At 51.7% G+C, this 44,159-nt stretch carries 62 protein-coding genes; 42 read left to right on the top strand and 20 right to left on the bottom strand.

From position 1 onward, the window contains the following. A partial coding sequence (locus ACIQ2X_RS17025; RefSeq protein WP_396180219.1) for a sialate O-acetylesterase occupies window positions 1-1,891 on the top strand: 1,891 nt, incomplete at its 5' end. A gap of 8 nt (window positions 1,892-1,899) precedes the next feature. Next, the gene (locus tag ACIQ2X_RS17020; protein WP_396180218.1) at window positions 1,900-2,274 is read left to right on the top strand and encodes a hypothetical protein; all 375 of its coding nucleotides are present in this window, start codon (window positions 1,900-1,902) and stop codon (window positions 2,272-2,274) included. Window positions 2,275-2,482: 208 nt separating this feature from the next. On the opposite strand, the gene ACIQ2X_RS17015 is transcribed toward ACIQ2X_RS17020, so the two are convergent. The 10 genes from ACIQ2X_RS17015 to ACIQ2X_RS16970 all read right to left on the bottom strand — a co-directional run bounded on the left by ACIQ2X_RS17015 (window position 2,483) and on the right by ACIQ2X_RS16970 (window position 8,167). Then, entirely contained in the window at window positions 2,483-2,995 is a 513-nt protein-coding gene (locus tag ACIQ2X_RS17015; RefSeq protein ID WP_396180217.1) for a hypothetical protein, read from the bottom strand. Further along, window positions 2,992-3,120 carry a hypothetical protein gene (locus ACIQ2X_RS17010; RefSeq protein ID WP_396180216.1) on the bottom strand — a complete coding sequence of 43 codons (129 nt, stop codon included), beginning with the start codon at window positions 3,118-3,120 and terminating at the stop codon, window positions 2,992-2,994. Before ACIQ2X_RS17010 ends, ACIQ2X_RS17015 begins: the two co-directional genes overlap by 4 nt. Before the next feature lie 114 nt (window positions 3,121-3,234). Beyond that, window positions 3,235-3,483, bottom strand: coding sequence for a hypothetical protein (locus tag ACIQ2X_RS17005; protein ID WP_396180215.1), 249 nt, complete (start codon window positions 3,481-3,483; stop codon window positions 3,235-3,237). A 79-nt stretch (window positions 3,484-3,562) separates the two neighbouring features. Beyond that, the gene (locus tag ACIQ2X_RS17000; protein WP_396180214.1) at window positions 3,563-4,120 is read right to left on the bottom strand and encodes an MT-A70 family methyltransferase; all 558 of its coding nucleotides are present in this window, start codon (window positions 4,118-4,120) and stop codon (window positions 3,563-3,565) included. Window positions 4,121-4,130: 10 nt separating this feature from the next. Then, window positions 4,131-4,457, bottom strand: coding sequence for a hypothetical protein (locus ACIQ2X_RS16995; RefSeq protein WP_396180212.1), 327 nt, complete (start codon window positions 4,455-4,457; stop codon window positions 4,131-4,133). 60 nt (window positions 4,458-4,517) lie between these two features. Next, entirely contained in the window at window positions 4,518-5,699 is a 1,182-nt protein-coding gene (locus ACIQ2X_RS16990; protein ID WP_396180211.1) for a DUF1351 domain-containing protein, read from the bottom strand. A gap of 1 nt (window position 5,700) precedes the next feature. Further along, window positions 5,701-6,618, bottom strand: a complete 918-nt coding sequence (bet, locus tag ACIQ2X_RS16985; RefSeq protein ID WP_396180210.1) for a phage recombination protein Bet — start codon at window positions 6,616-6,618, stop codon at window positions 5,701-5,703. A gap of 78 nt (window positions 6,619-6,696) precedes the next feature. Beyond that, entirely contained in the window at window positions 6,697-7,644 is a 948-nt protein-coding gene (locus tag ACIQ2X_RS16980; protein WP_396180209.1) for a PD-(D/E)XK nuclease-like domain-containing protein, read from the bottom strand. Beyond that, the gene (locus ACIQ2X_RS16975; RefSeq protein ID WP_396180208.1) at window positions 7,584-7,856 is read right to left on the bottom strand and encodes a hypothetical protein; all 273 of its coding nucleotides are present in this window, start codon (window positions 7,854-7,856) and stop codon (window positions 7,584-7,586) included. The genes ACIQ2X_RS16980 and ACIQ2X_RS16975 overlap by 61 nt, the downstream gene beginning before the upstream one ends. After that, on the bottom strand, window positions 7,853-8,167 hold the full coding sequence (locus ACIQ2X_RS16970; protein WP_396180207.1) for a hypothetical protein: 315 nt from the start codon (window positions 8,165-8,167) through the stop codon (window positions 7,853-7,855). The genes ACIQ2X_RS16975 and ACIQ2X_RS16970 overlap by 4 nt, the downstream gene beginning before the upstream one ends. 152 nt (window positions 8,168-8,319) lie before the next feature. Between ACIQ2X_RS16970 and ACIQ2X_RS16965 the strand changes: the two genes are divergently transcribed. Beyond that, complete coding sequence (locus ACIQ2X_RS16965) at window positions 8,320-8,580, top strand: Cro/CI family transcriptional regulator (RefSeq protein WP_396180206.1); 261 nt, start codon at window positions 8,320-8,322, stop codon at window positions 8,578-8,580. Window positions 8,581-8,605: 25 nt separating this feature from the next. Here ACIQ2X_RS16965 and ACIQ2X_RS16960 read toward each other — a convergent pair whose 3' ends face one another. The 4 genes from ACIQ2X_RS16960 to ACIQ2X_RS16945 all read right to left on the bottom strand — a co-directional run bounded on the left by ACIQ2X_RS16960 (window position 8,606) and on the right by ACIQ2X_RS16945 (window position 10,683). After that, window positions 8,606-8,824 (bottom strand): hypothetical protein, encoded by a 219-nt coding sequence (locus ACIQ2X_RS16960; protein ID WP_396180205.1) that lies wholly within the window; start codon window positions 8,822-8,824, stop codon window positions 8,606-8,608. Next, the gene (locus ACIQ2X_RS16955; protein ID WP_396180204.1) at window positions 8,821-9,606 is read right to left on the bottom strand and encodes a DUF6378 domain-containing protein; all 786 of its coding nucleotides are present in this window, start codon (window positions 9,604-9,606) and stop codon (window positions 8,821-8,823) included. The genes ACIQ2X_RS16960 and ACIQ2X_RS16955 overlap by 4 nt, the downstream gene beginning before the upstream one ends. 186 nt (window positions 9,607-9,792) lie before the next feature. Further along, window positions 9,793-10,086, bottom strand: a complete 294-nt coding sequence (locus tag ACIQ2X_RS16950; protein WP_396180203.1) for a hypothetical protein — start codon at window positions 10,084-10,086, stop codon at window positions 9,793-9,795. A gap of 153 nt (window positions 10,087-10,239) precedes the next feature. Then, window positions 10,240-10,683 carry a hypothetical protein gene (locus ACIQ2X_RS16945; protein ID WP_396180201.1) on the bottom strand — a complete coding sequence of 148 codons (444 nt, stop codon included), beginning with the start codon at window positions 10,681-10,683 and terminating at the stop codon, window positions 10,240-10,242. A gap of 324 nt (window positions 10,684-11,007) precedes the next feature. On the opposite strand from ACIQ2X_RS16945, the gene ACIQ2X_RS16940 reads away from it, so the two are divergent. From ACIQ2X_RS16940 to ACIQ2X_RS16865, 16 genes are all read left to right on the top strand, one after another. Beyond that, window positions 11,008-11,874, top strand: coding sequence for a YdaU family protein (locus tag ACIQ2X_RS16940; RefSeq protein ID WP_396180200.1), 867 nt, complete (start codon window positions 11,008-11,010; stop codon window positions 11,872-11,874). After that, the gene (locus ACIQ2X_RS16935; RefSeq protein ID WP_396180199.1) at window positions 11,864-12,415 is read left to right on the top strand and encodes a replication protein P; all 552 of its coding nucleotides are present in this window, start codon (window positions 11,864-11,866) and stop codon (window positions 12,413-12,415) included. Before ACIQ2X_RS16940 ends, ACIQ2X_RS16935 begins: the two co-directional genes overlap by 11 nt. Further along, the gene (locus tag ACIQ2X_RS16930; protein ID WP_396180198.1) at window positions 12,415-12,894 is read left to right on the top strand and encodes an HAD domain-containing protein; all 480 of its coding nucleotides are present in this window, start codon (window positions 12,415-12,417) and stop codon (window positions 12,892-12,894) included. The genes ACIQ2X_RS16935 and ACIQ2X_RS16930 overlap by 1 nt, the downstream gene beginning before the upstream one ends. After that, window positions 12,887-13,456 carry a DUF1367 family protein gene (locus tag ACIQ2X_RS16925; RefSeq protein ID WP_396180197.1) on the top strand — a complete coding sequence of 190 codons (570 nt, stop codon included), beginning with the start codon at window positions 12,887-12,889 and terminating at the stop codon, window positions 13,454-13,456. Before ACIQ2X_RS16930 ends, ACIQ2X_RS16925 begins: the two co-directional genes overlap by 8 nt. Window positions 13,457-13,600: 144 nt before the next feature. Continuing rightward, entirely contained in the window at window positions 13,601-14,008 is a 408-nt protein-coding gene (locus ACIQ2X_RS16920) for a hypothetical protein (protein WP_396180196.1), read from the top strand. A 41-nt stretch (window positions 14,009-14,049) separates the two neighbouring features. Continuing rightward, on the top strand, window positions 14,050-14,235 hold the full coding sequence (locus ACIQ2X_RS16915; RefSeq protein ID WP_396180195.1) for a hypothetical protein: 186 nt from the start codon (window positions 14,050-14,052) through the stop codon (window positions 14,233-14,235). Continuing rightward, window positions 14,232-14,711: a hypothetical protein gene (locus ACIQ2X_RS16910; protein WP_396180194.1), complete on the top strand. Its 480-nt coding sequence runs from the start codon at window positions 14,232-14,234 to the stop codon at window positions 14,709-14,711. The genes ACIQ2X_RS16915 and ACIQ2X_RS16910 overlap by 4 nt, the downstream gene beginning before the upstream one ends. Then, entirely contained in the window at window positions 14,708-15,028 is a 321-nt protein-coding gene (locus tag ACIQ2X_RS16905) for a hypothetical protein (RefSeq protein ID WP_396180193.1), read from the top strand. The genes ACIQ2X_RS16910 and ACIQ2X_RS16905 overlap by 4 nt, the downstream gene beginning before the upstream one ends. Then, window positions 15,025-15,282, top strand: coding sequence for a PapB/FocB family fimbrial expression transcriptional regulator (locus tag ACIQ2X_RS16900; protein ID WP_396180192.1), 258 nt, complete (start codon window positions 15,025-15,027; stop codon window positions 15,280-15,282). The genes ACIQ2X_RS16905 and ACIQ2X_RS16900 overlap by 4 nt, the downstream gene beginning before the upstream one ends. A gap of 25 nt (window positions 15,283-15,307) precedes the next feature. Next, a complete protein-coding gene (locus ACIQ2X_RS16895) occupies window positions 15,308-15,502 on the top strand; it encodes a hypothetical protein (RefSeq protein WP_396180191.1) in 195 nt (64 codons plus the stop codon). Window positions 15,503-15,665: 163 nt separating this feature from the next. After that, window positions 15,666-16,091 (top strand): hypothetical protein, encoded by a 426-nt coding sequence (locus tag ACIQ2X_RS16890; protein ID WP_396180190.1) that lies wholly within the window; start codon window positions 15,666-15,668, stop codon window positions 16,089-16,091. A 17-nt stretch (window positions 16,092-16,108) separates the two neighbouring features. Next, window positions 16,109-16,591, top strand: coding sequence for a hypothetical protein (locus ACIQ2X_RS16885; protein WP_396180189.1), 483 nt, complete (start codon window positions 16,109-16,111; stop codon window positions 16,589-16,591). A 95-nt stretch (window positions 16,592-16,686) separates the two neighbouring features. Next, window positions 16,687-17,100, top strand: coding sequence for a hypothetical protein (locus ACIQ2X_RS16880; RefSeq protein ID WP_396180188.1), 414 nt, complete (start codon window positions 16,687-16,689; stop codon window positions 17,098-17,100). Then, window positions 17,094-18,335, top strand: a complete 1,242-nt coding sequence (locus ACIQ2X_RS16875) for a PBSX family phage terminase large subunit (RefSeq protein WP_396180187.1) — start codon at window positions 17,094-17,096, stop codon at window positions 18,333-18,335. Before ACIQ2X_RS16880 ends, ACIQ2X_RS16875 begins: the two co-directional genes overlap by 7 nt. Before the next feature lie 57 nt (window positions 18,336-18,392). Further along, window positions 18,393-19,817: an anti-CBASS protein Acb1 family protein gene (locus ACIQ2X_RS16870; protein WP_396180185.1), complete on the top strand. Its 1,425-nt coding sequence runs from the start codon at window positions 18,393-18,395 to the stop codon at window positions 19,815-19,817. Continuing rightward, window positions 19,765-20,775, top strand: coding sequence for a phage minor head protein (locus tag ACIQ2X_RS16865; RefSeq protein WP_396180184.1), 1,011 nt, complete (start codon window positions 19,765-19,767; stop codon window positions 20,773-20,775). Before ACIQ2X_RS16870 ends, ACIQ2X_RS16865 begins: the two co-directional genes overlap by 53 nt. Window positions 20,776-20,971: 196 nt before the next feature. Here ACIQ2X_RS16865 and ACIQ2X_RS16860 read toward each other — a convergent pair whose 3' ends face one another. Beyond that, window positions 20,972-21,826 (bottom strand): hypothetical protein, encoded by an 855-nt coding sequence (locus ACIQ2X_RS16860; protein WP_396180183.1) that lies wholly within the window; start codon window positions 21,824-21,826, stop codon window positions 20,972-20,974. A gap of 221 nt (window positions 21,827-22,047) precedes the next feature. Between ACIQ2X_RS16860 and ACIQ2X_RS16855 the strand changes: the two genes are divergently transcribed. The 4 genes from ACIQ2X_RS16855 to ACIQ2X_RS16840 are packed head-to-tail and all read left to right on the top strand — an operon-like array spanning window position 22,048 to window position 25,111. Next, the gene (locus ACIQ2X_RS16855; protein ID WP_396180182.1) at window positions 22,048-23,427 is read left to right on the top strand and encodes a hypothetical protein; all 1,380 of its coding nucleotides are present in this window, start codon (window positions 22,048-22,050) and stop codon (window positions 23,425-23,427) included. Then, on the top strand, window positions 23,427-23,858 hold the full coding sequence (locus ACIQ2X_RS16850) for a hypothetical protein (protein ID WP_396180181.1): 432 nt from the start codon (window positions 23,427-23,429) through the stop codon (window positions 23,856-23,858). Before ACIQ2X_RS16855 ends, ACIQ2X_RS16850 begins: the two co-directional genes overlap by 1 nt. A gap of 10 nt (window positions 23,859-23,868) precedes the next feature. Continuing rightward, window positions 23,869-24,888, top strand: a complete 1,020-nt coding sequence (locus ACIQ2X_RS16845; protein ID WP_396180179.1) for a major capsid protein — start codon at window positions 23,869-23,871, stop codon at window positions 24,886-24,888. Window positions 24,889-24,898: 10 nt separating this feature from the next. Continuing rightward, the gene (locus tag ACIQ2X_RS16840) at window positions 24,899-25,111 is read left to right on the top strand and encodes a hypothetical protein (protein WP_396180178.1); all 213 of its coding nucleotides are present in this window, start codon (window positions 24,899-24,901) and stop codon (window positions 25,109-25,111) included. 65 nt (window positions 25,112-25,176) lie between these two features. On the opposite strand, the gene ACIQ2X_RS16835 is transcribed toward ACIQ2X_RS16840, so the two are convergent. Then, window positions 25,177-25,341, bottom strand: a complete 165-nt coding sequence (locus tag ACIQ2X_RS16835) for a hypothetical protein (protein ID WP_396180177.1) — start codon at window positions 25,339-25,341, stop codon at window positions 25,177-25,179. 1 nt (window position 25,342) lies between these two features. After that, window positions 25,343-26,077 carry a hypothetical protein gene (locus ACIQ2X_RS16830; protein WP_396180176.1) on the bottom strand — a complete coding sequence of 245 codons (735 nt, stop codon included), beginning with the start codon at window positions 26,075-26,077 and terminating at the stop codon, window positions 25,343-25,345. A gap of 1,083 nt (window positions 26,078-27,160) precedes the next feature. Between ACIQ2X_RS16830 and ACIQ2X_RS16825 the strand changes: the two genes are divergently transcribed. From ACIQ2X_RS16825 to ACIQ2X_RS16805, 5 genes are all read left to right on the top strand, one after another. Continuing rightward, complete coding sequence (locus ACIQ2X_RS16825; protein WP_396180174.1) at window positions 27,161-27,424, top strand: hypothetical protein; 264 nt, start codon at window positions 27,161-27,163, stop codon at window positions 27,422-27,424. Further along, a complete protein-coding gene (locus ACIQ2X_RS16820) occupies window positions 27,418-27,849 on the top strand; it encodes a hypothetical protein (protein ID WP_396180173.1) in 432 nt (143 codons plus the stop codon). Before ACIQ2X_RS16825 ends, ACIQ2X_RS16820 begins: the two co-directional genes overlap by 7 nt. Before the next feature lie 95 nt (window positions 27,850-27,944). Then, a complete protein-coding gene (locus ACIQ2X_RS16815; protein ID WP_396180172.1) occupies window positions 27,945-28,214 on the top strand; it encodes a hypothetical protein in 270 nt (89 codons plus the stop codon). Continuing rightward, window positions 28,211-28,591 carry a hypothetical protein gene (locus ACIQ2X_RS16810; RefSeq protein ID WP_396180171.1) on the top strand — a complete coding sequence of 127 codons (381 nt, stop codon included), beginning with the start codon at window positions 28,211-28,213 and terminating at the stop codon, window positions 28,589-28,591. Before ACIQ2X_RS16815 ends, ACIQ2X_RS16810 begins: the two co-directional genes overlap by 4 nt. Further along, a complete protein-coding gene (locus ACIQ2X_RS16805) occupies window positions 28,588-28,926 on the top strand; it encodes a hypothetical protein (RefSeq protein ID WP_396180170.1) in 339 nt (112 codons plus the stop codon). Before ACIQ2X_RS16810 ends, ACIQ2X_RS16805 begins: the two co-directional genes overlap by 4 nt. Here the strand turns inward: ACIQ2X_RS16805 and ACIQ2X_RS16800 are convergent. From ACIQ2X_RS16800 to ACIQ2X_RS16790, 3 genes are all read right to left on the bottom strand, one after another. After that, window positions 28,914-29,177, bottom strand: coding sequence for a hypothetical protein (locus ACIQ2X_RS16800; RefSeq protein ID WP_396180169.1), 264 nt, complete (start codon window positions 29,175-29,177; stop codon window positions 28,914-28,916). The two genes, ACIQ2X_RS16805 and ACIQ2X_RS16800, sit on opposite strands and share 13 nt — an antisense overlap. Before the next feature lie 29 nt (window positions 29,178-29,206). Continuing rightward, window positions 29,207-29,392 carry a hypothetical protein gene (locus ACIQ2X_RS16795; protein ID WP_396180168.1) on the bottom strand — a complete coding sequence of 62 codons (186 nt, stop codon included), beginning with the start codon at window positions 29,390-29,392 and terminating at the stop codon, window positions 29,207-29,209. A gap of 381 nt (window positions 29,393-29,773) precedes the next feature. Then, window positions 29,774-30,166: a hypothetical protein gene (locus ACIQ2X_RS16790; RefSeq protein ID WP_396180167.1), complete on the bottom strand. Its 393-nt coding sequence runs from the start codon at window positions 30,164-30,166 to the stop codon at window positions 29,774-29,776. A 288-nt stretch (window positions 30,167-30,454) separates the two neighbouring features. Between ACIQ2X_RS16790 and ACIQ2X_RS16785 the strand changes: the two genes are divergently transcribed. From ACIQ2X_RS16785 to ACIQ2X_RS16720, 14 genes are all read left to right on the top strand, one after another. Further along, complete coding sequence (locus ACIQ2X_RS16785; RefSeq protein ID WP_396180166.1) at window positions 30,455-30,910, top strand: hypothetical protein; 456 nt, start codon at window positions 30,455-30,457, stop codon at window positions 30,908-30,910. A 2-nt stretch (window positions 30,911-30,912) separates the two neighbouring features. Then, window positions 30,913-31,302, top strand: a complete 390-nt coding sequence (locus ACIQ2X_RS16780) for a hypothetical protein (protein ID WP_396180165.1) — start codon at window positions 30,913-30,915, stop codon at window positions 31,300-31,302. A 10-nt stretch (window positions 31,303-31,312) separates the two neighbouring features. Beyond that, the gene (locus tag ACIQ2X_RS16775) at window positions 31,313-31,810 is read left to right on the top strand and encodes a hypothetical protein (protein ID WP_396180164.1); all 498 of its coding nucleotides are present in this window, start codon (window positions 31,313-31,315) and stop codon (window positions 31,808-31,810) included. Between the two features lie 3 nt (window positions 31,811-31,813). Next, entirely contained in the window at window positions 31,814-32,425 is a 612-nt protein-coding gene (locus ACIQ2X_RS16770; protein ID WP_396180162.1) for a DUF6246 family protein, read from the top strand. 3 nt (window positions 32,426-32,428) lie between these two features. After that, entirely contained in the window at window positions 32,429-34,276 is a 1,848-nt protein-coding gene (locus tag ACIQ2X_RS16765; protein WP_396180161.1) for a hypothetical protein, read from the top strand. After that, window positions 34,276-34,839 carry a hypothetical protein gene (locus ACIQ2X_RS16760; RefSeq protein ID WP_396180160.1) on the top strand — a complete coding sequence of 188 codons (564 nt, stop codon included), beginning with the start codon at window positions 34,276-34,278 and terminating at the stop codon, window positions 34,837-34,839. The genes ACIQ2X_RS16765 and ACIQ2X_RS16760 overlap by 1 nt, the downstream gene beginning before the upstream one ends. Beyond that, the gene (locus ACIQ2X_RS16755) at window positions 34,836-35,381 is read left to right on the top strand and encodes a hypothetical protein (protein WP_396180158.1); all 546 of its coding nucleotides are present in this window, start codon (window positions 34,836-34,838) and stop codon (window positions 35,379-35,381) included. Before ACIQ2X_RS16760 ends, ACIQ2X_RS16755 begins: the two co-directional genes overlap by 4 nt. Then, the gene (locus ACIQ2X_RS16750) at window positions 35,381-39,607 is read left to right on the top strand and encodes a phage tail protein (RefSeq protein WP_396180157.1); all 4,227 of its coding nucleotides are present in this window, start codon (window positions 35,381-35,383) and stop codon (window positions 39,605-39,607) included. Before ACIQ2X_RS16755 ends, ACIQ2X_RS16750 begins: the two co-directional genes overlap by 1 nt. Before the next feature lie 3 nt (window positions 39,608-39,610). Continuing rightward, window positions 39,611-41,614, top strand: coding sequence for a hypothetical protein (locus tag ACIQ2X_RS16745; protein WP_396180156.1), 2,004 nt, complete (start codon window positions 39,611-39,613; stop codon window positions 41,612-41,614). Next, window positions 41,611-42,435: a hypothetical protein gene (locus ACIQ2X_RS16740; RefSeq protein WP_396180155.1), complete on the top strand. Its 825-nt coding sequence runs from the start codon at window positions 41,611-41,613 to the stop codon at window positions 42,433-42,435. Before ACIQ2X_RS16745 ends, ACIQ2X_RS16740 begins: the two co-directional genes overlap by 4 nt. Continuing rightward, window positions 42,425-42,649, top strand: coding sequence for a hypothetical protein (locus tag ACIQ2X_RS16735; RefSeq protein ID WP_396180154.1), 225 nt, complete (start codon window positions 42,425-42,427; stop codon window positions 42,647-42,649). The genes ACIQ2X_RS16740 and ACIQ2X_RS16735 overlap by 11 nt, the downstream gene beginning before the upstream one ends. After that, on the top strand, window positions 42,642-43,106 hold the full coding sequence (locus tag ACIQ2X_RS16730; protein WP_396180153.1) for a lysozyme: 465 nt from the start codon (window positions 42,642-42,644) through the stop codon (window positions 43,104-43,106). Before ACIQ2X_RS16735 ends, ACIQ2X_RS16730 begins: the two co-directional genes overlap by 8 nt. After that, a complete protein-coding gene (locus ACIQ2X_RS16725; RefSeq protein ID WP_396180152.1) occupies window positions 43,103-43,582 on the top strand; it encodes a DUF2514 family protein in 480 nt (159 codons plus the stop codon). Before ACIQ2X_RS16730 ends, ACIQ2X_RS16725 begins: the two co-directional genes overlap by 4 nt. Next, window positions 43,582-44,159: hypothetical protein (locus ACIQ2X_RS16720; protein ID WP_396180150.1), on the top strand; the 578-nt coding region annotated here is incomplete at its 3' end. The genes ACIQ2X_RS16725 and ACIQ2X_RS16720, both read left to right, overlap by 1 nt.

The following is a 44,159-nucleotide window of genomic DNA, read 5'->3' as shown; positions in this document are numbered from 1 at the left end:
AGCGTATATGTCGGCCATTCAAGCGGCTTTTGCAGGTGTGACAGCACGCAACGTGGTGATCGCTGGGTGTAACATTGAAGCCGGCACCACTGCGTCATATTGCGGGATGCGCAAAGATGTTGCGGGCACGGTGATCGAAAATGTGGTCGCATACGGCAACAGTGTGGTGGACTTCTTTGGCTCAACCACGGCAGCGACCGTCAGCTTTATGGCGTCTGGCGACACCAGCGCATCAGGTACCGGCGCGTTAACCGGCGTAACTGCTGCAGCGTTCACGGATTACGCAAACGACATTTTTACGGCGGCGACTGGCGGCGTGTTAGATGGCACAGGTCCGTCCGGTAACGATCGCGGTATTGTGACAACTTCAAACCCGACCATCCTGCTAATTAATCCAGCAGCTAACGTATTTTTGGCGCGCGACAAGACCACCAACACCGGCAACATCGCCATTAACGGCACATGCTCCGACTTGACTGTAGGCGCTACTATTGAGGCGCGATTCAACGGCGGGGCGTGGCAAGTAATCGACGCAGCCCCAACAACCACATTTTCCGGCACGTTAACCGGTGCTGCAGTTGGCGTCGGCGCCGTAGAGGTGCGTGTATCTAACTTTGTGGCCGCCACGGATAGCCACGCGGGCATCGCCGTGGGCGCTAAGTTTTTATTCTGGGGCCAGTCAAATTTTTCAGGCCGCGCAAACAACGCGCAAACCTACACGGGGCCGGCTGGCTGGTGGAGAAAGCGGGCCGTTGAAAGCAATACGCAAGTTGTCGCAACCGCTGACCCGTTTGATACTTACACCGTTAACGGTTCAATATTCCCGCTGCTCGCAACGCAGCTGACTACAGCACTGGAATGCCCGGTGCTGTTCATTGGTGTTGCAGCGGGCGGAACGTCACTAGCGCAGTGGCAGCCTGGCCAATCGCTAAATAACCGTATGCTGACGTTTTACGCAGCAGAGTCACCGACCGGCCACGTTGAAGCAGTAGCAACTTGGATCGGCGAAGGCGACTCAGTGCTAGAGACCGCTGAAGCTGATTTTAAATCACGCTACAACACGGTGATCGACCAGCTAAAAACATTGACCGGCGCGGATAGTATGCTGGTGGCAATCAGCGGCGAGAACACGACGCCATATGCCAACGTGCGACAGTGGATTAAAGACATTGCCGCCACAAGCGCCAACGTGTCCAATGTGGTTCCGGAGATTTGGCCGCTATACCAGAAGATCCACTATGAGACCGACACAGAAACCGCACTAGCAGCGGGTGCCGTCGGCGACGGCATGATCGCCAGTTTCTATTCATCTGGCGTGCAATCAACTGTCAGCTATGACATCGGAGAGATAGCATTCGCAATTTCTGCAAGTTCATCTGTGCCGGTTGTTGGTGCGACCGTAGGTTATGACATCGGGGCCATTGAATTCAGCATCAACGCTTCGTCATCAGTGCCAGTTGTGCAGTCTGAGATCAGCTACGACATCGGCGCTATAGATTTCAATATCCAAGCATCCGCAGCGCCTGCAGGTAATTTTGCGACAATCGCTTATGACATTGGTGCAATTGACTTCAATGTGTCGGCAGAGTCATCAGTTCCGGTAGTTTCAGCGACGGCAAGCTATGATATCGGCGAGGTATCGTTCAGCATCACTGCCGCAGCGTCATCGCCTGGATCTGCAGCTACCGTCAGTTTTGATATCGGCGAAATTGTTTTTGCTGTATCTGCATCAGCTGCCGGGCCAGCACCGCAGGACGTCAGTGCTACAATCGGTTATGATATAGGTGCAATTTCTTTCGCAGTATCTGCGCGAGTTGTTAGTTCAAACCCAATGACCGGCGTTGGTGCTGGCATTCAATTTAAAGAGCCGTCACGCGGCGTACAATTTTGAGGTGAGATATGTCTGGTAACGTCGCATTACGCAATAAGCAGCTGACCGATTACGGTACTATTATGACAACTGCTGTTTTAACTATTTACTCCGGCACTCCGCCGGCAAACGCCGATGCAGCGCTGTCTGGCAACACAGCACTGGCTGCGCATACATTGGCCGGATTTGGCAGCCCATCGTCCGGGTCAATGACAGCCAATGCCATTGCAAACGACACCATTGATGCAACCGGAACCGCAACATTTGCGCGCCTTGTCGCCGGTTCATACACTGAGCAGTTGGCTGTCGGCACATCAGGCACGCCGGTAATCGTCACAACCACAAGCTATGTTTCTGGCGGAACTTCTCAGATCACATCCGTGACTCTGACGCGGGGTGCATAATGTCAGTGACCATACCAAGGCCGTTGCCGGCTGGCTCATTTGACCGGTATTGGATCCGGCTGGATTTATCCTGGATGGCAGGCGCCACAATTTCAAGCGCCGTTGTCACTGCTGAAAATGCGGCCGTGCTGACTATCGGTGACACTGACATATCCGGCAACGAAATTGGCTTTATGGTTACTGGTGTTGCTGCTGGCCGGTCAAAAATTCATATCGAAGTAGAAATGTCAGACGACCGGTCAGACTGCAAATCTGTCACTGTCATTATATCAACCTGCTGATTGTTACAGCCGGCACTAGCTGTTTTGGTGCCGGCTTTCTTATCAATCAACTGCTGTTTCCGCCATATGTTCATCACGACCCATTCAGACAGACCAAAAAGAGCAGCAACATAAATCTGTTTGTTTTTCTGCCGCAGCAGGGCGACAACTTCATGATGCTTTTCGTGCAGCCTGATCCTGCGAACATTGCCGGCGTTGCGCATTTTTCTGACTGATTCTGGACTGATACCAAAGTGCGGCGCGATCTGTTCGTCACTTAATCCTTGAGCGACCAACTCAATAAGCTTTGGCATCCGCTGAGCATAAGCATTTTTGTTGGCAATGCCAGTTGCTTTTCGTACCCGGTAAATATAGGCCCGGTCGCATTTAAGTTGCTGCTCAATTTCGCAATCTCTGGCGCCGGCATGTATCAGCGCTTCAATCTGCTGGCGGACTGTCATAACAGCACAACCAGCGCGATTGATACTGCAATTACTGCTATGCCTGCCAAAATCTTTAAAGATTGCTTTGTGGCATCAATCAGATCCTGAATATCCTGCATTTCGTCATCATAGTTATCGTTCATAGCATCACCATCAAAATTAATAGGCCAAAACAAAGCGCAGCGACGGTGTAACGCTTAATCCGTGCTGCGCGCTCATACCTGAGCTGGATTAGCTCATGCGCCCAATAGCGCGGCTTAATTGGGTTCACTTTCCACCATTAAATGCGCAAGGTATGCAGCAACTCCGAAATCAGGCAAATGCAGATTGTCCAGATCAAACTCTTCAGGATCTCCATTCCAATCGTGGTAGCCTTTGCAGAATTCCGCCTTTTCCTGCTCGGTCCAATTTTCTGGGTAATGCCAATCGTTGCAAACATTGCTGGCCAAAACGATTGAATATTTATCAAGCATCACGGATGCTAAAACCTTTTGTTTTTCGTTCATTTCCGTCTCACCTTATTTGCTACAAATCCAAGCACATAAGCCGCTGCTATCATCCATAAAATTGCGCTTGGATCCATGATCATTCCTTTGTGTTAATTGTGATTGAGTTTTCAACCTGATTCCCGAAAACATCCCATCCTGCAGCAGATTGTCGCGCAAACATTTCCAGTTTATTACCGTCGCCACACAGCTTTTCAATGTCGGCGCGAAACTCTGCCGGCTTTTCACTGTGTCGACCGATAAGAGCAAGCCTTACTTGACGTACAGCAGCGCTGGCGCGTTTCGGCTTGCCTCTGGTGGCAATAATAGCGCACTCGGCGCCTGCGCGGGTCCAGAAGCCCATACCAAAGAACTGCAAAAACATTTCGGTCAGCTTTACCCAGATAAAGCCATTCATGTTTTTGATAGTAAATCCCCAGGCTTTGCAAAGGTCGATTGCTTCTTGTGGCTGGCTGCCTACATACCACATAACCAACACGCAATCGTCAGCGCAGATAGCCGGCACATCGAGCTTTTTTAATTGCTCAATGCTCATGGTGTCATACTGGGCCGCTGCGCCGGACTTCATGCTGCCACCGGTCTTTTTGTTGCTGAATGACCAAGGCGGATCTGCGTAAATTACTGAGTATTTTTTCATTCTGTTACGCTCAGATTAATGTTGATTTAATGGAATAGTCTTTGCCAGCCTCATAGGGCATCCAGCTCTTGCCAATCGATACCCGGCCGCCCCTGCCTTTTCTTTCTACCGGCGCTTTAATCATGATCTGACATCGCGTGGCTCCGCCATCTGTTGCCATTTTTATAAAATCAAGACAAATATCTGGCGTGCTGTATTCTGGGCTTAAGATAACCGGCTTCATCTGCTGCATATACCGCTCAGTGTTTTGCTGCAAAAGATCCTGGTATTCCTGATCAGTCAATGCGCGCAGCTGCTTTCCTTTTCCGGTTGTCTTTGGTGTTTTTTTAACGGCCATCGCTCTTGCTTTGGTCTGGTTAATTCCGAAAACTGCGAACATACACACTCCAAAGGCGCATTACTGCGCCCGCCAGAAAACTGAACCATCTGTAACGATGGCGACCAATAAAACGCCTGAGCTGTCTTTTTGCCAGATCCCAAGCTCTGTGCCTGACTGTTGCCACAGATCCAGCGCTTGCTGCGCTGCGTCGGTAATGTCATTTGATCGGCCAGTCAATTTGCCGGTAGAGCGATCGCCGAAACCGAAAACAATCGACGGTGCGGCGGCCGGCTGTGCCGGGGCTGGGCGCTGCTGGAAGTTGTTACCCGGGGCGGACAATGGCGCCGGCTTGATTTGTGTCGGCGCAGTAGTCATTTCACCCGGGTACACAATTTCAGACTGTTCAACCCGGGTTGATTGTTGTTGCTGCCGGAACTGTTCGGCCTGCTCATCCAGCGCACGCTGTTTTGCTTGCTCAGCTTCACGCTGGCGCTGCTCATCGATGCGTGCCTGCTCTGCGTCTCGCTGTTCACGCAAACGCTGCTCAGTGGCGCGCTGGCGCTCCAATTCTGATGCGATCATTGCGTCCAGTCGCTGCTGGTATGTTGCATCATCAGCAAACAGGAATGTTTCAACGTGCGCACGGGTCAGCGCGGCAATCATGCCGGCTTTAAGGCAAACATTTTCCAGCATCAGCAGGCGTTTTTCAGTCTGGTCCTGCAGCCGCTTGTCAGCATTAACCCGGTTCTGCACTTCCTGTTTTGCTTTGCCGGTTAACGCGCCTTTGCCGGTGACGTTGGTTAAAATAATCAGGTCCAAATACTGGGTGCGGCGGAACTCCGGCTGCACGCCGGTTGATTCCCACAGTTCAGCCCGGCACGCGACCAGAAGCTGTTCACACAGTTTGCGCGTTTCATCTTCAAACGTTTTGACCTGAGCAGTCAGCTTTTCGCGCCCTGACAAGCACATCTGCACGATTTCTGCGATCTGCTCTTTGATCAAGTTGATTGGCTGCGCTGCTTCGTCTGTGATTGCTTTACCGCGGGCTTTAATTTCGCTGGCCATTTTGTTCAGCTGCGTTGCCAGCTTTTTGCAGTCGGACAGGGTGTCAGCTGTGACAACGACGTCATAGCGCTGCAGTTCGTTTGATACGTATGATTTAACCGCATCGAAGTTGCCGGAGATAACCACCGGCGTTGCAATCACTGCGGATAATTCCACCGACTCAACTGCCGGCAAGTTTTGGATCTGTTCTGTCATGTTAAATTGCTCCCGCTTGTTTGATTTCGTTCAGGCGATCGAAGTATGCCGCCGATAAGGTTTGGTGTTCTTTGGTGCCTTCAGCGTACCGGCAGTATTGCTGCCACCACTGGCCAAGGTCTGATTCTGTTTGGCAATCAAGCGACATGCTGACCGCTTTGGCTAAATCGTCCGGCGCATCTTCGAATTCAGGTACCGCTACTGGCGCTGACTGCTGAATAGACTTCAGCGATTTGGCGGCTGGCGCCGGGTTAATATCTTTGATCTCGCTGTCAAATGATTTGCCTTCCATTTCTTCAGCTGTCGGCTCTTGGCCAATCTCTGGCCATGCTTTGCGAAGTGCTTGCGCCTCAGCGCATTTTGCCAGCTGTGCAAATGGGCGCTTTTTCCACATGGAGTTTGGCGCGTCGTTATCTTTACCTTCGCTGGCATAGTTTTCGATCCAGTATTCTTTGGCATGAAATTGGACAATGCGATCACCAATGATTTTGTGGACTGTATAGCGGCACCATTCCGGAAAAGTCACCGTTACTTTGCCGTTTTTGCCTTTAAACTCCTGAGTGATTGATGGGCCAAATTCAGGCTCATCGGCGCCAGCATATGTTTTGCTGCGGTCGGCTTGGATGCGGTAAAGGCCAACGCCGGGCATCGGCACATCGCGCCAGCCGTATTGACCGGTCTGCGCATCTTTGACGTTCATTGGCACCAGATGCACAGGCTTTAACATCACATCAAGGCCGCGCGCCCGACAGTAATCGACAGCCATAACCACCGAGTCAGGCTTTGCGCCGGGATAAATGGTTGAGCACAGCGCATTCCACGTTGACTCATCAATGCCACGCGCAGCTAATCCTGGGTTCGTTTCATTCCAAGCCTGCAGCGCGGTTGCTGCATAGCTTTGCAGTGTGTTGTTAGACATAATTCCTCCGGTTGAAAACAAAAATACATTCTCACACATTAAAGCATAAGTAAATATATTTTGCTCAGTAATTTAAGATTATTTAGCCCAGCGTGGCCGGGTAAGCTCTGGGATTTTCAGCCAGTCGCTGTCACGTTTTGCCGCATGGTATTTGTGCAGCGCATCGCGATACAGCTGGTGCCCGGCTGATTTCCAGTCATAAGGCAGCTGGCGGCATGTTGCCGGGTATCGTCCGCAGCTCATTGTGGTGCTGCAGAATGCAAAGTAAAAATCCGGAATAGCGTCAAATTGTTGACTGTACCCATCAGAATACATTGCGTCCTGAATGTGATAACCCATGCGCTCGACTTGGTTTTCCATCTGGTCAAACTGACCGATTGACTTGGCATCAAGGATGATATGGTGATCATTAATCTGGATAAACTTGTCTGGGCGGATCTTCAGTATTTCGCCGGTTTCATGGTCACGCCAAAAAATTGACGCTTCTGCAGTGCCGTCAGCTTCCAATAGCCACCGGATAGCTGGGTGCGCGTAACAGCTTTCTCGCATCATTTGCAACTGCTTGTTGTCTTCATGGCTCAGGACTATTTTATTTTCGTGCGCGACTTCAGCCAAAAATGCAGCTTCATCAGCCTTGCCCTGGTTACTGCGCCGGTTAAATTCTGGCGCGATGATATACCGCCGGTCGTACTGGTCATGCTCCAGTAAAATGCAGTGAAACGCAGTGCCAATATCGAACGTGCGCAATGCCTCCGGATCCTGCGGGCATTGCTTCGACCAGATATAATCGGCCTCGCATTCGAGCACATGCTTCAGGCCGCTGCAGCTGATGCCGTTTGCGCCGTGGTACTGCTCGTTGCTCATATCGTAGTAAATGCCGGGCTTAATGTCTTTGGTTGCAACTGGCAGCGCTGGCTTTACTGGTGCCGGCGCTGGTGCGTCGAAATCGTCAAAAGATGGGGTGATCATTGCTGCACTCCAAAAAACCGGCACATCTGCGTCATTGCCTGTGCCACTGTTGAGCATACCGGGCGGCCCCGGCGTTTAAATTCTGTCATTTCCTGCACCGTGATCCTGTGCTCTTTGCGGATCCGGAACAACCGCATTCCGGTATCAATGCGCTGCTTCTGCAGTCCTTTGCGGCCAATGCCGGTGTTATGCGGGTGGTGCAGGTCATCGAATTGCTGGGCCAGCTGTTCATACTGCAGCAAGACGGCTGCGCGTTCTGGTGTTGTCATGGTTTATCTCCGGCTGTCAGTGCTTTGATTTCCGCCTCAATGCGTTTCACTTTGTCCTGCGCATCGTCAATTTTGGCGTTTAATACCTTCTTGATGCCAAGAGCTATCATCTCACGTCCGCGAATTATGCTTTGCGTATAACCGCGGTCCATTTCAGTTACGCTAACTGTGACATTTCCACAGCGGATAGATATTTCAGACTGGTGGGTACCAGCGTTATTAACAATGCTGCGTGCTTTGATGCAGTCTGATAGGGTCGACCTTGCCGCGTCGAGACTTTGCGAGAGTTTTACAAGTTGGTTGGTGTCCATTATTTTCCCCGTTAAATAAATATAATTCAATCTTATCATCTAAAGCGAATTGGTCAACATCTGCCGCTTTTAAATATGAGATTTATTTTCAGTTTGACCGCTTCATCCTGTGAGGCTTATACTTTAAAGCGGAAATTTAAAGAGGGTGGCATATGCGGACTGAAAAGGTTCTGGATTTATTCGGCGGCAATAGCGCCGCAACAAAGGCGCTTGGCCTGGGCAGCACCGGCACGATCTCAAACTGGGGTCCAGTCGTGCCGCGCGGTATGGCATTCGAGCTGCAGCACATCACCGGCGGCCTGCTGTCGGTTGACCTGTCCTGCTATAAGTCGGAAACACGAGATAATCCGGACAGGCTGGCAGAGATTGAACGGATCTGCCGGGTGAAGCGGAAAGAGAAAAAGCCGGACTAATCACCCGGCTTTTGTTTATCAGTATTCAGCAAGTCAATATCATAACTTCAGCATAAGCAACAATGCGCTGCCGCTCAGATGGAGTCGCAGCAATCAAGTCAAGCAACGCCAGCTTAGTTGTTTCGTCCGCATCGTCCAGCATTCGCGCTGCAGTCTGGATGATAGCCGCTTGCTGGTTCTCGCCGTATTTCATGGCGATGCGGCGCGCTAAGCACACCGCGATCGATTCGTAGGCGCCTGTCACGATAATTCCTTAGTCAGCTGCTCGGCCCACAATGCAGAATAACTCACCTTATCCAGCACAGAGTCGGCATGCAGCCGCGTCGGATCGCTGTACTGCCGGATCAACTTCACCATCTCCAGGATTAAGCAGACATCGCTTCCGCGAAGGTCTTTTCCGGTAACGCAATTAAACGCCTCTGCCGCTGCATCAAAACTGCGTTCGCCGGTGCTGCTGGCGTCGTATTGCTTGCCGCGCTCGTCTTGAACCTTGGTGCACGCAGCAAGGTAATCGGATGCTGTTTTTGGTGAATCGTCAACCAGGCTGAATACGCCGGCGCCAAATGTGAGCTCAGGCGCTTTAGCGTGATAATGCAGCCCATCATTGCCATTGGTGCCGACGACATCAATGCGCGACTCTTCTGGCCAGCTAATTTCAGTTGTTTCCGGCCGCCGCTCCAGTGTGTTGCGCCAGTCGCCGATTACTTTGCCTGTGTTTGCATATCCGCAACTTCCGCCGCTGTTAAATCCAGTAAAACCATTCAGCGGCTTGTTTTGAAACCAATGCCAAACCCCGCTTTCATTTTGCGCCAGCCACTGCGCCCAGTCTGGCAAATCTTTCCAGTCCGGCTTATTCTGCCGCTCAGCCTTGCGCGCCTCGAATTCTTCTCGGGTGCAAAACGGCGCCGGAGTGATACCGCCAGCAATGCCGGCGACAAATCTGCCGGAACTTAATTGGTACAAATGGTTTTCCTCTGGCTCATTTGATGGCCAGTTAGCCAGATCGATTATTGCATTATCAATCAAATCATTTTTCGTCACGTTAATTCTCCAATCAACCGCGCATCATGCGCAGAATATGCAAATCGACCAGCTCAACTGCCAAGGTCGCGTTAATGGCAGCCTGAAAGCTGCTGCCGTCGTAAAGTATTGGACCGCACGCCCAGAAGCCTGAGCGCCAAAGTAGCGTGCCGTCTGTGGCTCTGTGGTGGGTCATTTTTGCTCCTGAAGAACCAGAATCAGACAGCAGGCGATAGCCCGTAGCGGATTTTTATCTTCAAACTCAATATCTCCATTGGTGGTGTCAAATAAAAACGCAATCCAGCCGCTTTCTGAATTTATGAGGCAAATCTTATGCTGAAATGCCAGCGGCATAGTATCGCCGGCAAATACGCAGTAAGACGGATGCCCGCCGCGCTCAATCGGCCTTTTCAGAACCAGTTTTGCCAGCGCAAAATCAACGCTACTTTTGCGCATTTTTTGGAGCTGTTCGAGTGTGTAGGTCATTCCACCACCTCACAAACAAAGATATGCGCAGTCTGCTGCTTTGCCATATGCGCCGCAGCCCGGTCGCAGGCCTCAGCGCTGCTGAATGGCACGGCCAGCTTAAGTGCTCCGGCCAGGGTGTAAATTAGGAGTGTTGTTTTCATGGTTCCGCCACTAATCAAAAACATAGTATTGCTGCAGCTTTTCCGCTGAATCCGGCAGTGTATGGATCGTGCCGCGGTTGTACTGCGTTGTGTTTTCAGTAAGAGCCTGCAGGCCGCTTTCTGAAGTTCGCTCTAAAAAATACGTCAGTAGATCAATATCTCTGCGCATGTGGTTAATTTGACGCTTTTTAAGGAAAATCAATTGCTTAAAAGCCTGCTCTTTTGTTGCAAAAGCGATGCGGCTGCAGTCTTTGTGGATGCGCGTGATCTTATAGCGCATGCGCTTTGCGGCCCGCAGGTCTGTTTCACCTTTCCGCTTTAATGCCAGTGGTACCGGGTAATTCCAGCCGCGCACGCAGTACGAATAGCATTTGGTTTCGTGGATTGGGTGAAATTCTTCAAACAGAACTTGCATACCTTCTTCGGTCATCGCTAATTGAGCTTTATAAAACATGATGCCTCCTTTTCAAATTGAGTTGACAGTATTAAACGGCAATACTAGTATGTCAACGCTTGATAGTAAAAAATTAATCACAAAGTGGAGTAAATATGGTTATCAGTAGGATTAAGGAATTGCTGCAGGATATGAACTGGCGTGCAGTGGCCGATAAATCAGGCGTCAGCTATGAGACCGTGCGGCGCGTGGCCAAAGACCCAAAAAGAACCAGTGCAGAAGTCACAGAAAGGCTGAGCAAATACTTCGAAGGTCGCTGCGAGAAATAAAAAAGCCCGGCAATTACGCAACGGGCTAAAGGAAACAATCGGAGCAAACTATAGCATGCACTACTATGAATTTAACATAGGCGATTACATGCGGGATACTGCGCATCTGGATGAGATGGAAGATCTGGCATATCGAAGGATGCTCGATCTGTACTATCTGAAAGAGTCGCCGCTTCCGGTCAGCATTCAAGAGATAGCAAAACTCATACGTATGCGAACGCATTGCGATTGCATTGCGAACGTATTGCGCGAGTTTTTTACACTCACAGAATCAGGCTATGTAAACAGTAAAGCTGACACGACTTTGAACAAGATTTATGACAAGTCGGAGAAAGCAAAAAAGAGCGCAGAAAAACGCTGGGAAAATCAGAAGGTTAAAAATGCGAACGCATTGCCAACGCATAGCGAACGCAATGCGAACGGTATGCTACCTAACAACCTAACAACCCAACAACCTAACAACCTAAATATAAACGTCGATTCTGTCGAATCTCCTGAAGTTGCTGAAAAAGAAAAGCCGACAAAGTTCGCTGAGGAAATAAAACAGGTCTTCGACCACTGGGCCAAAGTCATGAACAAAACCGGACGGTCCAAACTGACCAAGGAACGGCAGGCCTGCATTATTGGCAGACTAAAAGAGTCGTATACAGTCGCGCACATCATGCAGGCAATAGACGGCTGCAAGCGCAGTGAGTTTCACATGGGCAAAAATGACAAAGGGACCGTTTACGACGATCTGACATTGATTTGCAGATCCGGCAGCCAACTTGAAAAATTTGCCATGAACATCGGAGCAGGAGAAAAGACTTATGCAGGACCACAATCAGCAGCAGCTGCAGCAATCGAATTTGAACAAAGACGACAAGCAATGTCAGACCGGATCGCGCAGGAACTTGCTGAACTTGGCCCAGATGGTTACTGATCAGATCTTCCCGAAATTCCAGCTGTATGCGCGGGACTTCATGGCAAAAACTGCAGCTATGCCTGAATTCGTCGCAAAGGAATTTGCCAAGGCAATTTTTAAAGCTCAGCTGTCTGACGAGCAGATAAAAAACGGCGTTCGCAGATTTGAAAAGATGGCCGGCGATAAGCCGTTTATGCCGAACCCGGCCGAGTTTGTCGACCTGTGCCGGGAGCCTGTCGACGCGCTTGGATATGCCGAGGCGTACCTGGAGGCATGCCGCAATGCCGGGTTTCTATCCGATGCAAAGTGGAGCAGCCCAGCGGTCTACGTCGCAGGCAAGGCGGTTGGTTGGTTTGAGCTGAGGAACAGGCCGGAGCGCGACACGCTGCCACGGTTTAAAGACGCATACAAAATTGCACTGGCAAGGCTGTCATCTGGCGAAAATTTAGCGGCTGAAATGCCGGTAGCAGCAATCGAAAAGCCGCGGGATATATTCCGGGCAGACTTAAACACGCCGGGCCGGCTGAAGGCTTTGGCATTACTTGGGCGGAAGCCGTGATGAATATTATTTTTCTTGATATTGATGGAGTTATTCAATCCCCGCGCTATTGCGTAGCCATTAATGAAACTGGCTGGCTTAGCGCATTTGAGCCTGCAGCAATGCATATGGTTCAGCGACTTGTTTTAGATGCAAAGGCTAAAATTGTAATTAGCTCCAGCTGGCGTATTGGCTCAACGGATAGGCAGCTGAAACAGCTTTTCAGGTGCTGCGGATTTAAGGCTATAGCAAACTCGTTTCATGATGACTGGCAAACAAAGCAGATAAACGGATTTTGCACAAGGCGCGGAAATGAAATTGCAGAGTGGCTAAACCGCCATCCAGAAATTGAGAATTATTTAATACTTGACGATGACGCTGACATGCTAGCTGAGCAGATGAATAATTTTGTAAAAACAGATCCAATGAATGGCCTGTTGTTGCAGCACTACGACGCCAGCAGAAAAATTCTGGGTTTAGATGGTGATGTAAATGGCTGAATTCGACCTGGTCCGAGTCGGCGACATCTTCCGTGCTGCCACTGCGCACGATTTAGAGCAGGCGCGCAAGGTGCCGGCCGGCGTGCAGCATACGCATACTGTGAAGGTTAAGCGCAATCTGGGCCATCACAGAAAAACTTTCGCACTGCTCAAGCTGGCTTTTGATTCGTGGGAGCCGGCCTGCTTTGTGTCGAATGTGGAAATGGCCACAGTTGAAAAGCTGGCCGAGTATTGGCGACGTTTAGGCATGAGCGATGAAACCATTAATGCAGTTAACGACGGATTTATAAGCGAGCTAAACCGTAAACGCAGTGGAATATCACTTGCCAGAGATTTCGAGCAATTCCGCGCTTACGTCACAGTGCAAGCCGGGTTTTACGACGATATACACACGCCAGCCGGCCCGAAGCGGGTGCCGAAGTCGATTAGCTTTGCCAAGATGGACCAGGTTCAGTTCGATGCGTACTACCGGGCTATTTTGGATGTTTGTTGGCAGCTATGTCTGTCGGGGATTTTTAGTAACCAGGATGAGCTGGCGGACGCGCTTTTGAGGTTTGAGTGATAACCGGCAACCTATGCAACCAGGCCGCCGAAGTGCGCGAGGCAATCGAGCAGGACAAGCAGCGCTGGCTATTGGCCAGTCAGCTAACACAGAAGCATGACACTGAAGGAATAAAGCGGTGGCTGGCTCAGCATTCTGGAGAATATGGCCAAGACATGGCGCGCAGGCTGCGGATTTGCTGGAAGAACAAAAATAAATAAATATTTTTATTTAAGCTGCTTGCTTTATGTTGTGAGTGTAATTATATTTACTCACATGAGCAGCGGCATGGTGCCGGTGAGTGAGGACAGAAAAATGCACGCCCCATCAAATCTTTATATGACACGCGACGAGCTGGTAGCTTATTTGCAATCACTACCTGATGACGTAGAGATCATCTCGTCGCCTCTGTCATTGCAAGTGCCTGACGACAATTATTGCGGAGGTATGTGCGGCGGATCGCCAATGCGTAAACACACAGAAAAAGCCGAACTAACGATTGTTCTGAAAATGGAACGGTCACTGATTTATAAAGGAATCCAGTCTTACAACCTTCAAGGGTTAAATTTTTAAGCTGCCGCCAGTCGGTTACTGGCTAATATCGGGAGAGCAAAATGCCATTAATTGAATATTTAGAAAAGCTGCGCGAGCGGGCCAAGAGAATCGGCACCCGCGCAATCGCTGACAAAACCGGCATCGCAAAGCTGACGGTTGACAACTTTGTAAGCGGTAAAAATGTAACTGAGAAAACCATGGTCGCAGTTGAGGCTGCTTGTGCTGAATTGGAGCGGGTGCAATGAGTGCAATAGTTGATTGGTCAAAAGCTCCGGCTGCTGCTGAATTTTATGCAGCGGGAACATTCAGAAGGAGCGGGTATTGTTTTGCTGGGCATATAAATGCTTGGGTGCCGTGCGCTTACGATAAGCCAACTTGCAAAGCAGCTTTTTGCGACTATCAGGAGCGTCCGCAAAATCAAGGAGTGCCAGTTTCAATCGCTAACCTGCTAAACTCGCAAATGTTTATTGCAGCAGCCCGCAAAGCCTCAGAGTTCAACGGCCAAAACGCAGAACTGGCCGACCAAGCTGATGCAATTCTGCAAGCCATCATCGACAACCTGAAAGCCGATCGCATCCCGGCTGAGGCGTCGCTTCATCTGGCAAATGCGTACAACGAGCTGAACGCATGCAAAGGCCTGCTGTCCGGGGATTCGCAACTGGCTGATGCAGTATTTTCAATCAGTGAAAGCCTGGCGCGTGTGCGCAAGGGGGAGTTGTGAGCGATTTTAAAAAGTGGCGAGAACAAGGGCGACACCTTCCTAGTTTTATGCGTGATTTTCACGACCAAAAAGACATATTTAAGGCGATGCTAAATTATTTTAGCAATGCTGAAGATATGCCGGTAAATTGGCAAGATGGTCACGTTTTTACTGTTGATTGGTTCTTGTGGTTTATGGCCGCGCATGGCTACACGCTACAGAAAACAAAAGCAAAGTGCGATGATTTTCATGACCTGTCAGTCACTATAGAGAGCGCAAGAGCGGCGCGCGCAGACCAGTTTTCCAAGATGATCGGCCAGTTAGGTGGTCAATCATGAGATATCTAACCCAAGGCGGCCAGACCGCAGAACGCCTGCAGCTGCTTTTCAGCTTAACCAGAATCGCCAGCGATGACATAAAGGCGGCGTTAAGTGATTACCTTGTGCGCGGGCTGTCAGATGCGACAGCATCAAGCCTGAATGGCGTGGCTCAGTCGAATTTTAACCGGGCGCTGAATGGGCTGGAAGAAGTCGCGGCGACAGTTGAGCGGATCAAGGAAATTGATTGGCGCCACCTTAAATCAGATAACTGATAAGTTTGGAGCAAATATGAACTTAATGACAATCACCAAAAGTCACGCGCAAGCGTTGATCCGGAACGGCAAAAAAGTAATCGTCCGGCGCAAGCGTGGTTTGGCAGTGCGCGGCCGTGTTGAATGCGACACAATCGAAAAGCTCGACGCAGCAATGCAGAAAGAAAAAGGCGTTGGCGTTCCGGTATGCTGCATTGAAGTTGCGGGGAATCCGGTATGAACAGCCTGCACGATCAAATCAGAAAGCGCGCCCAGGAATCAGGCGTAGTTATTCAAGCTCTGAAGCCGAATAGCCGCGAGGTAGCGCAGCGCATGGTTGAACAGGGTCAACTGGTTAAGGATGGAATGGTTTGGCGCTGGCATGAGGTGCGGAAATGATTGTCGTGGGCATTGACCCTGACTTAAAGGCGTCAGGCGTTGCAGTGGTATCTGGCAGCAAAATTGGCCAGCTTAAAAACGTCAAATTCTGCGAAATGCTGGAGTTCCTTTCGCAGTTCGACAAATCGCAGGTAGTGGTAAAGCTCGAGAACGTGGAGGCAAACAAAGGCCTTTTCGCTAGCCACGCGACAAAAAACAAAGCGGTTAGCATCAAGGTGGCGACAAATGTCGGGCAGGTAATGGCAGTTACCAGGCTGCTGCACGAAATGCTTGAGCATGCCGGATACATGGTAAAACTGGTTCGCCCGATCCGCGGGCCAGTGAAAATGCAGGCGAAAACAGACGCGGCATACTTCAACAAAATTACGGGCTGGACCGGAAAGAGTAACGCCGACCAGCGAGACGCGGCCATTGTGGCAATTTATGGTTAATTGGCAGAGGAAATAACATGAGTAACGACTTGACGACGTTTCAGCAAGTGCAGGAGAAGATTAAAGAGTCCGTAAAGGTGCAGTTTTTCAACATGCTGCCCGACGAAGCATTCCAGGCAATGATTGAGAAAGAGATTGCGGCTTTCTTTGAAGTGCAGGGCGCTGAGTTTACGATTAAGCGCGGTTCGTCTAGCTACGACCACGCAAAACTTGTTGCAGAGGTCAGTCCGTTCCGCATCATGGTTTGGGAGCAGGTTAAAACGTTAACTACTGCACGCATGAAAGACGTGCTCGAGTCAGAAGAATTCAGGCAGGCTTGCATGGGCGCCGGGCAAGAGTCGCAGCTGAAAGACTGCGCACTTAGCCGGTATGATGCCTTGGCGGTCGCAATGGCTGGTGTATTTTTTCAGCGGGTTATGGGTGAGGCCATGTTTCAGGCAAAGAACGACGTTTATAACTCCCTGCAAAGCGCTGGCATTAACGTGAACAGAATTTACTAACCATAATCCTGATGGTGGACAGTCCGCAATAGCGGGCTTTATCGTTTTTAGTTTATGAGCTAAACTGCTTTAAATTGTGATGAAACTGGTGATGTATGGCAGAGCCAAAATTAACAGCGAAGGAAGAAAAATTCTGCTTGGAAGTTGCGACCGGAGTCGATGAATTCGATAAGCCAATCTCATATGCTGAAGCGTATCGGCGGGCTTATAATGCTGGGAAGATGAAGCCTGACACAGTTGACGTTAAGGCGTCTCAGATGATGGCTAAGGATAAGATTGCGGTAAGGGTACGAAATTTACGTGATAATATCGCAAAAAAGGCCGCAATAACTGTTGAATCGCTGCTGGTTGAGCTGGAAGAAGCAAGGCAGGCCGCATTAAGCGCTGAGACTGTCCAGTCGTCAGCGGCGGTTTCAGCGACAATGAGCAAGGCGAAACTGCTTGGCCTGGATAAGCAGCTGATTGACGTAACTCACCGCATAGTAGATGACGGCTCAAATGAATGGTAAATCTGGCGTTATTCAGAAAGCATGTCAAAGAGAAATCGCCGGCATTTGTTCCGGCATTCGTTGATCAGTCCCGCTATCAAATTCTATGGGGCGGTGCTGGCTCCGGCAAATCGCACATAGTCGCCCGCAAAATACTTTACCGGCTGCTGAAAGAGCAGCATTGCAAGCACAACTTTCTGATTATCCGCAAAGTAGATCGCACCATTAAGCGCTCAGTGTTCACGCTGATGAAAAACATTATCAGTAAGTGGGGCCTGGTCAAAGAATTCGACATAAACCTGACAGATAAGACGATGGTTTACCGGTCAACAGGGGCGCAGATTATGTTCAGCGGCCTTGATGATGTCGAAAAGCTGAAATCGATCGAGGGCGTTACTTCAATTTGGTGCGAGGAAGCAACGGAGCTTACACAAGAAGACTTTGAGCAGCTCGACTTGCGTTTGCGCGGTGAGACCGGAGCATTAAAACAAATCATCCTGACGCTTAACCCGATCAGCGAACAGCATTGGATAAAGCGCGTATTTTTTGACGATCCGATCCAGGGAGTGTTCACGCTAAAAACGACTTATGCCGATAACGCATTCATCGACAATGAATACAAAATGGTAATGGAGAACAAAAGGAAGTCGAACCCGCGTTATTACAACATCTACGCGCTCGGGAATTGGGGTACGGCTGAAGGCCTGATATTCACTAATGTGACGCAGCGAGTTATCAGGCAGGAAGAGCTGCATGGGCTTGAATGCGTCCAGGGTCTGGACTTTGGTTACACAAACGATCCGTCTGCTTTCAATATTTCCTACGTGGACAAGGTAAATAAACGGATTCTAGTTTATGACGGGTTTTATGAAAAAGGACTGCCAAACGCTGATATTGCAGAAAAAATAAAGTCGATGCTGGCACATAAGCACACGACCACTGCAGACAGTTCAGAGCCGAAATCAATCGACTACATCAGGGCGAAAGGCGTCAATGTATCGCCAGCTCAGAAGGGGCCAGACTCAGTTAATGCCGGCATAGACTTCCTGCTTGAATACGAAATAATCGTCAACTCGCACCTGGTTGAGTTTATGACTGAATTTTACAACTACAGCTGGGCTATCGATAAGAAGACCAACAAGCCGACCAACAAACCTATAGACGACTTTAACCATTTCATTGATTCACTACGCTATGCGGTTGAGCGGATCCGGATTGGCCAAGAAATAACATTTGTCCGGCCCGGTCGGCGATAAATTGCCACCGCCAATAAACTGACGCATAATTGCGCTAACTCAATCGGGGCCACAAACATGACCAAATCAAGCAAGCCGCGCGTTAACTCGCAGCAGTATCAGCAGATGCTGCAGCTGAACAAACTCACTATGGCGCTAAATGCGCAGCGGAGAGAATCATTCTTTCGCGGCTCAGGGTTTGGCGGTTCAGATCCGTTTGCCGACATGAAGCACGCTAAAGCATGGTTTGATTACGGCTACCCGATGCAGGTCGACTTTTATATGCACTGGAACATGGCTGAGCGTAACGGATTAGCAAAGGCCGGCATTGTGATCCCGGTGAACCTGTGCTGGATGGACTCGCCGACCGTCCGCGAAGGTGATGACGACGACCACAGCGAAACGCCGTGGGAAAAGACTGTTAATCAGATGGCCAAGCGCCTGAAGTTATGGCGACACATCAGGGACGCTGACCGGATGCAGCGCACTGGTCGGTATTCTGCTTTGTTCATTCGGGTGCGTGATGGACAGGCACCGGACAAGCCGCTTGGCAATGTGTCTGACTCGCAAATAATCGAGCTGATGCCGCTTTGGGAGGGCCAGTTAGAGCCAAACGACATCGACACAAACCCAGTCAGCGAAAACTACAATCGACCGGTAAATTACACGTATTCAGCAACCGGCACCGGTAACCGTGATGCCAAGGCAGCTGAAAGTTTCACGATTCACCATAGCCGGCTAATTATTCTGTCAGAAAACGCGGTGGGCGGAAGCATCTACGGCACGCCGGCAAACGAGGCTGGGTTCAATGCGCTGCTGGACTGGGACAAGATCCGCGGGTCAGGCGGCGAGGCGTCGTGGCTGGCGGCTGCGAACAAGCAAATTCTGACACCGCTGCAGCCTGGGCAACAAATCAGCGAAGAAGTATTGACCGGCATCAATGACAGCTTGAAAGACATGAAAGAAGGCCTTGACGAAGTCTTATTTATGAGCGGCGTTGAAGCAAAGCCAATGAATAACACAGTGCCAGACCCGAAAATTTACAAGGATATGGCGCTGGAAGAATACGCAGCATCGGTGCAAATACCGGCCAAGGTTTTAGTTGGCACACAATCAGGCGTCAAGGCCGGCGACGAAGACACAGCCGGTCTGATGCGTATGATGCAGTCTCGACGGGTTAACGTCTGCACTGATTTCATCGACTCATTTTTGAACTGGTGCTTCATGTACGGAGCACTGCCAGCGCCGAAAGATGGTCACGTTGTGGCTTGGTCAGATTTAACTGCTCCGTCAGCCGGTCAGAAGATTGAAGCGGCACTTAAAATGGCGCAGGTTAACGTACAGGGCCGCGGCGGTGACGGGGTGGTATTCACTACTGACGAGATCCGGAAAGAGGCTGGGTATAAACAGCTGAGGAATAATTTTCCGATGCCAGACGAAACACTGCCTGATGACGCTGAAGCTGAATCAGCTGACGCAGAGGAAGCGCCGGCCAATGTGTGAATGCGGCAAGCTGCACCATAACGCCAAGCGGCTGACAGTAGAGCAAGACCCGACTCGGCAGAGCGCTAACCGGGCCAGAGCTGAGCGCGAGTTAAATAGGCGACTGAAAGGTGCGGCGGCAGAAATCAAAACGTATCTGCTGAACCTGCAACACACGAACAGCACAGTGCCGGACGGCAATAGCCTTGCGATGAATCGCGAGGTTTATACCTACATGCTGGATCCGTATCGTGATGTTCGAGCATTCATTCTTGACACCATCGATTCATGGTTTGAAACCGGCGAGCCAACAAAGCCGCCGCGCTGGTTTTTTGACGCTTTCATTAGAAGCCCTTATGACGCAGGTGCTGCAGACACGCTTGGGCGTGTCAATTTATTGGCGGTTCAGGCCGGCTATGAAATTGGCATCACCAGCCAACTGACGTTTGAACAGGTACTTTTGTCTGATTCGTACCGGCGCAGAATCGAAATCGTGTTCCAGCGCACATTCAACAGCATGGACAAATTTAGCGGCGACTTGGGCGCAGACCTGGCCCGCGCAATCGGCGAGGCCATGATTAACGGCAAATCACCGCGCACGCTGGCCGGTATCATGGCAGAGCAATTCAGCATCAAGCACAGCCGAGCAATGACTATCGCGCGCACTGAGGTTAATAACGCATATCGGACAGCGCGGCAGCAGGAAACTGAAGAAGCGGCAAAGCGGTACGATTTAGATATCAAAGTTATGCACCGCTCAGCGCTATTGCCGACAACCAGGCCTTGGCACGCTGAGCGGCACGGCAAGGTCTATACAATCCAGGAGCAGGCCGACTGGTGGGCGGAAGGCGCGAACAGCATCAATTGTTACTGCGTTTCACTCGAAGTCATGTATGACAGCAAAGGCGTCATGTACGACGCCGGATTGCAGGAAAAGCTGATTAAGCAGCGCAAGACTTATTTTGGGTTGGCTGAATAGTTCATAGTTACTTATGTCATCTGTTCTTCTTGGTCACTGTCGAACGTATAAAGCGACTCTATTCGCTCAAGTCTCCGCGTTATTTCAGTCATCCTGTCCATTTCTCGCAAGTTTCTTTTGTGAACCTTTATTTCATCAAGTCTTGCGTATTCTGCGGCAAGTTGTAACGCTTCTAAATATACGTGCCTTGGCATGCTCATTTGCATTCTCCGCACTTTTTGTTTTCGAATGGATCGCAAAAGCTTTCAGCCATTTTCATCGCTATAGTTTTTCCCCTGCACAATCCAATAGTTGAGCTTTCTGGTGTCATCTGTGTTTCGCGGTAAACAGATTCAATATTTAATACTCTGATGAATATTTCCGGGTAGTCCGATTGAAGCATTTCAAGTTCTGATTTGCTCAGATGCGGGCACATTACACAACTTGATTTTCCGGGGTAGTAAAGTCCGACTCTTTCGACCGCTGTTGATTCACGCTCTCCAATCTCCCAGTCAAATAGCGGAAATACTTGTAACCACTTATGTTCTGGAACCCATCTGGCAGCTCTTTCCGGCTCATCAAAGTTTATCCCGACTATCCTCAATATTTGCCCAGTGTGGCTATCCAATCTACTGCCTTTGTATGCGGACCCTATTGCCTTAAGTACGTCAGGGTTATTATTGAAATAAACGTCAGCAGTTTCTGTTTTAAAGCGCAAGCTGCAGGATTTGCTACCAAAAGCTGCTGCCGGCAACGTCCCTTGTTCTTCAACCATTTCAATCAGCTTTAATTCTGTACCATCTGGTTTGTATTTTTTAAGATGCGTGAACTTCGACCAGTTTCGGTCTGCCATCCACTGTTTTACAAATTCAATGACTTTGTAGGTGTGCGGAAATTCAGAGCCAGTGTCACAAAACACAACTTCATCTGGTTCGTAGCCGCGATCGTACAGCTCCGCGATCATCATGATTGTATCGTCGCCCATGCCACCCATAATCACACGGTAAGATGTAGCATCCCAAGCCGCTTCGAAACTTGGTCGATCTTGAAATAGAATCATAATTTCACCCATCCAGTTGTTTTTGTCCAATAGCACAATCCAACATATGCGATGTTGTAAACGACGCCTGGACTTGGTGTTTTGGGAAAGTTTTTCATATTTAACGCTCCATTCGCTTTATGAGGATGCTGGATAAATATAATTACACTCACGAACTAAAGCAAGTACAAATCCACATTTGATGAAAATAAAATCAGGGCGTAAACTGTCAACAAATTGACGCGAGGCTAAAAATGAAACAGCACATCAGTTTCCAGACCAACATCAAGAAAACGCAAATCACAGAAACGCCGGATAAATTCCTTATCTCTGGCGTGCCGGTAGTCGTTGACGGCGCCGTAATGAACGGCATCACATACCCGGCAGACGAAAACGAAAAAGGGCTTGATAGCCTGGTGAATTGCGTTGTGACGCTGCGCCATCCGTTTGATGATAAGGGCCATCCGATTGACGCCTACTCACCACAGGCACTGCAGAACCAATTCAGCGGCGGCGTAGTGACCAAGCGCTACAAAGTCGGCAAAGTGAACATGGTCGACATCGACATTAAAAAGTCACTGCTGCAGGCGCAGGATAATGGACAGGATTACTTTGACCGCCTGACCAACAAGGAAGAGATCGGCGTCAGTACCGGCCTTTACACCAACGTAGTCAACAACGTCGCAACTGAGCAGCGGTATAATCACCTGGCCATGCTCGAGAACGGCGAGGAACCTGCCGGCGGCGATGCCACGAAAATGAAGTTTAACGCCGCTGAAACTATGGTTGTGAATATTGACCAAGTGATCAATGGCATGGATGGCAGCATGAACGACAAGCGCGATGCGCTGAATGCCGCCATTAAAACCCGGTTCGGCGGCCTGCCTCAGACTTACGTATGGCTGGTTGACTGGTCAGAAGATAGCGCCATTTTCGAAGTCGAAAGCGCCGGAAAGTACAACACATACCAAATTGGCTGGCTTGAGAAAGACGGCAAAATCGAACTTTCAGGCGACCCGGTAGAGGTTAAACGCAAAACCGTCTGGCAGACTGTCACCAATGCCGTCAAGACTTTGACTGATTTATTTGCAAACCGTCAGAAAATTGACGACAATTCAAGCGGGCGCGGCCAACGCGACACACTAAACACAGGGGAATCATCCATGTTATCACGCGATAAAGTGATCGGCATGCTGAAAGCCAACGGCCAGAAAGTTGACGAAACCGCAACTGATGAGCAATTGACGCAGCAGCTGACCAACGCACTGGCCGCGAAGCCAGAACAAAAAGGCGAGCCGGTAGTTAATGCCGACTTAACCAACGCAATCACCGCTGCTGTAAACGCTGCAGTTAAACCACTGAACGATAAGCTGGCGCAGCTGGAAAACAACGCACAGGCGCAAGCTCAAGCGGCCAAAGACGCAGTGATCGGCCAGATCATGGCGGCAAACTCAGTCTACACCAAAGACGAGTTGGCGCAGATGCCTGAAACTGTGCTGAACAAACTGGCTGCCGCTACAGTGCCGGCATTTGGCCTGCAGCGCAGCGCGCCACAGTTCAATGCTCAGCCTGGTAATGAGTTCGAAGGCTACAACATGAACGCTGCTATCGACGAAGCACAGGAGCGCAAATAATGCCTAACGTAATTTATCGCGGCCCAGCTGAACGCCAGCCGCAAACACTGAACAAGCCAGTTACCGGCGCACTGCTGCCAGGTACTGCCGTTTTAATCGGTGGCACTGCATTTACTCAGGCGACTGCTCCTACAGCCGGCCGCATTGGTCTGCTGGCCAACCGTAACTTCTACGCGCAAGGTGACACTGACGCATACGTGTCTGGTGAGACTGGCGTAGCTTACCGGCTGGAACCTGAACAGGAATACCGCTGGGCGATGGCAGCAGCCACTTATACGCAAGGTCAGGAGTTGACTATTGCAGCATCTGGCCGACTGGCCGCAGCCGCAACGGGTAACGTTGTTGTTGCTTTCTTCGATCAAGCTGGTGGCGCTGTAGCTGCTGGCGCGTTGGCGGACGTTGTTATCTCCCGCCCATACGTCAAGCCATAAGGGGGCTGCAATGTTACGTTTTACACCACAGCAACAAAAGTACATTCTGGCCCAGCGCTCAGCGTTTAACGCTCAGCAAATTGCGCTTAATGCGCAGTTCGGCGGCCAGCTCAATAGCATTTACGCGCCGGGTGAAGTGCTGGTAGGTAACGCCTTCCCAGTACCTAAAGACGCCTGGGGCCAGTGGGACCGTGACGGCATCGAAGTTGCCCGCGATGTGTTGGCGGTATTCAACGACCTGTCAAGCCTGTCAAAAGCTGTCGATCTGTCCGTTCTGGTTAATCACTTCCAAACTGTTTCTGATTCTGGCCAGGCTAATATCAGCTTGGACGGTATCGGCAAAGCCAAAACAGATCAGCCAGTGATTGATTACCACGGCACGCCGTTGCCAATCATTGACTCGCAAATGTCAGTGGGCTGGCGCCAAATGCTGATGATCCAGCGCGCCGGCGGCAATTACACTTCTGCCGGTTCTAACAACCATTTCCGCAAAGTGGCTGAAAAGCTGGAAGACATCACGCTGAACGGCGATTCAACGATCAAAGTCGGCTCAGATCAGCTGTACGGCCTGCGCAACCATCCAGAGCGCAACACGGATACGCACGGTTTCGACCTGAACGGCGCGACCGGTGCAAATTGGAAAGATGCGGTAATGGGCGGCCTGGAGAAGCAGCACACTGCTAACTTCCGCACGCCATCGACTGTATACCTGAACTGGAACGACTGGTTCTACGCTTCTGCGACCGACTACAGCACGCAGTACCCGAACAAGACGATCCTGCAGCGCGTTTCTGAGATTGCTAACGTGACTTTCGTACCAGCATCTAAAGTGCCTGTGAACGAAATGCTCTTTGTCTGCAAACGCCGTGACGTTGTGGAAGTCCTGAACGGTATGCCATTAACCAGCCGTCCGAAAATGCGCCTGAACCCGGAAGACGACTATGTGTTCCAGTTCATGGCAGCAGCTGCGCTCGAAATCAAATTCGACGCAAACGGCAATTGCGGCGTGACTCAGGTCACTAAACTTTAAGGGGTATCGCATGCAATGGTACACCACTAAGCGCGCATACTCTGGCGGCAAAGAAATTCCGATTGGCACCCAGGGCGAAGGCGATGTGCCGGCGAACCTGGTTGGCAAAGTGGCAATTTTGGTTGTGGCAACTCCGCAAGCAGAAGCAGAAGGCTCAGCCGGTGAGGAATCACCAGCGGCAGAAGCAGAAGGCTCAGCCCGCCGTGGTCGCTCCCGCACCTAAGCCGACACAGGCAAAAGAGAAAGCCCCGAAAGGGGCTTTTTTATTACCGCTATTCTGGCGGAGGATTAATCGGAGGATCCGGGTAGTCGATGCACAACATCGGTTGACACCTCCAGAACCTTATCGCCGTGCTCCGCATATTCTTTGGCCCAATACTTCAGCGCCATCGCTTCCACAGAGTTTTCCGGCATGATCACCAGCGTATCGTCGCTATCGAATTCAATACGCATATTAAGCCACCACGTTTGTTGGATTGGCGGCTTGTGCGCCGGCAACGGTGCCAGTATTGCCGACCTGTACCGTGCTATTAGTCGCGCGTGCTACTTGACCAAACGCGCCGCACAGCTGGTTTAACTGCCACTGCAGCGCTTGCATTTGCTGCTGTTGCTGCGACTGCTGCTGATTCATCGACACTGTGATCGTGTTGGTATTGACGATTTCGCGGTTAATGCCGCGCTGCTCGGATTCACGCAGCTGCGCAACGGTCAGTTGCTGCTCAAGGTCCGCGATGCGGTTTGATGTGATCAGCGCTCGGGTCGCTTCGCCATCTCGAAAGATGGTTTCTTGGATCTGCGCTGATTGCCTGTCCACATTCGTATCTACGCCCGCAATATCACGTGACAGCGATGCAGCCAAATTAGCCTGAGCGAGTGCCAGCGCCTGGGTCTGTGCGGTGATGTATTGGGTGTTATTGTTTGCCTGAGTGGTCAACCCGGAAACGGCGCCGGCCAGCGCCAGCTGCACCTGGGCCTCGTTAAATGGAATTGACGCTTTAATGTCGCCCAGCGTCTGCGCGTTCAGATCGTCTTGCGTCACGCAGCGACCATTGCCGTTGTTGTCCTGATTGCCAAACAGACCAAGCCGACCAAGCAGCAGGCCCATGATCACGCCACCGGAATCACCACCACTGAACACGCCGCCACCCATACCGCGACCGCCTACGATGTCTTCATTGAATGTAGCCATTTCTTTACGCCTCTTATTTAGTCACCGCACAGAGCGCGCGGCGTAAAGGGGGTATAGTTGATCCAATTTAGGTCCAACAGAGTAGGCGCAGAATGAAACAGCACTGGGTTACAGCCAAGGGTAAATGCGCCTATTGTGGCGCGCAGCTGCGCCAATGCGACGAGTGCCAGGAGTGGTTCATATCCAGAAACAAACGGCATGTGATATGCCGCTCCAGATGCAGAACAAGGCGGCATCGGAGGATTAATAAAATAATTTCTGCCGAATAGCTTTACATGGTGAGTGTTTGCGGTTATTGTTTAATCGCATAACAGTGGTTGGCAAGTGTGCGTAGGCTTTTAGTTTGTCGCACATCTGAATCCTATATTGCCCGTATAGGTTTCATGAAGTTAGAAGCAGCCCCAATCGTTCCATCGTGCGGGGCTTTTTAATCAGTTTATTGGTTATGTGTTTGAAGGCTATCATGTGCCTCGTGGTAGTGCGGAACAGGGTTGGGCAACCTAGTGTGGTTCAAAGCCACGCCAAACACATAAACCAATGAGCTGAATACACTGCGGCTACACCGTCAGCCAAAGAGAGTGGCGGCAGGACAGTTGGAGGTCGTTATGCACTTTACGCTGTAATGGCGGCTTATCGCGGCAGAGATGCCGCCCAGTTTATTGGTAAGGCATTCTGTTTGTAATCCTGTCAGGCTACATTCCAAGAGTGTAGGTGCAAATGCGAATGCCTTACCAATGAGCTGAATGCGCAGGCTGATGCGCTGGGTCGCATATCCACCTTGGGAGGGCCGCTGCGCCGTAAGGCGTTGGAGCGTCCAGTCGGGTTGCGGGTAAACCTACCGACGAAGCCGGAGTTCAGTGCCGGCCAGCTCAGATAATTTCGCGCGGCGAGACTGACAGGATGTTGCAGCCGGTTGTCGCGGTTTAGTTCGTTATCACATCGAAGCAGCAGTTTTAGCTTGCAGTCCTCCCGTGCAGCTGTAGCGGACTGACCGACTGGCAAATGTGTAGCCAAGGTTGAAAGTCCTTCATACCGGATTTGCCCGCCGGGGCGCTCAGGGCCAAATTAATAAACGGAGATTGTATGAACCACTTACACAACATCGTCATTATCGCTCTTGGTATCATCCTGGGCTTCGGATATGCCACAGATAAGATCTTCATTATTTCCCGTGACTGGAGCGCTGAAAAGTCGCTAAACTGGGATTATGTGCTGCCGGTCATCGTTTATCTGGTAGTGCTTCTGATCGTCAAATCGTTTCAATATTTAATCAGAGAAGAGGGGAAGCAGAATGGCGCAAGCTCAACAACCACCGAAACAGCCAGCAAAGCCGGCAAAAAATGTTAACAAGCCTAATAAGCGTTGAAGCATTTCAGGTTCTGAAAACTGCCGCACTAGTTGCGGCTTTTTTCATTAATCGGCAGGCGCTGATAGTGTTGGCGTTTACCTTGATTGGCGAATGGCTTTTTGCTGCATTCAGCCATAACCCAGTTCTGTACTACTGCCTTGCAGCAGCTCTATATTCCACCAACGCCGCAATAAATATCAGGCTTTTATCAAATATCCGTAATGCACTGATCTGCATTGCCTGCCTTAATTGGTTGTCGGCGCTCGATTTTATTTTAACTGAAACTGAAACGATTTTTTACCTGTGCTATCCTTGGCTTATCAACGGATTAGATGTTTTTATCCTGTATTGCCTCATTTGGAAAGGAGGGCGGCAGAGTGTCGGAATTGTTCGCCCTTGGAATCGCCGGCTGGCTAATCTATAATCGCTGGCAACGCATTAAACAAATCAGAGCCGATAACCGTGAGAGAGAGCGTAAAGCACTTAATTCAGAGCGTAACAACTGACACCGGGGCGTACATGCAAACGATCCAGCACAAGGTGCTGACGTATGCTGGCGGGACAAGTGCAATTTACCAGCTCCGCGATACGCTTCACGCTAATTTGCCATCATGGATAGTCGACCCGGTTTACTTCATTTTCGACATTCTCGCCGCATTTCCTTGGATGGATTTTCTATCTGCAATAGCCGTTCTACTTTTGATAGTCGAGCGGTTTTTTATTGCCGTTGGCAAATATATGGACTGGAAAGAGCGCCGCCGCGCAGCTAAAGAGGATCCGCAGGAATGAGCGCACTTATTAACGTCAACGACGTAAACGATTTCTACAATTCCGGCAAATCTGACAACGTGGTGCAGTCGGTGATTAATGCCATTGACGCGGCTGATGCGTGCCTAGCCGGCTCTGGAGCCACAGAAGACCAGCAAAAGCTGGTTAAGATTTACGCCTGCTGCCACCAGCTCACATTGATGAACGGCGGGCAGGTAACGTCTGAGCGTTCAATGACTGGCGATTCTGTTTCCTACGCAGCTCCGGCAGCGGCTAAAGGCCTGGATTGTACGCAGTGGGGCATGATGCTTAAATCGATGCCGGGCGCGTCGTGCATCGAGGCGATTTTTAACGTGTCTGATATTCAGGTTTTCTCAGTTGGTCGGCGGTACTCATGAGCTTTGCCGCATCCCGCTTCCGCAAATCGCGCTGCATCATCTGGACAGCAACGCCATCATCAGACGGATACGGCGACACATACAGCGTTTCGCACGATGCAGCATGCCAGTTCATCACTGACGGAAAATTGCAGCGGGATAATGCCGGTCAGGAGTTTATGCCATCTGGCGTGTTCAGCCTTGGTGTTCATCCGAAGGTTGGCGATTACATCAAGCTGATTGCTGCTGATGCGTCAGTGCCATCATCACTACCTGTCGATGCAATGCAGGTCAGGAAAGTTGTAGCCGGTACCACATTGCGCGGCCCGGCCGATTATCTGGCCTATACTGGCTGATCAATGTTTTTAGCAAGCTCCATTTCGTACCTCATCTTATGAAGCTCAACAAGTAAGCATTTATCAGCTCCAATAATAGATTGCTGCATTTGGAAAATATTTAGGTGTCTTGCCAATCTGGAATGCTCGCCGCCTGATTTTCGCCATTCAAAAGCAATTACAATTTCAGTTTTGTTGTAACTGACTAATGCCGTAGCGTCATCAAACGGACAGAACTTCAGCAGTTCTTTTAAATCAACTTTTAATTCCATAAGTTCACCGAATCACTTAACTGATAAGTTTACTCAACATTTAGCCGCTTATCGCCGTCGCAATAAACCACCGTCAAAAACTCCGGTATCGCATTCTGACGCTGCAGCTCATGAACCACATCAGCAGTGGCAATCAGGCGCTTTGGCAGCGCCGTGGTGCTGTTGCGGGCCTGCCATTCAGATATTGCAGCCAGAAGGTGTTTTTGTGTTTGCATCAGTCAGCCCACCGCATTGACACCTTGCCATTTACGCAACTGACAATCACCGGTCGTTTGTTGCTGCTCACTACTGCCACAGCGCGAGACTGCTTCGACTTGCTGCGCATTATGGTCTTTGGCCAGCTGCCAAGCAGCTCAGCCACTGATAATCCGTTATGGTTTTTCATTTAATCACCAGGCAAGAATTGAACAAGCGCATAAACCGCGATACCGGAAACTGCGCATCCTAAAAGCAGCCATGCGATGATTGTCATTTCTTCACCACAATAACTGATGCGCGACCTATTAACGCAAGATCCATGAAAGCAGGCAGCACGTACAGCCAGCCTGTAAAATTTGCACCAATAAAGTGTTCTGCAATTGCACAAACGAAAGTAATCACCCTGCACCGCCTTGCTGGATGCGCTCGGCGTAGATGATCAGATCATCGACTGCGATAACCTTATCCGCAATATTGCCGCGATTTACAGGGAAAGCCATGTAGTGATTGCAGAACTTAATGGCGGACTTAACAGCCTTAGCCCGCACCTGCGCGAGACAGGCAGGTGGTGTGTCGAGCAAAAGTTCCTTGCCTTTTATCTCCAATAACGAGACTTTGTTCGCTGAGTTGCATTCGGCAAATTTGGCAATGTGCGATTTAAGCACCGCAACCTGCGCGGTCAGTGCCAGATAATCAGCCTTAGCCACGACCTTGCCGTCGATCATCATCGCGTCGGCGGCTTGAATCTGCCCGAGCTGCGCCGGCGTATCTCCAATAACTAATTCCTTCATAACTTCTCCGACTCCAAAAATTTAACTTCTGACCTGGCATAGAAATTACCGAACGCGTCCGTATAGCCATGCTGCCACTCTTTCACGCAGATAATCTTGCCCGTTTTATTCACTCTGACTTTGACGACTGTCATAAGCCACCGATTAAATATAATTTGCCATAGCTCACAATGTAAAGCACGAATCAGAATAAATCAAGGCGAATTGCACAAGTTTGCCACAGGCCAGAAACGGCGCTAAACTAGCCAATAATTTGACGCCGAACAGTCAATAAATTGGCGGTGCAAAGTGGCAAAAAACAAGGTCAAAGGCGTTAACGAGCTGAAGAAAAACATTCAGACGCTAGTCGGCGACAAAGTGCCAAAAGCGGCTGAGCGCGGCTTGTATGTCGGCCTAACGCTGATTGAGAATCGCAGCCTTGAATATGTACCGCTGGATACCGGGGCTTTGCTGAATAGTCGATTCAAAGAGATTAAGCAGCAGGAAGGCTTGACGATTGGGCGAATCGGTTTCGTTGCCGCTTACGCGCTGCCTCTGCACTCGCCGAAGCCTGGCGGAAAGATGGATGGTTGGAAGCCGCAAACGCCAGAGGATAGAGCTATGCGAATGAGCGCGGCCAACTACCCGACGAGCGGCATGTCTGGCGGTTACAATCCAAGCGCCAGGCAAGATTGGCTGAACATCGGATTAGAAGAGGCATGGCCAGAAGTGCAGCGCGCAATTAAAGAGGAATTCAGCCGGTGACAATGACAGCCGACACAATACGCCAGCACATACTGACCGGATCCGGCATCACTGGTTATTCTGGCGCGCCGTACCGCGACGATGCAGCATTTCCGTTCAGCGACCTGACGAAAAAAATACTGCTCACTATGGGCGACGGCGGCCAAGCTGACCAGTACGTCAGCCAAGACGGCTGTAAAATTCTATTGTTTACCAAAGGCAATCCATCCGCAGCAGATATTAAGCAGTGCCGTGACGATTGCGAGACAGTCCGGCAGTTTCTGATTGCTGAGTACAAAACAGGTTCAGCTTTCGGCATTCAGCTGATCGCAGGCGTAGGCGGTCCGTACTTTGACAGCCAAAACAACAGAAAGGCGTACAGCCTTGATATTCGTATTTTATCCAATACTTAAGAGGTGAATCATGGGCGCATTTCTGGGCCGCGATTGTTCAATTGAAATTTTAGTGGGTAAAGACACCCGCGCAAAAGTGAATGGCGTTATCCCTAAACCGGTTTCGCCTGATGACGATTATGTGTTGCTAGGCGGCACTAAAGGTCTGGAGAAAAACGGCAGCTGGGACACTACAGATGTCACTAACCGCAGTTCTGAAGGTAACGTGCGCGAAACGCTGGTAACTTACCTATCAGTTGACGGCAGCACAGACGGCGTTTACCTGCCTGAAACGTCGTACAACATCGTCGCAACTGAAACGTATTTCTACGCGCCAACATCTGGCCAGCCTTACGCATGGATCAAAGTGACACGCCCAGGCCCAACCGCCGGCGCTACTGTTACCGAAGAAATGTACGTGTTGCTGACTGAGTTTAGCTTTTCTGCGCCTGACGATGACAAAGCGACATTTACAATGTCATGGACTGGCCAGCAAGCGCCAATCGTTACAGCAGTTGCGGCGCCGTAACCAATGGCGAACACCGCAATCGGTGAAATTGGCGTACACGTTGACGGGCAAAGCTACACGCTGCGCCCGTCGCTATATAACCTGCAGCAAATTGGCACGCCTGAAGATATTGCAGAAACTGTGCAGCTGGTTATCTCTGCAAAATGCAGAATGCTGGAAGGTCTGCCACCGGTAATGCACGAGCTTTATGCTTGCGAAAAGGTGATCTGCTGCTGCTCAGATAAAGAGTTTCCGGCCGGCATTTTCGGTAAGCCAGAGGTGCAGCAGCTGCCGAGCGGACTGTCTGAAACCGTCTGGATTGATGGCGCTGAAACATTCGAAGCAATGGTAGGCATTGCACAAGCATTGATGATTTCAGGTATTGCCGGCGAGCCAGATGCCGACCGGGTGAAACACCGCAGCAGCAAAAGCCAGAAGCCGTTTGATCCGCTTGAATATGTCGGCGTCATTGTGGCGCACTTAGGGCTTGGATTAACTGACGCATGGCAGATGACCATGATCGAATTTCAGCGCGCTTTTGATGCGAAATTTCCACTGTCAGAGAAAGAAAAAAACCGCATGAGCCAAGACGAGGCCCGCGAATTATTGGTGCGATTGGGCAAACTGCCGGGGTGATAAATGGCTGATAAAGTCGGATCAGTGTACATAGAAGCCAGCGTCGACACCGCAGGCGTAATTCAGGCCGGCAAGGCAATCGGCGTTACTGCTGACAAAATGGAAAAAGACTTGGCAGGAGTAGGTACAGCATCTGCCGGAGTTAATACCAATATGACGAAAACCGCATCAGCAGTTCAGGCTGCTAGCGGATCAATGAATTCCATGCGCGGCGTTGCCGGCAACCTGGGTTTTCAATTACAGGACGTTGCAGTGCAGGCTCAGGCCGGTACAAGCGCGTTTGTCATTCTAGGACAGCAAGGTTCGCAGCTTGCCGGCGCATTTGGCCCAGGCGGCGCGGTGCTGGGCGCCGTTATTGCTATCGCCTCAGCGATTGGCGGAGTGCTTTACACCAGCCTGAAAAATGCATCTGGCGCCATGAAAGAGCTGCCAGAGGAAATGCAGAAGCAGCTGGAAGAAATCAAAAAACGCTACTCAGAAATAGACGAGGCCAGCCAGGCTGCGTTTACTCAGGCTGAATTAGGCAAGCTCAACACGCAATACGAAAAGCAGCTGAAAGTAGTTACCGATTTGCGCAGCGCAGTATCGACTTATTCTGCTGAGGCTGCCAAAGGAAGTCAGGGCGCAGCTGTGGCTGCTGGCCAATATGCGGCGCGTCTAAAGCTGGCTGAAGCAGAGCTAAGAAATATCGGCAATCTGCAAGCACGAGTTGGACAGGAACTTGCCGGCGCTAACGTAACCGGAAAACTCGAAGATGGCCTGAAAGATTCAACAAACGCCACAGAGCAGCTGGTAGCACAACTGCAAGCCGCAGTGCTGAAAATCACTGATGGAGAGCTGGCCGCCAGAAAATATGCCGCAGCGCAAACGCTGGGTCTGAAAGCAGGCGAACGGCTGCCGCAGCAGATTGAAGATCTGATTGTTAAGCACTTCCAGCTGGAAGAAGCGCTGAAACTGAATAACGAGCAGAGAAAAGCCGCGCTTGAATTGCAGCGAGAATCACGCGCAGAGCTTGACAGAGAACTGCAGGCAGAGCTGGCCGCAATCGATGCGAAAAACAAAGCTCAAGCCAATGTCAGCGGCATTATATCTGGCGGAGACGGAAGCCCGGCCGCAAAAGCTGCGGCGGAAGCTGAGGCAAAAATAGCGGTACTGCAGCGTGACACGGCATTGCAGCTAATCACTGCAGAGCAGGCAGCAGAGGCTATTATAGCTGTCGAAGACCAGAAGCAGGCTGAGCTTACCCGGATAGCAAATGAAGGGGCGGAGAAGCGGCGGCAATTTGCGCAACAGTCGACGCAATCAACGCTTGGTGCTTTCGGCGACCTGTTTGGTAATCTGGCCGACGTCGCCAAAGAAGGCGGCGAGAAAACATTTAAACAGTACAAAATGCTGGCATCGGCGCAGGCAGCAATCAGCGCGGCGCTGGCCATCACAAACGTATTGGCTAACCCGCTGATCCCTTATCCGCTCAATGTCGGCTTAGCTGCATCTGTGGGCGCTTTGGCTGCGGTTCAGATTGCGAAAATTCAGGGCCAGCAATACAGCGCAGGCAGTGGCAAACTTTACGGCGGCCCGGTACAGGCTGGCGGCATGTACCCGGTAACGGAAGACGGCCGGCCGGAAATTCTGAAGCAAGGCAACCGGCAATACCTGCTACCTGGGTCCCGCGGCGGCGAAGTAGTCAGCAACCGCGATATGCAGCAGGCAGGCGGCAGCAGTATTGTGATCAACTACAATCCAACAATTTACGCGCAGGAAGCCGACTTTGAGGCGATAATGGCAGGACAGCCAGAGGCTGTATTAAACGCCGTTCGGATCGGCCTGGCTTCTGAAGGGAGAACGCTTTAATGGCTCAGTTTCCATATGCCGACATTATCGTTGACGGGCTGACAGTGACTGATAATGTCAGCCTGATCAGCTCTGACACTCGCAGCAAGCAGTTTCTGACGCGGCGCACACTTGGCCAGCGTTATGAAATTGAAATTACCTGCCGGGTGCTGCCTGATAAATTCCGCGCCGCAAACGCCTACATTACCAGTCTGCGAGGCGGGGCCACTGTGACGCAAATCACACTGCCTTTTTACGGCGAATCGCCAGTAACAGACAAAAGCACAGCGGCAAGCGCTGCTATCGGACTGAGAGCGGTAACGCTGGCATCTGTTACCGGCATAGAGCCGGGGTTATACATGCAGTTTGCCGGTCACACGAAATTGTACTGCGTCACGTCTTTGTCCGGTAACGTAGTCAATTTTGAGCCAAACTTAATCCGGGTGGTGGCATCTGGTGAGACTGTGAAATTTAACGACGTACAAGTGCACTGCAAACTTGGCGCGCCTAACAACGGCTTTGGCAGCACTGGAAACCGGATCCCGGTAACGCGCAATCTGAAATTCATTGAGGTGATCGGTTGAAGAATTACAGCCCGGAAATACTCGCAGCGATCCGTGAAGGTGCCCGCACTGAGCTGGTAGAAATGCAACTGGCTGCCGGTACCGTGCGACTCACCACGGCAAACCACGACATTGTTTTTGGTGGTCAAACATTTCTTGCCGGCGGTAATTTTCTCGGAACTGGCACGGTAAAGCAGGAGCAGGAACTGCGCGTTAATACCTGCACATTCCAGATCTCACTTGTTGACCAGTCTATTCTGGCGCTATTCCAGGCCAACAACCCGATCGGCAGAAAAGTCATTTTGCGGCATGTTCTCTGCGATGATAACGACCAAGTGATCGGCGCACTGCTTACAACTACCATGCGAATTGACACATACGCGGTTGATGACGACGACGTGACAGCAGGGATCGGCGTGCAGCTGTCAAACTATATGAGCCAGTTTGACGCCGTGCGCGGCATCCGGACAACTCAGGCCAGTTATCAGCGTTTCTATCCAAGCAGCACGAGCTTTATTAACTCAAAATCAGCAGGCGACGATCTGCGCTGGGGCGGTAAATAATGGGTTTCCTGAAAAAGTTAGCTGGCGGCGTTATTGGCGGTTTAGTCGGTTCATTCTTTGGCGGATGGATCGCCATCGCAATCGGGGCGCTTTCAGGCCTGCTGATTGGTAAGCTGAAAAAGTGGCTTACGCCTGACATGCCGGATAAGCAGGCCATGCTGATCCAGCGCATTGGCTCAGACTACCCGATCCCAATTGTCTACGGTACTCGCAAGGTCGGCGCAATCATCGTTGACCGGGCTGTCAGTAACGAGCCTGGCGGTTTAGAAAACGAGGTTTACCATGTGTTCTGCGTATTCTGTCAAGGAGAAATCGACAGCTACGTAGAGTTCTTTTTCAACGGTGTGAGTTGGAATGACCCGCGCTGGACCAAGGATGGATTGCGCTATTACAACTACCAACTGGCTACCGGTACGCCTGAGCAAAACCCGCTGACTTCAGGCACAGTGTTTAATCGCTGGAGTGCAACTGAAAGTCATTACCGCGGCCTGGCCACTGCAATATTTTCTTTCCGGCAGGATAAAGACGGCACAATTTGGAACGGCGAGCCGCAGATCACGGTAATAATCAAGGGCAAAAAGTGTCTGGATCCGCGCAATAGCGCTACAGGCTACACTGAAAATCCGGCGCTGCATCTTTACGACTATCTGCGGTCGACAGTTTACGGCCTCGGCATGACTGATGCTGACATCGATCTGGCGTCAATCATCGCCGTTGCCAACATCTGCGACACTAACGAAACCGCCACAGTTGACACGCAAATTTGCCAAACGGTTGACGGCGTTTATACCTGCACCGGTGGGCCTGCTGAGGTTGTGAACTTCAAACGGTTCACGCATAACAACATCATCGACACCGGGCGCACGCTGTTTGATAACGTGTCTGAGATCGCCAACGCATACCGGGGGTTTTTCCCGGACTCAGACGGCCGGCTTAAAATTGGCACTGAGATTGAAGGCAATCCGGTTTACAGCTTTAACGCCGACAACATCGTCAGTTCAATTACCAGCACCTTGCCAGGCATTAAAGACCGGTTTAACCGCGTCGTGGTACGTTTCCCGAACGTCGAAAACAAATACGAGATGGACGAATGCTTTTACCCTGCCACTGATGATCCTCTGTACGCGCAGTGGCTGGCAGAAGATAACGGGCTGAATCTCGAGAAGGTGATCACGGCTGAATACACAGTGTATAAAGCCGAAGCGCTGCAGCTTGCTGAGGTGGCAGTAAAAGCCAGTCGCAATGCTGAGTCTGTGCAGTTTACTGCCACGCCTGAAGCGTTGCAGCTTGATGTCGGAGACATCATTGATATCACCGAAGAAAACCGCGGATGGATTAATAAAGAGTTTCGTGTGGCTGCCACAGAGTACCGCGAAGACTATCTGATCAATATCACCGCGATACAGCACGACGACGCGATATACCCGTGGTCTGATCTGGAATACTCTGAGATTATCGGCGGCACCAATCTGGGAGACCCGGCCAACATTCCGGCGCCAACCGGTCTTACCATCACGCCAGACCCAACGCTGGCAACCCGCGGCACTCTAACCTGGAGCTATCCGGATAATGCCTTTGTGCGTCGGTTCCTTGTCGTACTGCTCACCGGCACCACTGAACTGGAGCGCTCAGAAACGGTCGGCCAGTCCTACGTGATCCCGCAGCTCGATACGGGTTCATACAGCATCCAAGTGCGCGCAATCAGCACGATCGGCTTCCCATCAGAGGCCGCCACAATCTCTTTCACGCTGGCGCTACCGGTGCCACCGAGCAGCATCAGCACGATTGTCGGAAACTTCGACATCACGGCGATCCCGGTGCTGGCTGGCATCGGGCTTGGAACCACATTCGAGTTCGCTATAGGATCAACATCGCAGATTGTCGGGCGCGGCGCTTCAATGGTATTTGCGGGGCTGTCACCGGCCACCGAGTACACGATATATGCGCGGACGATTAACGCGCTGGGCACTTCATCATGGGCCAGCACTATCGCAACCACGACAGCAGATGGCACCGACATCATCGACCTGATCGGCGAGGACATCGCGGGCCAGATATTGCCGGGCGTCGTGGAGCAAGTGCAGGGCGACTTGCAAGACATTGTGGACGCATCGCTGGTCGATTACCCGACGACTATCGAAGTAAATCAGCTGATCACAGACCGGATCGACGAGGTAAATGACTCAGTTGGCGAAGATCCGCGAGTGTCTATTCTGGATATACTTGCAAATACAATGAGCAACTTTGAAACCGGCGTTGACCTAAGCACTGAGACAAAGCAGCGCAAGACAGAAACCGCAGAGCTGAGCGCGGCTATAGGCGTGAACACCGCAAGCATCGTCACCACAAATCAGGTTGTGGCAGACCTAACCAGCGCCACCGCTACCAGCATCAACACGCTGACAACAGCCGTAGGAGCCAATACTTCTAGCATCACCAATTTGCAGCAGACAGTTGCGGATCTTGATAGCGCGGTGTCTGCCGACATCACAGAGCTGCAGTCACAGGTTAACGACAACGCTGCGGGCATTATCATCATAAACCAGACCGTTGCGGACCTCGATAGCGCCACGGCAACCAGCATTTCAGTGCTAACCGCCGCTGTTGATGATAACGAGGCCGCGATCACGACCGTTAGCACGGCATTGGCTACAGAGACCAGCACGCGCGCCAGCCAAGTATCGACGCTGACCGCTGCGGTTGGCGACAACGAGGCGGCGATCACAAACGTTAGTGATGCCCTTGCCACCGAAACATCTACACGCGCCAGTCAGATATTGCAGCTGCAAGCAGACGACACGGCAATTATCGGGCAGATTAACGAAGTGGCCAGCGATGTATCCGGCAACAGCACGGCGATCAGCGCTTTGCAGGGTACAGTAAAGAATCCGACTACAGGCGTGGCGGCTACCTATACGCTGGCCAACACTGCTAAGACAACGGCGGATGGTGCGGCCACCGCAGCAAGCAGCGTGCAGGGCCAAGTAAATAATCCGTCTACCGGCCTTGCCGCCACCTATTCAATCGCAAGCGCAGCTCAGTCGACTGCGGAGGATGCGTTGTCCTCGGCAACGTCAATCACTAACACGGTCAACAACCCAACGACCGGCCTCGCCGCCACTGCTACGATTGCAAACGGGGCGCAGTCAACGGCAAACGGCGCACTAACTGCGGTTAACGGTTTGAAAACGGCAATCGCGGGTCCGGGCAACGAAGCCAGCGCCGCGGTGATACTCGAGACTGTCTTCGACCCGGCGCAGGGGTTCGCGTTCGGTCGGGCATTCTTGGGCGTTAGTAGCACGACGGCAGGCGTTACGCGGGTCACCGGGATCGTGGCAGACGGCGCGACCAATACGCTGGAATTTCGGGCGGATACTTTACGCCTAAGCGACACTGGCGGAACTGTGCAATTGTACTGGGACACGGGGCGCAACAAGTGGATCTACACCGGCGACATTGTGGCGGCCACATTCCAAACCGCAACAAGCGGCTACCGTGCGGAGATGTCGGGCAGCGGGCCTTTCCCATTCTGGTACGGCACCGGAACGAAAAACGCAACGAACGGCTTGTTCTATGTCGACGCCGCCGGCAACGTGGTGATGCGTGACGCCACAATGAACGATTGCACTATGGTGAACGCTGGCATACAGGGCCGGTTAGTAACGGACAGTGGCAGCGGCGTGCGGACAGAGATCTACGACGACGGCACGTATCTGGTGTGGATCGGTAGCGGGTCAAAGACCGACTTAAACGGCCTATTTTGGATTAAGCGCAACGGCACCGGGTTTATTAAAGGCGACTTTTTCAGTGGGCAGATCATTGAGACCAAATCGGGCAGCAGTAACACGACGACCGGTCAGCTGCTTGCCAGTGCATTGGGCCATGATAGCGCCGGCAAGCCAATACAAGTCACTTGCAGCGGTTCTGCGCGCGGACGCACAACTGGCGGCGATTACAGCAGCGTTATACTTTACGCAACGGGGACAGTGTACCGGTGGGGCAACGTTATTGCAGAGTTTACTGTGGCCGCTGCTGGTATTTACGACGCTGAGCTAAATCGGACAGAATGGTTTCTGAACTTCCCGGCCAACGTGTCAGAGACACCCGGCGCGGGGATTCAAAACTATCAGTACGAAGGCACTTTTGAATTTAGCGGAAGCGTGCCGAATTTCACTTACATTCAGCGAAATGCTAGTATCAGAACATTCGAGAACAAACTGGAGTAACCTGTGGCACTAAATCCCGTCAACCCTATTGAAAGCGCCAGCGCAACCGCCACAAATGGTAGCCCGACTATATCCGTAACTGGCAATGTCGACTGTTCTTTTATCGTGCCGGGCTTTGTGCTGCAGTTGGGCACGCGACGCATTGTTACGGCAATCAGCGGCACCGCTCCGGTTAGCGGAACCAGCACCATCACGCTGGCGGCAAACTGGGACCAGCCAACCACAACGGACAAGCTGATCGGCTGGAATAGCTACGAGTCGCTTCCAAATATCGTCAACCGCATCCAGAATGCACTTGCCAACCAGACCGCGATCGGCGAGCTGACGACAAATGGCCTGGTAGAGCGAACCGGTGCAAACGCATTCAGCACAGTGGCGGTAACAACATTCGGCAAATCGCTGATAAACGCAGCAGACGCAGCAGCGGCGCGCACCGCATTGAGCGCTCAGGCATCGGACGCGACCTTAGCCGCCCTCGCGGGGGTAACTACCGCTGCGAACAAAATTATCTATTTCACCGGCGCTGATGTGGCGGCTTCTGCGGATCTGACGGCATATGGCCGGACCCTGATCGCCACAGCTGACGCCGCGGCAGCGCGAACTGCGCTAAGCGCACAGGCTGCAGACGCCACGCTGACAGCACTAGCGGGCGTTACCACTGCGGCAAACAAGATCATTTATTTTACCGGTTTGGATGCGGCGGCAGCTGCTGACCTGTCAGCCTTTGGGCGTTCTGTGATCGCGGGCGCTGATGCTGCTGCGGTAAATGCCTTGCTCGGCGTTCAATCAAAAGCAACAACGGATCTGGTCGCCCAACTTTTCCAACGCGCAACGCTGGATCTGAACTTTGCGACAAACCGACACAACGTATATGGCGCATTCGGCCCCGAGTTAACCGCGCTGACAACAGCCATTACCACGGCGCGCAACAGTACGGCCACATATCAAATGCCGACAATTGTAGGCAGCGCCGCAATCAACACGCCGCGCATCACTTATGATGCTGCGACGGGCAATGCGCTTGGTTTGCTTTGCGAGGAACAGCGTACAAATTTGCTGCTGCAGTCCAATGGGTTTGATAACGCTTCGTGGATTAAACAAGCGGGCGCAACTATAGCACCAAACACGACAACCGCACCTGATGGGACTTTGACTGCCGACACACTAACAACGAACAATGGTGTCAGCTTAAATCAATCGGCAACGGCCACGGTTGGCGCTACTTACTGCCAATCTGTATATATTAAAGCTGGAACCATAACTCGCCTTATGGTCCGTGATGATACTGGCGCGGGTAGGCATATTGTTGTTAATCCGGCCACGGGCGCCGTAACGTCAACGTACGGAGCACTTGTCGGTCACGGCGTAGAAGCGCAACAAAACGGATGGCTTAGAGTTTGGTTATCGTATGTCGCAGATACGGCAGTCGTGCGCATGAATATACGGTCAGATGCGGAGAATGCAGCGACTGTTGTTTTATGGGGCGCGCAGCTAGAATCCGGTCCTGCGCCGACAAGCTACATACCAACAACCTCGGCGCAAGTAACGCGCCTTGCTGCGTTCACGACTATCGCAAACTTAGCAGAACTCGCCAGCACCCTGACTGAGTACACGATAATAATTCAGGGTAAATGGATTGATGACACGGTCGCTTTTGGCTTTGGTAATACTTTCGACAACTGTATTTACTTCGCGGGTAAGCAGTTTAACTTGCGATCTTCCGGTTCCGCAGCTCCGGTACTGAGCCTTCCTCACACAACCGACACGCCGGTAAAAATAGCAGTGCGCGTTAAGTCCGGCGATTTTGCTGCGGCGGTTAACGGGGCTATTTCGGGTACTAGTAGCTCCGCAATTGCATTGCCGGCCGGCATGGTCAGGGCTACAATCGGCAGCGCACCTTGGGAGGGTTCCGCCACACTGGCTAACTCGGCTAACGGTACTGTTTCGAGGATCACTTTCATCCCGCGCGGCCTAACAAACGCAGAACTGCAGGCGATCACAGCATGATTAAATTAATCGCGTTACTCATTCCGTTTTGTGTGGCAGCAGCGCCACCGTCGGCAATCACTATCAGTAATGGACAACTAACCGTCAAAACATGCACGCACGACGCCGGCGCGGTGTGCAGCGTAACTCTTCGAGGCGTTGAGTATGTAGACGACTACGACCACGGCAGGCAGCTGCAGAGCGCCAGTTCGTTCAGTGGGCTGGGCGAGGCGTTCAACCCGACCGAGGCAGGCTCAGAGCTTGACGGCGTGAACCCGTCGCGGTCAACTAGCCGGCTGATCGCATCTTGGCGCACCACTGACACGCTGGCAACTTATTCGCAGATGGCATTTTGGCGTCCAGTTAGCGGCGCATATATCAGCCAGCACACACTGAACAAGCGTGTTACTGTGCTGGCAGACAACAAGATTGAATACTCAGTGCAGTTCAATGCGCCGGCTAACGAATCGCACAGCTCCGCGACCTTCGAGGTGCTGACCGGCTACATGCCTGAGAATTTCTCAGTATTCTGGACTTACAACCCGGTCACGCAGTCGATTGGCGCGTTATCAGATGGTCCTGGCGAGCAGTCGCTGCCGGTTATTTTTACAACGCCAGACGGGCAGCACGCTATGGGCGCTTGGTCGCCAGAATTGCCGCAAGCCGCTTGGCCGACCGCAGGGTATGGGCGATGGAGGTTCACGCCGGAAAGAGTGGTAAAGTGGAACACGGTTTACCGGTACGCAAACCCGTCCGGCTCGTATCACTTCAGGGTATATATCTTTGTCGGCACCTTTGGCGAGGTAGTCGAATCAATGCGGAGCGCAACGAATGGACATTAAAGAACTCGGCACGCTGTATGAAAATGAATTGGCGCTTCCCGGCTGGCACGTTGACAGCCTGCAGCCGATTGAAGGCGCTGACAGCTACTTGGTAACGCCTGCCAGCCCGTCGCACGGGTTCGCCGGCGTTCCTGACTTGGAGGTCTACCGGTACCGCTTCGACAGTCAAGAGCAATTCCGCGCGCTCGTTCCGGTGGAGGTTGAACATGGCTAAAGGTAAGTTGATCGCACTGGTAGGCGCGGCGGCCGCCACAGCCTTAGGCGCATTCGTGCCAGAATTCGAGGGCATGGTACTGCGCGGCTATAAAGACCCGGTCGGCATTGTGACAGCCTGCGCCGGGCATACGCTAACCGCCCAGCTCGGCCGGCCGTACACTAAAGAGGAATGCGACTCACTGCTGGAATACGATCTGGCTGCGCATGCTGAGGGCGTCATGCGGTGCGTAAAAACAGAAATGACAACCGGCCAGAAAGCAGCTTTCGTTTCTTTCGCGTATAATGTCGGCATCCGAAAGTTTTGCGAGTCGACTATGGCAAAGAAACTAAACGCGGGGGACGCGCCAGGCGCATGCAAAGAACTTAGCCGCTGGACCACTGCGGGCGGCAAGCAACTTATGGGGCTGGTGCGGCGTCGGGCTGCGGAGCGCGCACTTTGCGAGTCCACAACATGATCAGCCTGCGCGCAAAGCTGATTGCGCTGGTATTCTACGGGTGCGCCGGGATTGCGATTGGCGCTTATGCGGTCGATTCAAAATGGCAGTCCGACTGGGACAGCCACATGCTGGCAGATGCCCACGCACAAGTAGCCGCTGCTGAATCCGCAGCGCGCGATCAGGCCAAGATACTAACCGAACTGGAGCAATCACATGCTGAATCTGAAAAGCGGCGGGATGCGCTTGCCGCTGCTGAGCGTCATAGCGCTGAGCTGTCTGGCCGGCTGCACGACGCCATCGAAGCCCGCAAACGTCTGTTACAAGCCGGTAATACCGGCGCTGTCGCCGCACGCGCAAATGCCGCCACAGACGCCTTGGTGCTCGCCGAGCTGTTCGGACGCGCTGAGCAAAGAGCAACAAATCTGGCTGGATATGCTGACAAGCACAGAGCCGCGCTAATGGCGTGCCGTGCAGAATATGAGGCGGTGCGTTAATGGCTGATGTAATTAAGACGATCGGAGCGTCTGGGTCTGGCGCTGATTTCACCAGTTACCAGACTTGGTTTGCCGCCCGCACAGGCGGCGCCGGCGATCGCTATATCGGCGAGATTATCACCACAACAGGCGGGCTTAGTACCGGCCTGGCTACGTCAGGCAACTACGCAATGGAGCTGGTGATCCGCGCAGCAGCGGGCCTCGAGTTCGACCCGGCCGACCCAACCGCGCCGCACGCAATTATATCAGCTGGTGGTGGGATCAATATTCCAAGCACCGGCTCGGCTAAGCTCACGATTGAAAATATCGAAGTGCGCGGCACCAGCACCAGCCCGACAACATCATTGATCAACACCGGCAGCGCGGTATCAAACCAGACAATACGCGGGTGCTGGCTACGCGGCGGTCGGCATGGCTGCCAAAATGCCGTATCAGGCGGCACGGTACTGATTGAAAATACGGTTGTTGAGGGTGCGTATCGGGCGGGCATTCAAGCGGCTTTTGCAGGTGTGACAGCACGCAACGTGGTGATCGCTGGGTGTAACATTGAAGCCGGCACCACTGCGTCATATTGCGG

It is taken from the genome of Flavobacterium sp. (genome assembly GCF_044368625.1).
In the GTDB taxonomy this organism is placed as follows: domain Bacteria; phylum Bacteroidota; class Bacteroidia; order Flavobacteriales; family Flavobacteriaceae; genus Flavobacterium.
Note: the sequence above shows the minus strand (reverse complement) of the source record. Positions and strands in the feature narration are given on the sequence as shown.

Excerpts from the sequence above, each read along its gene's own strand:
- ACIQ2X_RS17020 (WP_396180218.1), top strand. The coding sequence starts at position 1,900 with ATGTCTGGTAACGTCGCATTACGCAATAAGCAGCTGACCGATTACGGT.
- ACIQ2X_RS17015 (WP_396180217.1), bottom strand. The coding sequence starts at position 2,995 with ATGACAGTCCGCCAGCAGATTGAAGCGCTGATACATGCCGGCGCCAGA.
- ACIQ2X_RS17010 (WP_396180216.1), bottom strand. The coding sequence starts at position 3,120 with ATGAACGATAACTATGATGACGAAATGCAGGATATTCAGGATCTGATT.
- ACIQ2X_RS17005 (WP_396180215.1), bottom strand. The coding sequence starts at position 3,483 with ATGAACGAAAAACAAAAGGTTTTAGCATCCGTGATGCTTGATAAATAT.
- ACIQ2X_RS17000 (WP_396180214.1), bottom strand. The coding sequence starts at position 4,120 with ATGAAAAAATACTCAGTAATTTACGCAGATCCGCCTTGGTCATTCAGC.
- ACIQ2X_RS16995 (WP_396180212.1), bottom strand. The coding sequence starts at position 4,457 with ATGGCCGTTAAAAAAACACCAAAGACAACCGGAAAAGGAAAGCAGCTG.
- ACIQ2X_RS16990 (WP_396180211.1), bottom strand. The coding sequence starts at position 5,699 with ATGACAGAACAGATCCAAAACTTGCCGGCAGTTGAGTCGGTGGAATTA.
- bet (WP_396180210.1), bottom strand. The coding sequence starts at position 6,618 with ATGTCTAACAACACACTGCAAAGCTATGCAGCAACCGCGCTGCAGGCT.
- ACIQ2X_RS16980 (WP_396180209.1), bottom strand. The coding sequence starts at position 7,644 with ATGCTCAACAGTGGCACAGGCAATGACGCAGATGTGCCGGTTTTTTGG.
- ACIQ2X_RS16975 (WP_396180208.1), bottom strand. The coding sequence starts at position 7,856 with ATGACAACACCAGAACGCGCAGCCGTCTTGCTGCAGTATGAACAGCTG.
- ACIQ2X_RS16970 (WP_396180207.1), bottom strand. The coding sequence starts at position 8,167 with ATGGACACCAACCAACTTGTAAAACTCTCGCAAAGTCTCGACGCGGCA.
- ACIQ2X_RS16965 (WP_396180206.1), top strand. The coding sequence starts at position 8,320 with ATGCGGACTGAAAAGGTTCTGGATTTATTCGGCGGCAATAGCGCCGCA.
- ACIQ2X_RS16950 (WP_396180203.1), bottom strand. The coding sequence starts at position 10,086 with ATGACCTACACACTCGAACAGCTCCAAAAAATGCGCAAAAGTAGCGTT.
- ACIQ2X_RS16945 (WP_396180201.1), bottom strand. The coding sequence starts at position 10,683 with ATGTTTTATAAAGCTCAATTAGCGATGACCGAAGAAGGTATGCAAGTT.
- ACIQ2X_RS16940 (WP_396180200.1), top strand. The coding sequence starts at position 11,008 with ATGCACTACTATGAATTTAACATAGGCGATTACATGCGGGATACTGCG.
- ACIQ2X_RS16935 (WP_396180199.1), top strand. The coding sequence starts at position 11,864 with ATGGTTACTGATCAGATCTTCCCGAAATTCCAGCTGTATGCGCGGGAC.
- ACIQ2X_RS16930 (WP_396180198.1), top strand. The coding sequence starts at position 12,415 with ATGAATATTATTTTTCTTGATATTGATGGAGTTATTCAATCCCCGCGC.
- ACIQ2X_RS16925 (WP_396180197.1), top strand. The coding sequence starts at position 12,887 with ATGGCTGAATTCGACCTGGTCCGAGTCGGCGACATCTTCCGTGCTGCC.
- ACIQ2X_RS16920 (WP_396180196.1), top strand. The coding sequence starts at position 13,601 with ATGGCCAAGACATGGCGCGCAGGCTGCGGATTTGCTGGAAGAACAAAA.
- ACIQ2X_RS16915 (WP_396180195.1), top strand. The coding sequence starts at position 14,050 with ATGCCATTAATTGAATATTTAGAAAAGCTGCGCGAGCGGGCCAAGAGA.
- ACIQ2X_RS16910 (WP_396180194.1), top strand. The coding sequence starts at position 14,232 with ATGAGTGCAATAGTTGATTGGTCAAAAGCTCCGGCTGCTGCTGAATTT.
- ACIQ2X_RS16900 (WP_396180192.1), top strand. The coding sequence starts at position 15,025 with ATGAGATATCTAACCCAAGGCGGCCAGACCGCAGAACGCCTGCAGCTG.
- ACIQ2X_RS16895 (WP_396180191.1), top strand. The coding sequence starts at position 15,308 with ATGACAATCACCAAAAGTCACGCGCAAGCGTTGATCCGGAACGGCAAA.
- ACIQ2X_RS16885 (WP_396180189.1), top strand. The coding sequence starts at position 16,109 with ATGAGTAACGACTTGACGACGTTTCAGCAAGTGCAGGAGAAGATTAAA.
- ACIQ2X_RS16880 (WP_396180188.1), top strand. The coding sequence starts at position 16,687 with ATGGCAGAGCCAAAATTAACAGCGAAGGAAGAAAAATTCTGCTTGGAA.
- ACIQ2X_RS16875 (WP_396180187.1), top strand. The coding sequence starts at position 17,094 with ATGGTAAATCTGGCGTTATTCAGAAAGCATGTCAAAGAGAAATCGCCG.
- ACIQ2X_RS16870 (WP_396180185.1), top strand. The coding sequence starts at position 18,393 with ATGACCAAATCAAGCAAGCCGCGCGTTAACTCGCAGCAGTATCAGCAG.
- ACIQ2X_RS16865 (WP_396180184.1), top strand. The coding sequence starts at position 19,765 with ATGACGCTGAAGCTGAATCAGCTGACGCAGAGGAAGCGCCGGCCAATG.
- ACIQ2X_RS16860 (WP_396180183.1), bottom strand. The coding sequence starts at position 21,826 with ATGGGTGAAATTATGATTCTATTTCAAGATCGACCAAGTTTCGAAGCG.
- ACIQ2X_RS16855 (WP_396180182.1), top strand. The coding sequence starts at position 22,048 with ATGAAACAGCACATCAGTTTCCAGACCAACATCAAGAAAACGCAAATC.
- ACIQ2X_RS16850 (WP_396180181.1), top strand. The coding sequence starts at position 23,427 with ATGCCTAACGTAATTTATCGCGGCCCAGCTGAACGCCAGCCGCAAACA.
- ACIQ2X_RS16845 (WP_396180179.1), top strand. The coding sequence starts at position 23,869 with ATGTTACGTTTTACACCACAGCAACAAAAGTACATTCTGGCCCAGCGC.
- ACIQ2X_RS16840 (WP_396180178.1), top strand. The coding sequence starts at position 24,899 with ATGCAATGGTACACCACTAAGCGCGCATACTCTGGCGGCAAAGAAATT.
- ACIQ2X_RS16835 (WP_396180177.1), bottom strand. The coding sequence starts at position 25,341 with ATGCGTATTGAATTCGATAGCGACGATACGCTGGTGATCATGCCGGAA.
- ACIQ2X_RS16830 (WP_396180176.1), bottom strand. The coding sequence starts at position 26,077 with ATGGCTACATTCAATGAAGACATCGTAGGCGGTCGCGGTATGGGTGGC.
- ACIQ2X_RS16825 (WP_396180174.1), top strand. The coding sequence starts at position 27,161 with ATGAACCACTTACACAACATCGTCATTATCGCTCTTGGTATCATCCTG.
- ACIQ2X_RS16820 (WP_396180173.1), top strand. The coding sequence starts at position 27,418 with ATGTTAACAAGCCTAATAAGCGTTGAAGCATTTCAGGTTCTGAAAACT.
- ACIQ2X_RS16815 (WP_396180172.1), top strand. The coding sequence starts at position 27,945 with ATGCAAACGATCCAGCACAAGGTGCTGACGTATGCTGGCGGGACAAGT.
- ACIQ2X_RS16810 (WP_396180171.1), top strand. The coding sequence starts at position 28,211 with ATGAGCGCACTTATTAACGTCAACGACGTAAACGATTTCTACAATTCC.
- ACIQ2X_RS16805 (WP_396180170.1), top strand. The coding sequence starts at position 28,588 with ATGAGCTTTGCCGCATCCCGCTTCCGCAAATCGCGCTGCATCATCTGG.
- ACIQ2X_RS16800 (WP_396180169.1), bottom strand. The coding sequence starts at position 29,177 with ATGGAATTAAAAGTTGATTTAAAAGAACTGCTGAAGTTCTGTCCGTTT.
- ACIQ2X_RS16795 (WP_396180168.1), bottom strand. The coding sequence starts at position 29,392 with ATGCAAACACAAAAACACCTTCTGGCTGCAATATCTGAATGGCAGGCC.
- ACIQ2X_RS16790 (WP_396180167.1), bottom strand. The coding sequence starts at position 30,166 with ATGAAGGAATTAGTTATTGGAGATACGCCGGCGCAGCTCGGGCAGATT.
- ACIQ2X_RS16780 (WP_396180165.1), top strand. The coding sequence starts at position 30,913 with ATGACAGCCGACACAATACGCCAGCACATACTGACCGGATCCGGCATC.
- ACIQ2X_RS16775 (WP_396180164.1), top strand. The coding sequence starts at position 31,313 with ATGGGCGCATTTCTGGGCCGCGATTGTTCAATTGAAATTTTAGTGGGT.
- ACIQ2X_RS16770 (WP_396180162.1), top strand. The coding sequence starts at position 31,814 with ATGGCGAACACCGCAATCGGTGAAATTGGCGTACACGTTGACGGGCAA.
- ACIQ2X_RS16765 (WP_396180161.1), top strand. The coding sequence starts at position 32,429 with ATGGCTGATAAAGTCGGATCAGTGTACATAGAAGCCAGCGTCGACACC.
- ACIQ2X_RS16760 (WP_396180160.1), top strand. The coding sequence starts at position 34,276 with ATGGCTCAGTTTCCATATGCCGACATTATCGTTGACGGGCTGACAGTG.
- ACIQ2X_RS16750 (WP_396180157.1), top strand. The coding sequence starts at position 35,381 with ATGGGTTTCCTGAAAAAGTTAGCTGGCGGCGTTATTGGCGGTTTAGTC.
- ACIQ2X_RS16740 (WP_396180155.1), top strand. The coding sequence starts at position 41,611 with ATGATTAAATTAATCGCGTTACTCATTCCGTTTTGTGTGGCAGCAGCG.
- ACIQ2X_RS16735 (WP_396180154.1), top strand. The coding sequence starts at position 42,425 with ATGGACATTAAAGAACTCGGCACGCTGTATGAAAATGAATTGGCGCTT.
- ACIQ2X_RS16730 (WP_396180153.1), top strand. The coding sequence starts at position 42,642 with ATGGCTAAAGGTAAGTTGATCGCACTGGTAGGCGCGGCGGCCGCCACA.
- ACIQ2X_RS16725 (WP_396180152.1), top strand. The coding sequence starts at position 43,103 with ATGATCAGCCTGCGCGCAAAGCTGATTGCGCTGGTATTCTACGGGTGC.